At 38.0% G+C, this 57,671-nt stretch carries 43 protein-coding genes and 1 other RNA gene (1 of these 44 only partly in view); 16 read left to right on the top strand and 28 right to left on the bottom strand.

What is annotated here, in order from left to right; genetic code table 11:
- Positions 1-163 precede the first annotated feature (163 nt).
- Positions 164-1,021, top strand: coding sequence for a hypothetical protein (locus tag ACN1CN_RS13455; protein ID WP_419136028.1), 858 nt, complete (start codon positions 164-166; stop codon positions 1,019-1,021).
- Between the two features lie 130 nt (positions 1,022-1,151).
- Here the strand turns inward: ACN1CN_RS13455 and ygiD are convergent, their stop codons facing one another.
- The gene (gene ygiD, locus ACN1CN_RS13450; RefSeq protein WP_419136027.1) at positions 1,152-1,982 is read right to left on the bottom strand and encodes a 4,5-DOPA dioxygenase extradiol; all 831 of its coding nucleotides are present in this window, start codon (positions 1,980-1,982) and stop codon (positions 1,152-1,154) included.
- A gap of 75 nt (positions 1,983-2,057) precedes the next feature.
- Complete coding sequence (locus ACN1CN_RS13445) at positions 2,058-3,482, bottom strand: ATP-dependent DNA helicase (RefSeq protein WP_264524537.1); 1,425 nt, start codon at positions 3,480-3,482, stop codon at positions 2,058-2,060.
- A 246-nt stretch (positions 3,483-3,728) separates the two neighbouring features.
- Between ACN1CN_RS13445 and ACN1CN_RS13440 the strand changes: the two genes are divergently transcribed.
- Positions 3,729-4,550 carry a DUF3822 family protein gene (locus ACN1CN_RS13440; protein ID WP_264524538.1) on the top strand — a complete coding sequence of 274 codons (822 nt, stop codon included), beginning with the start codon at positions 3,729-3,731 and terminating at the stop codon, positions 4,548-4,550.
- A complete protein-coding gene (locus ACN1CN_RS13435; RefSeq protein WP_264524539.1) occupies positions 4,547-5,152 on the top strand; it encodes an RsmD family RNA methyltransferase in 606 nt (201 codons plus the stop codon). Before ACN1CN_RS13440 ends, ACN1CN_RS13435 begins: the two co-directional genes overlap by 4 nt.
- A 92-nt stretch (positions 5,153-5,244) precedes the next feature.
- Here the strand turns inward: ACN1CN_RS13435 and ACN1CN_RS13430 are convergent, their stop codons facing one another.
- Positions 5,245-7,359 (bottom strand): TonB-dependent receptor domain-containing protein, encoded by a 2,115-nt coding sequence (locus ACN1CN_RS13430; protein WP_419136026.1) that lies wholly within the window; start codon positions 7,357-7,359, stop codon positions 5,245-5,247.
- Positions 7,360-7,545: 186 nt separating this feature from the next.
- Between ACN1CN_RS13430 and ACN1CN_RS13425 the strand changes: the two genes are divergently transcribed.
- Both ACN1CN_RS13425 and ACN1CN_RS13420 read left to right on the top strand, forming a co-directional pair.
- Entirely contained in the window at positions 7,546-8,904 is a 1,359-nt protein-coding gene (locus tag ACN1CN_RS13425) for a sensor histidine kinase (RefSeq protein ID WP_419136025.1), read from the top strand.
- A 10-nt stretch (positions 8,905-8,914) separates the two neighbouring features.
- Positions 8,915-9,604, top strand: coding sequence for a response regulator transcription factor (locus ACN1CN_RS13420; protein WP_419136024.1), 690 nt, complete (start codon positions 8,915-8,917; stop codon positions 9,602-9,604).
- A 35-nt stretch (positions 9,605-9,639) separates the two neighbouring features.
- Here the strand turns inward: ACN1CN_RS13420 and ACN1CN_RS13415 are convergent, their stop codons facing one another.
- The 3 genes from ACN1CN_RS13415 to rnpB form a co-directional block, all read right to left on the bottom strand.
- Positions 9,640-10,557, bottom strand: coding sequence for a ketopantoate reductase family protein (locus ACN1CN_RS13415; protein ID WP_419136023.1), 918 nt, complete (start codon positions 10,555-10,557; stop codon positions 9,640-9,642).
- A 296-nt stretch (positions 10,558-10,853) separates the two neighbouring features.
- Entirely contained in the window at positions 10,854-12,107 is a 1,254-nt protein-coding gene (locus tag ACN1CN_RS13410) for a cation:dicarboxylate symporter family transporter (RefSeq protein ID WP_419136022.1), read from the bottom strand.
- 31 nt (positions 12,108-12,138) lie between these two features.
- An RNA gene (gene rnpB / locus ACN1CN_RS13405) (RNase P RNA component class A) lies at positions 12,139-12,456 on the bottom strand.
- Positions 12,457-12,580: 124 nt separating this feature from the next.
- Between rnpB and ACN1CN_RS13400 the strand changes: the two genes are divergently transcribed.
- Positions 12,581-12,874, top strand: a complete 294-nt coding sequence (locus tag ACN1CN_RS13400; RefSeq protein ID WP_419136021.1) for a hypothetical protein — start codon at positions 12,581-12,583, stop codon at positions 12,872-12,874.
- Positions 12,875-13,091: 217 nt separating this feature from the next.
- Here the strand turns inward: ACN1CN_RS13400 and ACN1CN_RS13395 are convergent, their stop codons facing one another.
- Entirely contained in the window at positions 13,092-13,541 is a 450-nt protein-coding gene (locus ACN1CN_RS13395; protein ID WP_419136020.1) for a nuclear transport factor 2 family protein, read from the bottom strand.
- 100 nt (positions 13,542-13,641) lie between these two features.
- Positions 13,642-14,040 carry an NIPSNAP family protein gene (locus ACN1CN_RS13390; RefSeq protein ID WP_419136019.1) on the bottom strand — a complete coding sequence of 133 codons (399 nt, stop codon included), beginning with the start codon at positions 14,038-14,040 and terminating at the stop codon, positions 13,642-13,644.
- A 284-nt stretch (positions 14,041-14,324) separates the two neighbouring features.
- Between ACN1CN_RS13390 and dnaX the strand changes: the two genes are divergently transcribed.
- Positions 14,325-15,410, top strand: coding sequence for a DNA polymerase III subunit gamma/tau (gene dnaX, locus ACN1CN_RS13385; protein WP_419136018.1), 1,086 nt, complete (start codon positions 14,325-14,327; stop codon positions 15,408-15,410).
- Positions 15,411-15,423: 13 nt separating this feature from the next.
- On the opposite strand, the gene ACN1CN_RS13380 is transcribed toward dnaX, so the two are convergent.
- The gene (locus ACN1CN_RS13380; RefSeq protein ID WP_419136017.1) at positions 15,424-15,615 is read right to left on the bottom strand and encodes a hypothetical protein; all 192 of its coding nucleotides are present in this window, start codon (positions 15,613-15,615) and stop codon (positions 15,424-15,426) included.
- A gap of 88 nt (positions 15,616-15,703) precedes the next feature.
- On the opposite strand from ACN1CN_RS13380, the gene ACN1CN_RS13375 reads away from it, so the two are divergent.
- Positions 15,704-16,048 carry a DNA polymerase III gene (locus ACN1CN_RS13375; protein ID WP_419136016.1) on the top strand — a complete coding sequence of 115 codons (345 nt, stop codon included), beginning with the start codon at positions 15,704-15,706 and terminating at the stop codon, positions 16,046-16,048.
- A 4-nt stretch (positions 16,049-16,052) separates the two neighbouring features.
- Here ACN1CN_RS13375 and ACN1CN_RS13370 read toward each other — a convergent pair whose 3' ends face one another.
- The 7 genes from ACN1CN_RS13370 to ACN1CN_RS13340 all read right to left on the bottom strand — a co-directional run bounded on the left by ACN1CN_RS13370 (position 16,053) and on the right by ACN1CN_RS13340 (position 22,561).
- Positions 16,053-16,631, bottom strand: coding sequence for an NAD(P)H-dependent oxidoreductase (locus ACN1CN_RS13370; RefSeq protein WP_419136015.1), 579 nt, complete (start codon positions 16,629-16,631; stop codon positions 16,053-16,055).
- A gap of 6 nt (positions 16,632-16,637) precedes the next feature.
- Positions 16,638-17,666: an NAD-dependent epimerase/dehydratase family protein gene (locus ACN1CN_RS13365; RefSeq protein WP_419136014.1), complete on the bottom strand. Its 1,029-nt coding sequence runs from the start codon at positions 17,664-17,666 to the stop codon at positions 16,638-16,640.
- A gap of 60 nt (positions 17,667-17,726) precedes the next feature.
- The gene (locus tag ACN1CN_RS13360; RefSeq protein WP_291286884.1) at positions 17,727-18,287 is read right to left on the bottom strand and encodes a Crp/Fnr family transcriptional regulator; all 561 of its coding nucleotides are present in this window, start codon (positions 18,285-18,287) and stop codon (positions 17,727-17,729) included.
- A 17-nt stretch (positions 18,288-18,304) separates the two neighbouring features.
- On the bottom strand, positions 18,305-18,886 hold the full coding sequence (locus ACN1CN_RS13355) for a TMEM175 family protein (protein WP_419136013.1): 582 nt from the start codon (positions 18,884-18,886) through the stop codon (positions 18,305-18,307).
- A 178-nt stretch (positions 18,887-19,064) separates the two neighbouring features.
- A complete protein-coding gene (locus ACN1CN_RS13350) occupies positions 19,065-19,955 on the bottom strand; it encodes a Ppx/GppA phosphatase family protein (RefSeq protein WP_264524556.1) in 891 nt (296 codons plus the stop codon).
- 45 nt (positions 19,956-20,000) lie between these two features.
- Complete coding sequence (gene ppk1 / locus ACN1CN_RS13345) at positions 20,001-22,070, bottom strand: polyphosphate kinase 1 (protein WP_264524557.1); 2,070 nt, start codon at positions 22,068-22,070, stop codon at positions 20,001-20,003.
- 5 nt (positions 22,071-22,075) lie between these two features.
- Positions 22,076-22,561: a SixA phosphatase family protein gene (locus tag ACN1CN_RS13340; protein ID WP_173964568.1), complete on the bottom strand. Its 486-nt coding sequence runs from the start codon at positions 22,559-22,561 to the stop codon at positions 22,076-22,078.
- 502 nt (positions 22,562-23,063) lie between these two features.
- Here ACN1CN_RS13340 and ACN1CN_RS13335 point away from each other — a divergent pair.
- From ACN1CN_RS13335 to ACN1CN_RS13325, 3 genes are all read left to right on the top strand, one after another.
- A complete protein-coding gene (locus tag ACN1CN_RS13335) occupies positions 23,064-30,899 on the top strand; it encodes a choice-of-anchor L domain-containing protein (protein WP_419136012.1) in 7,836 nt (2,611 codons plus the stop codon).
- Positions 30,900-31,056: 157 nt separating this feature from the next.
- Complete coding sequence (locus tag ACN1CN_RS13330; RefSeq protein WP_264526344.1) at positions 31,057-31,974, top strand: type IX secretion system membrane protein PorP/SprF; 918 nt, start codon at positions 31,057-31,059, stop codon at positions 31,972-31,974.
- Between the two features lie 11 nt (positions 31,975-31,985).
- On the top strand, positions 31,986-33,926 hold the full coding sequence (locus ACN1CN_RS13325) for an OmpA family protein (RefSeq protein ID WP_419136011.1): 1,941 nt from the start codon (positions 31,986-31,988) through the stop codon (positions 33,924-33,926).
- Positions 33,927-34,135: 209 nt separating this feature from the next.
- Here the strand turns inward: ACN1CN_RS13325 and ACN1CN_RS13320 are convergent, their stop codons facing one another.
- From ACN1CN_RS13320 to pyrR, 6 genes are all read right to left on the bottom strand, one after another.
- Positions 34,136-34,648, bottom strand: a complete 513-nt coding sequence (locus ACN1CN_RS13320) for a CAP domain-containing protein (protein ID WP_264524560.1) — start codon at positions 34,646-34,648, stop codon at positions 34,136-34,138.
- A 178-nt stretch (positions 34,649-34,826) separates the two neighbouring features.
- Positions 34,827-35,471 carry a pyridoxamine 5'-phosphate oxidase gene (gene pdxH / locus ACN1CN_RS13315; protein ID WP_264524561.1) on the bottom strand — a complete coding sequence of 215 codons (645 nt, stop codon included), beginning with the start codon at positions 35,469-35,471 and terminating at the stop codon, positions 34,827-34,829.
- Positions 35,472-35,568: 97 nt separating this feature from the next.
- On the bottom strand, positions 35,569-36,474 hold the full coding sequence (locus ACN1CN_RS13310) for a ribonuclease Z (protein WP_419136010.1): 906 nt from the start codon (positions 36,472-36,474) through the stop codon (positions 35,569-35,571).
- 88 nt (positions 36,475-36,562) lie between these two features.
- Positions 36,563-36,895, bottom strand: coding sequence for a ribonuclease Z (locus ACN1CN_RS13305; RefSeq protein WP_419136009.1), 333 nt, complete (start codon positions 36,893-36,895; stop codon positions 36,563-36,565).
- A gap of 188 nt (positions 36,896-37,083) precedes the next feature.
- Entirely contained in the window at positions 37,084-38,010 is a 927-nt protein-coding gene (locus ACN1CN_RS13300; RefSeq protein ID WP_007805228.1) for an aspartate carbamoyltransferase catalytic subunit, read from the bottom strand.
- A gap of 155 nt (positions 38,011-38,165) precedes the next feature.
- A complete protein-coding gene (gene pyrR, locus ACN1CN_RS13295; protein WP_264524564.1) occupies positions 38,166-38,705 on the bottom strand; it encodes a bifunctional pyr operon transcriptional regulator/uracil phosphoribosyltransferase PyrR in 540 nt (179 codons plus the stop codon).
- A gap of 456 nt (positions 38,706-39,161) precedes the next feature.
- Here pyrR and ACN1CN_RS13290 point away from each other — a divergent pair, with 456 nt between their 5' ends.
- The 4 genes from ACN1CN_RS13290 (at position 39,162) to ACN1CN_RS13275 (ending at position 42,052) form a co-directional block, all read left to right on the top strand.
- Positions 39,162-39,755 carry a dihydrofolate reductase family protein gene (locus ACN1CN_RS13290; RefSeq protein ID WP_419136008.1) on the top strand — a complete coding sequence of 198 codons (594 nt, stop codon included), beginning with the start codon at positions 39,162-39,164 and terminating at the stop codon, positions 39,753-39,755.
- A 135-nt stretch (positions 39,756-39,890) separates the two neighbouring features.
- A complete protein-coding gene (locus ACN1CN_RS13285; RefSeq protein ID WP_419136007.1) occupies positions 39,891-40,457 on the top strand; it encodes a Crp/Fnr family transcriptional regulator in 567 nt (188 codons plus the stop codon).
- A gap of 72 nt (positions 40,458-40,529) precedes the next feature.
- Positions 40,530-41,606: a DUF418 domain-containing protein gene (locus tag ACN1CN_RS13280; protein ID WP_419136006.1), complete on the top strand. Its 1,077-nt coding sequence runs from the start codon at positions 40,530-40,532 to the stop codon at positions 41,604-41,606.
- Between the two features lie 47 nt (positions 41,607-41,653).
- Positions 41,654-42,052 carry a VOC family protein gene (locus ACN1CN_RS13275; protein ID WP_419136005.1) on the top strand — a complete coding sequence of 133 codons (399 nt, stop codon included), beginning with the start codon at positions 41,654-41,656 and terminating at the stop codon, positions 42,050-42,052.
- Between the two features lie 83 nt (positions 42,053-42,135).
- Here ACN1CN_RS13275 and ACN1CN_RS13270 read toward each other — a convergent pair whose 3' ends face one another.
- Positions 42,136-44,880, bottom strand: a complete 2,745-nt coding sequence (locus tag ACN1CN_RS13270; RefSeq protein WP_419136004.1) for a fibronectin type III domain-containing protein — start codon at positions 44,878-44,880, stop codon at positions 42,136-42,138.
- Positions 44,881-45,122: 242 nt separating this feature from the next.
- Here ACN1CN_RS13270 and ACN1CN_RS13265 point away from each other — a divergent pair, with 242 nt between their 5' ends.
- The gene (locus ACN1CN_RS13265) at positions 45,123-45,296 is read left to right on the top strand and encodes a hypothetical protein (protein WP_419136003.1); all 174 of its coding nucleotides are present in this window, start codon (positions 45,123-45,125) and stop codon (positions 45,294-45,296) included.
- A gap of 57 nt (positions 45,297-45,353) precedes the next feature.
- Here ACN1CN_RS13265 and ACN1CN_RS13260 read toward each other — a convergent pair whose 3' ends face one another.
- The 5 genes from ACN1CN_RS13260 to nagB all read right to left on the bottom strand — a co-directional run.
- On the bottom strand, positions 45,354-46,973 hold the full coding sequence (locus tag ACN1CN_RS13260) for an ABC-F family ATP-binding cassette domain-containing protein (RefSeq protein WP_264524570.1): 1,620 nt from the start codon (positions 46,971-46,973) through the stop codon (positions 45,354-45,356).
- A gap of 199 nt (positions 46,974-47,172) precedes the next feature.
- Positions 47,173-47,976, bottom strand: coding sequence for a TlpA family protein disulfide reductase (locus ACN1CN_RS13255; RefSeq protein WP_419136002.1), 804 nt, complete (start codon positions 47,974-47,976; stop codon positions 47,173-47,175).
- A 376-nt stretch (positions 47,977-48,352) separates the two neighbouring features.
- Positions 48,353-53,332, bottom strand: coding sequence for a T9SS-translocated chitinase ChiA (chiA, locus tag ACN1CN_RS13250; RefSeq protein WP_419136001.1), 4,980 nt, complete (start codon positions 53,330-53,332; stop codon positions 48,353-48,355).
- A gap of 496 nt (positions 53,333-53,828) precedes the next feature.
- Positions 53,829-55,895, bottom strand: a complete 2,067-nt coding sequence (locus tag ACN1CN_RS13245) for a beta-N-acetylhexosaminidase (protein ID WP_419136000.1) — start codon at positions 55,893-55,895, stop codon at positions 53,829-53,831.
- 156 nt (positions 55,896-56,051) lie between these two features.
- Positions 56,052-57,671, bottom strand: the 3' portion of a protein-coding gene (gene nagB / locus ACN1CN_RS13240) for a glucosamine-6-phosphate deaminase (protein WP_419135999.1). The gene runs 318 nt beyond the window's last position; only the last 1,620 of its 1,938 coding nucleotides appear in the window; its start codon lies off the right edge, out of view; it ends in the stop codon at positions 56,052-56,054.

Raw genomic sequence — 57,671 nt, 5'->3', positions numbered from 1 at the left:
CGGCAGCAACCCGATTTACGGTTTCTCGCGAGCACCTTATTAACGAATATTTGAAAAAAAACACATTTACAACATAGAACAGTACCGTTATTACTTTGCGTTACATTTTTTGGGAAGGTATATCTAAATTTGCTCAGAAATTGTAATCCTGCAAAACTATTTTATGTTTTTAAAAAAATATCTCATCGTAACTTTTCTTTTGCTTACTCTTTTTTCTAATGCACAGATTGGCATTGGAACTCCTAAACCATCTAGTGATGCCGCGCTGGAAATAAAAAGCTCCACCAAAGGTTTTCTCCCTCCTCGTTTAACAACTGCAGAAAGGGATGCAATTCCTTCTCCAAGTCTTGGCTTGGTAATCTATAACACTACTAAAAACTGTCTGGAGTGGTACAATGGTACGATTTGGTATAGTGGTTGTAATACGACGGCAGTAGCACCAAGTTTCCTCTGTTCTACTGCTACAAGTGGCACCATGACTCAGGGACAGGCTGTTTCAGGAGTCACTCAGACCATTACAGCCACTGGTATGAGTCCTGGACCGTTTAACATCTCGGCAACCTATGACGGAGTCACTTTTTCAGCCTCAGGAACTTATACAGGTGCCGGATCGCAGAATATTGTGCTTACGGCCAGCGGTACTCCTGTAGGTGGGGGCACAGGAACATACGTACTTAACACAACGCCCAGCTGTAGTTTTGACCGACCAATCACTGGCACTACCACCGCTACAACTTCGGGTGTAACCACTTGCAACTTTGCTTCCAATGGGACATTAACTCAGGGACAGCCCATCACAAATGCGACACAAATTATTAAAGCTAATGTAACTAAAATAGGAACTTATTATTTAAAGGGAACTGCTGTAAATGGCATACTATCAGAATTAACCGGAACTTTTACGGCATTAGGAAGCCAGGAAATGACTATAAGGCTTAGCGGTACTCCGATAAATTCCGGTCCTACTAATTTTTCCATAGGAGGCTGCACTTTTACCCGAACTGTAGCACCTGCTCCATAATCATAATCTGAATATAATTAATGCAGCTAACAAAACACTCCAAAAAACATGCATGAAAGTGGGGAAATCTTTGTGAATCTCTGCGCAATCTCTGTGTAACAACTCTTTCTTGCAGATTGGTAAAGTAGTATTACATGATTTTAACCGAGGTCATACTCAACGAACCGGCCAATAACTTATCATTAAACAAACTCAGTTCTTCTGATTTTTCTTTTAATCCTAAAGTATAAAGCAGCGGCAAATAATGCTCTGGCGTAGGAATCGCCAGTTGAACTGCTTTGTTCATTTTTTCGAAGTCAATCAAAGGCTGAAAATTAGCATCGAGCAAATACGAATTGATGATTTCCCGTGCTTCAATAGCCCAATCGTAACCATAATTGTCTTTATCAAAATTCCTGAAATCGACCATTCGTAAATTATGAACGATGTTTCCGCTTCCGATAATCAAAACACCTTTATGGCGTAAGGATTGTAATTTTTGCGCCAATTCAAAATGATACTGACCAGGCTTGGTATAATCGATACTCAACTGAATTACCGGAACATTGGCTTCCGGATATAAATGTTTGATTACACTCCAGGCTCCATGATCCAGTCCCCAGTGTTCATCCAGATCTACAGGAACAGGTTCCAGTATTTTTTTTGTCTCATATGCCAATTCCGGACTTCCTTTTGCGGGGTACTGTACATCAAAAAGTGCCTGTGGAAATCCCCCAAAATCATGAATGGTTCTGGGCATCTGCATCGACGTCACTTTGGTACCGTTGGTAAACCAGTGGGCCGAAATACACAAAATGGCATTGGGCTGCGGCAGTGTTTTGGCTAAATTCCGAAAACCGGTTACAAACTGATTTTCTTCAATCGCATTCATAGGACTTCCGTGTCCTAAAAACAGAACCGGCATTTTATCAGTATTCGAAAATGCTGACGAAATTGAATGTAAGTCGTTTAGTGTTGTCATTGTAAAGGATTCTAACCCGGATTTCGCTAACGTTAAATTTAAGAAAAATTCGTGACAATTAGTAAAAGTCGCGTTTTATTCCTCAAAACTCTCGTCTTTAAATCCTATCAAATATAACTTATTTTTAGCACGTGTCATAGCGGTATAAAGCCATCTAATGTAATCGCGATCGATTCCGTTGGGCAAATACGGCTGTTCGATAAAAACCGTATTCCACTGACCTCCCTGCGATTTATGACAGGTTATAGCATACGAAAACTTCACCTGTAAACCATTAAAATATTCGTTCTCTTTTACCTTCTGAAACTTTTTATACTTGGTGCTTTCGTTTTCATAGTCTTTCATTACTTCCTCGTACAAACGGTTGGACTCTTCGTAGGTTAAAGAAGGAGATTCACTCTTGATCGTATCTAAAATCAATACCGTTTCAAAAGGTTTCTGATCCGGATAATCGACCATTCTGATTTTTACCTTTGCAAAATTAAACCCGTACAGCTCCTTGATTCCAAAAAGCTCTAGAACTTCGATAATGTCACCATTGGCAATAAATCCGGCTTCATCGGTTTCTTTCAGCCAGAAATAATTATTCTTTACTACCATCAGGAAATCTCCTGCCGACAGTTCGCTTTCTTTAAATAAAATCCTGGTTCGAATCTGTTCGTTATACTGATTGGCTCTTTTGTTTGAGCGAACAATAAAAGCGGTATCTTCAATACTATAATTACTATAAGCTGAGTTAATAGCGTCCTGAATATCATAACCATCTGTCAGCCGAACAATATCTTTGAATTTTTTAACATTGAATCTAAATTCAGTAATAAAACTCTCTTTCAGCAGCTCCCTTAATTCTGTTGCATTAAACAAAATTCCGGAACTTTCTTCCTGACGCATTACCTCATCCAATTCGATATGTTCTATTTCTTTGCCGTAGTGAATCCCTAAAGTATGGGTATCCAGAGCGGGACTTATGTCTAAGTTTACCGGTGGCAGCTGGGCAGTATCTCCCAAAAGAATCATTTTACAATTTGTTCCCGAATATACATACGAAATCAAATCATCCAACAGCGATCCGTTATCATACATTTTGGAATCGGAATTACTGTCAGAAATCATCGACGCCTCATCGACGATAAAAATCGTGTTTTTATGTTTGTTCTGTTGTTTGGTAAAAGCCACGCCCCCACCCGAAGATTTTTTAGGAAAGTATATTTTTTTATGAATGGTAAATGCCGGTGTATTCGAGTAATTGGCAATTACCTTCGCCGCACGTCCGGTTGGCGCCAGCAAAACAAACTTTTTATTGATGTCTCCCAAATTGTTTACAATCGTCGAAATCACCGTAGTTTTCCCCGTTCCTGCGTATCCTTTAAGTACAAAAATGGTATCGTTAGCCGGTTCGGTCAAAAAAATAGCGATTTTTTGAAAAAAAATATCCTGTTTATAGGTTGGAGCGAAAGGGAATTTTTTTTGCAAAACGCCGTAAAACAATGCTGAATTCATAGGGTAAGTTTGAAGTACAAAGTTCGTCTTTTTTAATGGCAATGCCAATTTAAAATTTCGTCTCCTGCAAATCATACCCAAAATCAGAGCTTCTATTTTTCAAAAAAAATCTTTTCTTAACCTTCTTTTAAAATACAAGTGAAATTGTTTTTTGAAATTGCAATTATTATTGTTCCTTTTTAATTTGTAAGTTTGTGGTCGCCTAAAATTCTTTCTTGTAAAACAGGTAACGAATTGTAAATCAATATGTCATTACAAAACACTAACATCACTTCAAAAAAATACAAAAAGCTTTCTATTCAGGTTTCCTTGACCGGATTGTCGTTTTGTTGTTTTGATACTTTAAATAATACTGTCACTGCTTTAAAAGAAATTCATTTTGAAACGTTTCACAAAGCGACCAAAATTGAAGAACTGTTTGGAGATGCTTTTAGAAACCATCCCGAACTACAGGAAACGTATGACGAAGTTTTGGTGATTCACAACAACAACCTTTCCACCTTTGTTCCAACGGCTTTGTTTGATGAAAACTACCTTGGAAGTTATCTGCAATACAATACAAAGGTTTTTGAAACTGATTTTTTTGCCTTTGATCAAATTTCAAAGTATCAAATGAATGCGGTTTACATACCCTATGTCAATATCAACAATTTTTTTATTGATCAGTTTGGGACTTTTGATTACAAACATGCCAACAGTATTTTAGTCGAAAAAATTCTCGATGCTTCAAGAAACAATGACGATAAAAAAATGGTAGTTAATTTTAACTACGGTCATTTTGAAGTGATTGTGGTGCAGAATCAAAAACTATTACTGTTCAACTCATTTGAATACCAGACACCCGAAGATTTTATTTATTATTTGCTTTTTACTGCCGAACAATCCAATTTGAATCCCGAGAGTTTTCAACTTGAGTTTTTGGGCACAATCGACCAAAACGATCCGTATTATGCCATTGCATACAAATACATTCGTCATATATCCTTTTTGGATGTAAGCACCTTACAGCAAAGAAATAGCTTCACAACAGCCGAAAATCAAAAACATTATATCCTATTCCAATCATGAGAATCATTTCAGGAAAATACAAAGGTCGCCGCATTTTTCCGCCAAAAAACCTTCCTGTAAGACCCACAACCGACATGAGTAAAGAAGCATTGTTTAATGTTTTGAACAATCATTTTAGTTTTGACGGCTTAAAGGTTCTGGACTTGTTTTCAGGAACAGGCAACATCAGTTTTGAATTCGCTTCACGCGGAAGTGCTCCAATTACCTCCGTAGATGGTGATTTTGGATGTGTAAAATTTATCAAGCAGGTTTCGTCAGAATATGATTTTGATATTGCTGCGACTAAAAGTGATGTTTACAAGTTTCTTGAAAACTGCAAAACTTCTTATGATATTGTTTTTGCCGATCCGCCCTATGGATTTGATCAGGCGGCATTTGAGAAGATTGTAGTAACCGTTTTCGAAAGAGAACTGCTTCATGAAGACGGTATGATGATTATTGAGCATTCCAAATATACCAAAATGGATCATTTGAGTAATTTTTCTTTTCAAAAAAGCTATGGAGGATCATTCTTTAGTTTTTTCGAACTGAACTCAACCGATGACGACGAAGAATTACCAGACGATTTATCGACCAAAATAACTGAGGAGGACGAGGGATAATCTTCGTTCCAATCGCAATGTCATACCGGGCGAAGTCAGAACCGTTAAACGTTCAGACTTCGCTCCGAAAGACAATTACCAACCGCCGCTTTTTATCTTAGCCGGTCTGAATGCTCTTCCATACTTTTTCCTTTGAATTCGCTTTCCTTTACCTTTCCAAAAGAGTACTTCACCGAAACCGAAATCTCACGCTCATCGAGCAGGTATCTTGCTTTTGAGCGGATCGTATTAATTGTAAAAACTTCTTCTTCCTTTATACTTTTAAACACATTATTAAAGTTTAAAGCACAGCTCCAATTTTTAAAGAACGTTTTAGAAACAGCCATATCTACTACCGTTCTTGCATTCCTTTCAAAAACTCCTTTGTATTGTTTTGTAATAGTCCTGAAACCAACCATTAGAACGTAACCTTTTGGAAGTTTAAATTCGTTATTGGAGTAATAATAAAAATACGGTTTTGAAGACCTGAATACTGCCGAAGGGTCCTCAATTTGCTCTGAAACAAAAACCAACGAATTTGTAGTCGTCCAGAATCTATAGGTGAAAGGCAATTCAAAATCAACCATAAAGGCAGACTCTTTCTCAAAATTCACATCCTTAAAAGTCATTACATTCAGTTCCTTGTCAAAGAAAAAACTATTGTAAACCGGGTTTGTATTTCGATAATACGTTAGTTTCACCGATTTATCACGGTATTGAAAAGTAGACGAAATTTCATTGACAATTGTAGGATCTAAATTAATATTTCTTGCATATAAAAAATAAGGATTTATATAAGTAGTACCCTGACTTAATGAAGAATAGTTGGGTCTCGAAATACTTCTGGCATAATTAACACTAATACTCTTCAGGCTGTCTATCGGAAATGAAAATTGCGCTTTAGGGAAGAAATTAGTATATTTTTTATCGATTAAAGGAGAAGAATCGGCTTTAAACTTTCCGTCTACATTTGTATTTTCTACCCGAAATCCAACCGAAAATTCCGCTTTCTTAATCTTTCCTGAGAACTGGCTGTAAGCCGCTAAATTTTGCTCCCTGAAATCATAATGACTAAGTTCGTTTACCTTGTTTTCATAAAAAAACAGATCAAAATCTGATTTGGAATTTGCAAACGAATACAGCCCTCCTATTTCAAATTTCATTTCATTTTCAAACTTCTTTTCCACATCAATTCTACCTGAAAAGACATTCACCTTAAACTTTTGATCCCGAAGCTGTGCCCATTCAAACTGGGTATCATTATAATTATTTTTAACCTGACTCCACAATCCCTGATCGAAATTAGACCATTGCAACCCAGTAAAAACCTGAACATCGACAGCTTTTATTTTTTTCATATAATTCAGAAACGAGTTTACAAAATTCTTTTTGCTATCATTATCGCTATAAGTCAAAACGTTATTTTCGATGTTTTTGTTTGTATTTACGGTTGTGGTATGAATAGGAAAAAGATCTTTCTGAAGCTTACTATTTACACTAATCGAAAAATAATCGTCTTCGTTTATCTTATAAAACAGACTGCCTCCAAAAACAAACTGCCTTTTTTTAGAATACGCCTCCACATTATATTTAGAAGCGATTTCGGCCTCGGGAATTTGGTAATCAATGCTGTGGGTTTCCCAGGGCTGTAATTGATTGTAATTGAAATTGGCTTTCCACTCGAGTTTGTTCTTCTTAAAACTTGTACTAAACCCAAGATAATTGTTGTACTTTTTCTTAAAAGAAGCCAGCTCGGAAATCTCGGTTCTAAAACTGTCCTTCTTGCTAAACTTTCGGGTAATCAAAATCACAGCACGTCCTTCGGCCTCATATTTAGAAGAGGGGTTCTGAATAATTTCGATCGCTTTAATATCGGCTACAGCCAAAGCATTCAGATCATTCATTCCCACTTTTTGATTGTCGATATAAATCAGAGGATTGCCCCTGCCCACAACCGAAATGCTTTCTCTGTCTGAACTAACCTGAACGGTCGGTAATTTTGCCAGCAGATCGACGGTGTTCGGAATGGCATTGTAAACAGAATTGGCCACATCAACTTTTACATTCCCGTTTGTATGGGTAAACGTCTTTTTTTGTCGGGCGATCACAACTTCATTTAACGTGTTCGAAAGACTGTCTTTTGGGGTTTCATTTTGTGCATATCCCGCTAAAGAAAGCAAGAACAAAAAAAGAAATAGAAAAAGTTTTACCAGCAAATTAATGTTCATTTTGGATTTGATTTTGGATTGTAGTCCTGCAAAAATGCTTCTAAAAAAGAGTTGCGAAAGTTAATTGAAGGTTAATGCTGGGTTAATGTGCCTATTGTCTCTTAAAAGCTTTATTTTTGAATAGAGAATGGCCCGGAGATTTACACCCATTTAATCTGTGTAATCAGCGTCCCAACAAAACAACTCATGAAACAAAGAATCAATTTATTAATCGCTTTTTCTGTCCTCGCCCTGATTGTTTTATCAACGGTGCAGTGTTATTTGGTAAAAACAACCTACGATTATAAAGTAGCACAGTTTCATACCGAAATCAAGAATAAAATTGCGGGAATCACCAATGATTACAGCGATATCGATTCGGTAATAGTGGCCAAAAAAGAAGCACTTTACCAACAATTATCCGAAAATTACATTCAGGGAAAAAGCAGCAAGGTTGAGATTAAAAACTATATTCTCGAAAATGAATACAGCGACGTTTTAACACAAAAGATTCAGCGTAAATTCAAAAGAGATTTACCTAACTTAAAAATCGATTTTGCAATTGTTCTAAATAAATTTGTGCTCTATCAAAACGCCAAAAAAGTAGACACCATTTTCTCTGAGAAACCCTTTATCCAAAACAAACTCTACGGAAATCTGATTTCTTTAAACCATGCCTTTTTAGTCCGGAATTATGTGGGTACCAGCAACGGAACCTTTGAAAACAAGGGTTACAAATTATTAACCGAGGATTCGATGTACGTTTCGGTAATCGACTGGGAAATGATTATTTTAAGACGAATGACTTTCGTTTTAATCTTGTCGTTGCTTTCGATAGCAACCCTTATCACTCTTTTTTTCATTGCCATAAAAGCTTTAATCAAACAGAAGAAAGCCAACGATATTAAAACCGATTTCATCAATAATATTACCCACGAACTTAAAACACCTTTGACAACTTTAGGCATTTCGACCAAGATATTAGAGCGAAAAGACATTCGCGATAATGATGAAAGTTTTACCACTATAGTCAATACCATTTCACGTCAGAACAATCGTTTACAGAATCTGATCGATCAGGTAATGGCAAATTCACTGGCAGAGAACGGAATCGAACTTCAAAAAGAAAAAACAAAAGCCGAAGATTTTCTATTGACAATCGTTAATGATTTCAAGATTACTTATCCCAAAATCAACATTAAAACCGATTTTAAAACACAGAAAACCAATCTGATTCTGGACAAATTCTATTTGACCACCGCTCTTTTAAATGTTTTGGAAAATGCTGTAAAATATGGTTCTACTACCATTACGATAAAAACAGAGTTGAGCCAAGATCAATTTTCGATTAGCGTTGAAGATGACGGAATTGGAATCGAAAAGAACAAACAATCCCTTCTTTTTGAAAAATTCTATCGCGTACAACAAGGAAATCTTCATAATACAAAAGGCTTAGGTTTAGGATTGTATTATGTCGATCAAATTATAAAAGCGCATCAGGGCACTGTGAGTGTTGTGAGCGATTTAGGAAAAGGAACCCAGTTTACTATTTTATTAAAAGTTTAATTCCCTTATTTTGAAAAAATTACTTTTAGCCGAAGACGATTTTGATTTTGCGGCCATTTTAAAACAATATTTAGAACTGCATCAATTTGAAGTAACCTGGGCAGAAAATGGCGAAATAGCGTTAGACTATTTTTCCAAACAGACTTTTGACATTTGCGTTTTGGACGTCATGATGCCAAAATTAGACGGATTTTCATTGGCCGAAAAAATGATTACAATCAACCCCGAGACTCCCTTTATTTTTCTGACGGCAAGAAAGTTAAAAGAAGACAAAATCATTGGACTAAAATTAGGCGCAGACGACTATATCATAAAACCTTTTGAAATCGACGAACTTATACTGCGTTTGCACAATATTTTAAAAAGAATCGAACAAAAGAGAAGTCTGGACGGAAATAATATAATTGAAATTGGTTCTTATATTTTTGATAATGAAAGACTAACCCTAAACAATAAAAATCATGTGCAGCAGCTCACCGAAATGGAAGCTTCTCTAATCGAGTATTTATATCTGAACCACAATCAGTTATTAAAGAGAGACCAAATTTTAATGTCGGTCTGGAAAAAAGACGATTATTTCTCCGGACGAAGTATGGATGTTTTTATTAGCAGGCTTAGAAAATATTTCAATTCAGATCCGAAAATCAGCATTGAGAGCACCCGAAATATTGGGCTGGAATTTAAAATAGAAAAACCTTGACAAAGCAAGGTTTTTCTATTTTTTAATCGTGAAAGCTAAGGTAATAATACGTTAGTGATTTTTTCATAAAGCGGCGTTTTTACACCATATTTCTTCCCTTCGTTCAACACAAATTTAGTCAGTGAGCTTGCTTCGGTACTTTTGCCGGCCAATAAATCCCTATGCATCGAAGACGTTGCTTCGCGAGGTGATTTTTCCAGTTTAACGATAGTCTGATTTACGATATCTTCCGGCAGTTTTAAGCCTTTTGCTTTAGCTACTGCATCAATTTCGTGCAACAGGCCAACATAAACCGTCATAGCGTCCGGATGGTCTAAAATTTCACCAATATGCTGATTCAGATACGAAGTCGTCGACGCTAGTGCCGAAATAAAAATAAACTTCTCCCATACCGTTTCTTCAATATTCTCAACCCAATAACTTTCAATTTTAGCATACTGAAAAATATCCTGCAATTCCGATAATTTTGAAGCAGCTACCGTTTTAGAGCCAAAAAATAGCTTTTCGTAAAAACCCATTTTTCTAATCGTACCCGGTAATGTAATCATCGAAATAATATAAACACAACCCTGCAAAATATCGTTGTGCGGGAATAGCTTCTGAATGCGTTCCGGTGCATCTACCCCATTGTACAAAGGAAGAATAGCCGTTTTAGCAACGATACAGCTTTGAAGTGAAAGCAGACTTTCCTCAATATCATAGGTTTTGGTCGCACAAATTAAATAATCCAATTCCCCAATTTCTTTGGGATCGTTTGAAACCAATTTTGGATGCACAATAAGCTCCGAATCGTCGGTCACGATTTTCAGTCCGTTTTCGGCTATTGCCTGCTGAGCAGCGCCGCGTGCAATAAAAACAATCTCAATATCATCTGACTCGTGATAGGCTTTTGCTAAAAGTCCGCCAAAATAACCGCCTACTCCGCCAAGCCCTAAAATTCCAATTCTTTTCATAAAATTTTATTTAAATAAAAACAAACTTCAAATTCCAAATTCCAAGTTTCAGGTTTCAAGTTTCAGGTTTCACATCTCACATTTCACATTTCACATTTCACATTTCACTACGTGGTAAAAAATAACACGCGGATGACACGGATTCGCTATGCGAAAACGCGGATTGATACGGATTTTACTTTTTACATCTTAACAATTCAAATTCCAAATTCCAAAATTCCAAGTTTCAGGTTTCAGGTTTCAAGTTTCAAATTCAACGTTTTACATTTTACATATTACATCTCACATTTAACATCTCACATCTCCTCTAAAACAGGATTCAGATTAAGTTCTGTAAAATCACGTTCGCTTTTCGAAATTACAATCGTTGCCACTGTATTTCCAATTAAATTCGTAATCGCTCTCGCTTCGCTCATAAACTTATCAACTCCCAGCAAAAAAGCCAATCCTTCAACCGGAATTTTATGCAATGCGGTTAAAGTCGAAGCCAGAACAATAAATCCGCTTCCGGTTACTCCTGCAGCACCTTTTGAGGTAATCATCAGAATCCCGATGACACTCAGAATTTCAAAGAAACTCAAATGCACGTCATACAACTGAGCCAAGAATATGACCGACATCGACAAATAAATCGAAGTTCCATCCAAATTAAAAGAGTACCCCGTTGGAATCACCAATCCTACAACCGATTTACTGCATCCCATTTGCTCTAGTTTCACCATAATACTGGGCAAAGCCGCCTCCGAAGAGGAAGTCCCGAGCACCAGTAAAAGTTCTTCTTTGATATATTTTAAAACCGAAAGTATCCTGATTTTATAATACCTTAAAATGCTTCCTAAAATCAAAAAGACAAAAAGCGCCATGGTCAAATACACACACAACATCAATTTCCCCAACGGAATAAGCGTTTGCAAACCAAACTTTCCGATGGTGAATGCCATACCGCCAAAAGCACCAATTGGAGCCAGATACATCACATATTTCAATCCCAGGAAAACCACATTCGAAAAACGTTCCAACACCAAAATCGTTTGCTCCCTCTTTTTATAAAAATTCAGAGCAATTCCGCACACAATCGCTGCCAGTAAAACCTGCAAGGTAAAATTGGAAAGAAAAAATTCGAGCCACGAAAAATGCTCCGCCGCATTTGTGGTATAGGCACTGGCGTCTCCCAAAGTCAAGCTGGATCTGTCAATTTTACCGGGCTTAAAGAAATAAGCCACGGCCACCCCAATCGCCAAAGCTACAGTCGAAACCACTTCAAAATAACCCAATGCTTTCACTCCTATTCGTCCTACTTTTTTCAGATTTCCCATTCCGGAGATCCCCAAAACAATCGTCAGAAAGATAATCGGACCTATAAAAATTTTGATCAGGGCTATGAATTTAGCACCCAATATTTCCATTTTCACACCATTTTGTGGTGAAAAATGACCGAGCAAAATTCCGGCAATAATAGCAATAAGAACCCAAAAGGTTAGATTAGTGACAATAAGCCTTAAGGTACTTTTCTTGGGCTGTTTAGAAGATTTTGGAGTAGTTATATTCATGAAGGCAGATTTGAGAGTTTCACAAATATATAAAAAATGCAGACCTATAAGCCGGATTCTGTCCCTGATAAATCAGAGCCTTATCATTTATCTAGATCCCGCATTACTACGGGACTCAAGCTACCTACCCTTCAACAACGGACGAGAAGCCCTTAAATGCTGATATACTTGGTATTTCACCGCATAGAGTTTACCTGGTTTCACTACAGCATTACCTGTACATACTTTCTGTTGCACTTGTCCTTGCGCTATTGCTAACGCCGACGGGTGTTACCCGCTATGCTTCTCTGTGGTGTCCGGACTTTCCTCCCTTCCGATAAATCGGAACGACGATAAGGCGGTCTGCGGGGCAAAAGTAGCGATTTATATACTAAGAATAATGATTTTAAATTTTAGATTTTCGGCTCATTTTCGTAACAATTTAATTTTAAATTGGTTATCTTTAAAACCCATAATTTTAAAATTCAATTATCATGACTAGAATGTATCACTACGCAACTGTTTCAAAAGCTTTAGATCAATTGAATGAAAAAGGATTTACGTTTGATTTTAACCTAAACTCAGACCTGATAAAAAAGAATCCTGAAAAATTTGAAATTGTTCATGTGTATCGATACGAAGGGAATTCAGACCCGGGCGATGAGGCAGTTGTATCCGGAATTAAATCAACATCAGGCAAAAAAGGAGTGTATGTCGCAGGTTTCTCCGCCGACTCTGATCAGGAAACAGTAAAGTTTTTATCGGATCTAAGCATCAAAGGAAGATAATTTTCAGGAGCCAATCCCGCTATCCGCTTTATCTTTTTCTTGCTAAAGGAGCAAGAAAAAGGATACCGCTTCTATCGGGGCTAGGACTGATGGTTTCATGAGAAAGTTATGTTTTTTGTTTAGAGTAAAAACAAATTTCTTCTTTTTACTCTAAACAAAAATCTAATCTCCCAACGGGACTGAAATTTTAAAGATTGCTTAAAAAACAATCAAATTCCTATTCATGCTGCGTTACATCATTGTATTGCCAAAGTACATTTATAATCTTCCATTCCCCATTTGTTTTCACAACGTGCATATAATCGATCCAGGCATCAGCAATCAATTTAACAGACGCTGTTCGTGCCGAGACATCCAGTAATTTTACTTCCTTTCTTGGATTTTTCGGAAATTTATCTCCTTTTGCATTGTACGTCTCTGCCAGAAGCACCATGTTCTCTGTAAAGTATTCGGAGACATAATCTTTTTTGGCAGCTTTACTTCTAAAAACAGATCGTTTGACCAATCTGGGATGCAGGGCACCTTCCATCAATTTCGGATTCGGATTATGCTGTGCCTCGATATAAGCCAAAGCAACACGTTTGATATCAAGCGAATCCTGAGCGTTTTGTGCCTGAAGCCCAGACGAAAAAAAAGCAAATGCAATTACCAATAAATAGTTTTTCATAAAAAGTTAAGGAGTTAAAATGAGTTTGCGGCTAAATGTATCAACGAGACGCACGTTTCGAATATCTTTAAGCAAAAGCAACTTTAAAAAAACACGACAATCATTTTGGGGAATAGTCCGTCTTTGTTAAAATCCGGTCTTCAATATTCCCCACTACATCGCCATATTTTGCTGTAAATTCTTTTTTAACCGCGATCCATTCCTGATCACTTTTAAAACCTTGCCAGGCTTTTTTCATAGTCGTTTCGTCCGGCCATTCCAGAAAATAAACAAACTCTGTTTTTTTGTCCGACTTTGATTCCCAGATCGAGGTGATCCTAAAATTATACTTCTTCATGATACGCATGGCGTGATCGCGAAAACGTTCATGGAACTGATTTTTATTGGACTCAAAAATCTCATAGATACGTAGTTGATAAACCGGACTGCTTGTCACAGTCGACTGAGATTTTACAATAAATGTGGTAACCAAAAGCAAAGTCGATAAAAATAATTTCATATCCGGCAATTTTAATTGGTTTTAGATTTCCATAAAGGATTGCATCAAAAATATAAATTTAAACCTGAATTCTTACAACTATGTCGAAATCAGTTTCATAAGAAAAAGTTAAAAATGAAGAACAAAAAATTACATCCTCCTAATTTTTTTCAGTCCCAAAATTCAAATTCTAAAACGTTACTTTCTCATATTCAAAACACTCAAAAACAACTCCAACATTTATCAATTTCAGATTTGTGATTTGGCAATTTTCAGCCTATATTTGCTATCGAATAAAATAGAACATGGAACAATTTTTAGTATCGGCCCGTAAGTATCGCCCACAGACGTTTAAGGATGTAGTGGGACAAAAAGCCATTACCAACACTTTGCTGAATGCTATTGACAGCAATCACCTTGCTTCTGCCCTTTTGTTCACCGGACCGCGTGGTGTTGGAAAAACAACCTGCGCGCGTATCCTGGCCCGAAAAATCAATCAGCCCGGATATGATGACCCTACCGAAGATTTTGCTTTTAACGTTTTTGAGTTAGATGCTGCTTCAAATAACTCTGTGGATGACATTCGTAGTCTGATCGATCAGGTTCGAATCCCGCCACAAACCGGACAATATAAAGTCTATATTATTGACGAGGTCCACATGTTGTCTTCGGCTGCTTTTAATGCTTTTCTGAAAACATTGGAAGAACCGCCAAAACACGCCATTTTTATTCTGGCTACCACAGAGAAACACAAAATTATTCCAACGATCTTATCCCGTTGTCAGATTTTTGATTTCAAAAGAATTACAGTAAAAGACGCTAAAGAACACTTAGCAGATGTTGCCGCAAGTCAGGGAATCAATTTTGAAGACGATGCTTTGCACATTATCGCTCAAAAAGCTGATGGTGCGATGCGTGATGCTTTGTCTATTTTTGACCGTGTGGTTTCGTATTGCGGAACTAACTTAACACGTCAGGCGGTAACCGAAAATCTAAACGTTTTAGATTACGAGACTTACATTAGCATTACCGATTTACTTTTAGAAAATAAAATTCCGGATCTTTTATTGGCCTACAACGACATACTCGCTAAAGGTTTTGACGGACATCATTTTATTGCCGGACTTGCTTCTCATTTCAGAGATTTATTGGTGAGCAAAACTCCTGCTACAATTGCTTTACTTGAAGTAGGTGAACAGGCCCAGCAAATGTATGGAGTTCAGGCACAAAAATGCTCCCAGGATTTTCTGTTAAAAGGAATCGATATCGCCAACGACTGCGACTTAAAGTACAAATTAAGTCAAAACCAACGCCTTTTAGTCGAATTATGTCTGATGCAGTTGGCCTCTATCAATTTTGATGGAGAAAAAAAAAAGTTGAGCAATTCATAATCCCCCCTACTTATTATAAAAATGGCGGATATTCTATCGTTGAAGTTAAAACTCCAAAGACAGAAGCTGCCGATACAGCTGTAGCCGCAAACGAAACTTCAGGAAACGAACAAACCGCTTCGACTCCAAAACCTGAAGCTCCAGCAGCTCCAAAGCCCGAAACAAGCACAGAGCCTAAAGTTTCTGCCTTTTCTTTATCAAGCATCCGCAAGAAAAAAGAACTGGAAGCAGTCAATAAAACGTATGTAAAACCGACAACTGAACTGCCTACGGAAGATTTTACAGAAACCGAAATGTTGCTGCAATGGAACAAATATGCCCAGCGTTTAGGCGACAAAGGTCACAAAATTATGCAGTCGTTATTGTTAATCAACGACCCGAAGTTAAACGGCACTGTTATTACTTTTGAACTACCGAACGAAGGTTCTAAAGTAGATTTTGAAGGTCAGATGTACGGGCTTTTAGGACATTTAAAAGGACATTTGCACAATCACGATATTACGATTGAGGTAATTGTTAACGAAACGATCCAAATTAAACGCAACCTCAACGATCAGGACCGATACAACCGCTTACTGGAAATCAACCCAAACATAGAACTATTGCGCTCTACATTTGGATTGGATTTGCAAGTCTAGTTCCTTATTTATTTTGCAGTCCGAAATTATACACTTTTTGCAGCCATTTTTTTCTTTGCGTTTCATCGGCTGTTTTTATAATTCCGATATAACTCACTTTTACAGGCTGGACACCACAGAATTCTAAAACAGTCTTTTTCAACTGATTGACACTGGGTCTCGCATAAAAAAATCGGTAGTACCAGCCGGGCTGATCTAAGGTAGTGATAATATGAGCGGTTTTTCCTTTTAACAATTTATCCCACCAAACGGAATTCTCACGGTATTGAAAAGCCATACCCGGTAAAAACAACCGATCTATAAAACCTTTTGTAATTGCTGGTAATCCACCCCACCAAACCGGATGAATCCAGACCAAATGATCAGCTTTTTTTATTTTCTCCCAGGCTTCTAACAAATCAGGTTCTAATTCGGTACGCTTTTGATAACCAAATTGTAAATTCGGATTGAAGTTGAGCTTCGCAATGGTAATCGTATCCACTTCTGTTTTAGATGCCAGTACTCCTTTGAGATACGATTCGGCTATCGCAAAATTAAAACTGGATGAGTTTGGATGGCCGTTGATAATAAGAATGTTTTTCATTTTCAATTAGCTTATATTAACATTAATTGTATTGTAAGCGCTTAAGGCTTCGTAAATTTCGGCAGACGAATGTATTTGGTGGCTAAAGTAAATCCCTTCTGCTACACTTTCACTCAACAGCTTTTCGACATGCAAAACTGCCGAAAATGCCGTTAATTCTGCCTGACCTTTTAAACTCTGCAAACTAACGCGCTTTGTTTTATTCTGTGTTTTAACCATGACTTCAAAAACCGTCTGATCTCCTTTTCCGCTCGAGCCAAACAAGAGCTGTCTTTCTTTTAGCGACATAATATTAAACACTTTCAGCGATTGAAGATACCCCATTAAACGTGTCACTATCTTAGAGTTATAAGTCATCTTAACCAAAACGGTTGGTATTTTTTCGATCTGATTTAGAATGAACAAATCCGGAACATCGAGGTTGTAAACCTGTCGTTTTCCTATTCCAAATGAAAAATTAAAATCTTCTGAATCCGAAAAATGTCTGACCTTTTTAGCTTTGTCATTTTCATAAACCACAAAGGGTTTACAGACGTTTTCCGCCAGAAAATGAGCCGAGCTTTTGCCAGCCAAATCTTTAATCGAATAATAAATATACAGCTTTGTTTCCTGAATTTTAGAAGTATCGGGCTCGACAAGATCCACCAGGCTGCTGACGATTCCGCCCATCCAGCCGGAACTAAAAACGATTCGGCTGTTTATCTTTTGTTTATCGGCTCTGGCAAAATCATGCGCGGCTGTTAGATCCGGAGTGGGTTTGGTAATATCGAGATAATCCAAGCCGTTTTGTATGGCAAACTGCAAGATTTTATTACTGCTGTCTTTTGCACACATTACAATCAAATCGATCTTATGGTCTGTAATCGCAGTAAAGGTTTCAGGCTGGTTAACATCTACAACTAAAGCATTTTTGGTTTGCCCCGGTTTACGACTTCCGACAAAAACTTTATAGTCAGAATTCCTCCCTTCAAGAATGCGCAAAATGATTTTACCTACTAATCCTGTCCCTCCAATTATTAAAATATTTTTCCTCATTGGTAATTTGTTTGGAACAAAAATAACGAAGAAACCCCTCTCGGGAACCGGACAAATGTCCTATAAAACAGCTTTGCGAATTCGGCTCAGATGCCTTGGTGTAACACCCAAATAAGAGGCGAGGTATTGCAGCGGTATTTGCTGAATGTAGTTTTTATGATTTTGATAAAGTTCTTCGTAACGCTGGGTTCCTGACAGTTTTTGAAAAGAAATCATTCTTTTTTGCAGCGTCACATATTCAATTTCGGCAATTTTACGGCCTACTTCCTGCCAGTAAATACTCGAGCTGTAAAGCTTCTCTATCCCTTCTTTGTGTATAACCTCGATTTCAGTATCGGTAAGTGCCTGAATGTTTTCTTCTGCCACTTTTTGCGTTATGAAGCTCGAAAACGACCCCATAAATTCATTTTCAAAAGCAAAACAGTTTGTTATTTCATTGCCCTGATGATTAAAAAAGAACGATCTTAAAATTCCTTTTTTTATCAAAACAATTTCACTACAAACCTGATCTTCTTTCAATAGGAAATCGCCTTTTTTAAGTTTTCGGACTGTAATTAAATCATCCAACTGATCTAATACGTCCTGCGGTAAATTCTTAATGGACTGAAAAACTGATTTCATGATATTCCCGAAATGAATTAATTTTTAGCAGCAAAAATCCTTTCTATTCTCTTGTCCGGAATAAGCCATAATAAAGCAACGATAAAATAAGCTGCTCCTGAAATCCATTCGTTATAAAACGAAAATACGATTCCCAAAATGTACAAAACAGAAGAAGTATGACCTTTTACATCGCGTCCTATCGCTTTTGCCAGGGTCGAATTTGTACCTTCATTCAGAATGATAATACGCTGCAAAATAAAGTATGCAATTGAACACAATAGCAAAACAGTACCATACAAAGCCATAGATGCTTTGGCAAAGTTATGCTCGCCCATCCATCCGGTTGCCACAGGAATCAAGGAAAGCCAAAAGAGCAAATGCAAATTAGCCCAAAGAATTTTTCCATTAACCTTACTGAGGCTATGAATTAAATAATGGTGATTGTTCCAGTAAATACCCACATAAACAAAACTCAAAACATAACTAAGAAACTTAGGAATCAGCGGTTTTAAATCGGCGAATTCATGACCAGCCGGTACTTTAATTTCTAAAATCATAATGGTTATGATAATAGCCAATACCCCATCACTAAAAGCCTCAAGTCTTGTTTTGTTCATTTATTGTGTTTGTTGGTTAACATTTATTTTTGCCACAGATTCAAAAGATTTCCACAGATTTATTTTTATTTGCCACGAATTTCACGAATCTCCACGAATTTATTTTTTGATGTTTTGAATGAAAAAATCATGCAACTGCTTCGTCTGTTCGCTATAACGCAGATCGCGGCAAAAAAAACTAAATTTTACCGTAATACATTGCTTTTACAATTCCGTCAGAAAGTCCAATTTTTGGAACGTAAATCTGGCGTGCTCCACTCCATTTCATGGCATTCAGATAAATTCTGGTCGCATGAATAATAACGTCGGCACGATCTGAATTCAGACCCAACTCGGCAATTCTTTGCTCGTAACTTAAAGAATTCAGGAAAGCATACTGCGAATTGATATAGATGTACGAAAGCGGTTTTTCCTGTTGTTTTCCGGACATTTTAAACAATTTATTGATGTTTCCACCCGAACCAATCAGGGTGACTTCTTCATAATCTGCCGTATTGGTTTTGATCCATTTTTCAATTTCATCCCAAACCACATCGTGCACCATATTGTTTAACAAACGTACGGTTCCGGCTTTGAAAGATCTGGAATTGATCATTTTTCCATCAGAAAATAAAGTAAATTCGGTACTTCCACCACCCACATCCACAAAAAGATAGGTCTCATCTGTTTTTAGTAAATGATGTAAATCTGTCGACGCAATAATTGCGGCTTCTTTTTTACCATCAATAATCTCGATTTTTATGTCGGCTTTTTTCTTGATCAGGGCCACAACTTCTTTTGCATTATAGGCCTCGCGCATTGCTGAAGTTGCAAACGCCATATAACGTTCTACTTTATGTACTTTCATCAAAAGGTTGAATGCTCTCATCGCATCCACCATTCGATCTATATTTTCTGCTGAAATTTCTCCTACGGTAAAGGCATCTTGTCCCAAACGAATTGGCACACGAACAAGTGAACTTTTGTTAAACTGTGGTTCTTTCCCATCTTGTTCTACAACATTCGATATCAGTAGCCTCATGGCATTGGATCCAATATCTATCGCTGCAAATTTCCTTATATTAATCATGCTCACTTATGATTTTATTTTTTATTGTTTTTATTAATTGATGTGTTATACCACTTCTTCCTGAACCGTTATTTTATTCTGATAATATTTATACGTTTCAAACTGCGCTCTAAATGGAGCATGGTGATTTCTGGGCTTATACTTATTATCTAGTTTATAGGAATGATATCTCACTTTAACATTCCCTTTCCACGCAATATTGAAATTGTCTATTAGTTCTTTCTTTATCTGAAGATCATAAATCGGACAGGTAACTTCGACTCTTCCATCAAGGTTTCGGGTCATGAAATCGGCCGATGAAATATAAACTTCTGTTAATCCTGCATTTCCAAAAATATAAACTCTTGAATGTTCCAGATAATTGTCGACAATACTTATGGCTTCAATGTTTTCGCTCATCCCCGGAATTCCCGGAATCAACGAACAAATTCCTCTTACCTGAAGCTGAATTTTAACTCCTGCATTACTGGCTTCGTACAATTTATCGATCATTTTAAAATCAGACAAACTGTTCATTTTTAATTTTATATGTGTTTTTCTACCTGCCAGTGCATGTAGAATTTCACGATCGATGAGTTTGATAAATTTTGATCGGGTATAATGCGGGGATACAATTAAATGTTTGTATCGGTGCACCCTGTAGTTGATATCAAAAAACTCGAATATTTTAGAGATGTCTTTCAGAATTTGCTGATGACAGGTAAACAGGGTTACGTCGGTATAAATTTTAGCCGTCGATTCGTTAAAATTTCCGGTCGAAATAAAGCCGTAACGACGTGTTTTACTGTCTTCTACTCTTTCGATGACACAAATTTTACTGTGTACTTTTAAGCCTTTTATTCCAAAAATAAGATCAATTCCTTCTGTCTGCATCTGCTCGGCATAGGAAATATTGGATGCCTCATCAAATCGTGCCTGAAGCTCGATCTGAACGGTTACTTTTTTACCATTTTTCGCTGCATTAATCAAAGAACTGATAATCTGTGAGTTCTTTGCCAAACGGTATAATGTAATTTTTATACTGGTTACTTTTGGATCTAAAGCGGCTTCACGCAAAAACTTTGTCAGATACGAAAAGGACTGATATGGAGCATGCAGTAAATAATCTTTTTTACTGATTTTTTCCAAAATACTGCCCTCGAGACTCAAGCCCGGAATTGGCAAAGGTTCGTTTGGCTTGTACAGCAAATCGTATCTTCCCAAATTGGGGAAACTCATATAATCACGTCGGTTATGATAACGTCCACCCGGAATTATACTATCGGTTTCTACAATTTTCATTTTATCCAAAAAGAAACGCAAGGTATCTTCTTCGATTAAGTTGTCATAAATAAAGCGAACGGGCTCTCCTATTCTTCTGTCTTTTACAGAGGATGCAATTTTTTCGAGCATACTCTTACTCAAATCACTATCGATATCCAGCTGGGCATCGCGTGTAATTTTGATCATGTGTGCCGAAACGCTTTTATAATCAAAAATATTAAAGATGTTTTTCAGATTGTAACGAATTACATCGTCAATCAATATCACATACTGCTTGTCACTTTCCGATGGCAGGACCACAAATCGGTTTATGGTTTTTGGAATTTCAATAACAGCGTAACGCACTTCATCATTGGTATTCATTTCCAATCGAACAGCCAAATAACCCAGGGTATCTTTAAGAACCGGAAATTCAGCCAGATCGTTTAAGATAATAGTCACCAGTTCAGGGCTTAACTTCTCTAAAAAAAAGTCTTTCAGATAGCTTTCCTGCTCTTTTGTAATTTGATCTTCATTGATGATAAAAATATTTTCGGCTTCGAGTTCTGCTTCGATATTGCCTAAAATGCGTAAACTTTCAGATTGCTGCTGAATCACAATTTCGGTAATGTCTTTAATGAGCTGGTGTGCCGAAACTCCACCTAAATATTTTTCGCCGGAAATTCCGGAAAGGCTTAATCTTCGAATTGCAGCATAACGGACTCTGAAAAATTCATCTAAATTGTTTGAAAAAATTCCAACAAAACGCAACCTGTCTAAAAGTGGAACCGAATTATCTCCAGCTTCCTGAAGTACTCTTGCATTAAACGCCAACCAACTTTTTTCTCTATCGATATATTTCTGTTCGTACACTTTATTTATTTTAAATCTTTGGGGAAAATTGTTTTATGAGTTTTACCTTTATTAATGGTGTTCCAACTGTCTGCATCAAACTGTAGTGATACAAAGCCTGAAGTAGGTACATTTTCGATAAAAACATCCCCAAATTTATTAACAAAATTTGTAATAGCCTCGTTATGTCCGAAAAGAATAACGCTTTCAAAACTATTATCACATGATTTGATAACTTTTTCGAGCTGTTTGTCATCAAAGGTATAAAGGTCGTCTTTATAAACGATACTTTCTATAGGATAAGAAATATTTTGCGCAAAAATAAGTGCCGTTTCTAAAGCTCTCGCTGCAGTACTACTCCACATGATATAGGTTTTAGGAAGAAACTTTGAAATCGTTGCCGATACTTCATGTGCATCTAAAATTCCTTTTTTCATCAATGGTCTGTCGAAATCTTTTAACGGGGCTTCCCAACTTGATTTTGCATGGCGTATTAAAATTAAGTTTTTCATAAGCTGAAGGTTTACATTCCTCATTAAAAGAGGTTGGTTTTTTATTGAACTTCTAATTTACAAAAGAAATCTTAAACCTTTTCTTTTTTTTATTTCTGTTAACATTTCAACAAAATTTTTAACGGCGAACTGAAAAGTAAAAATCTAAAATCCTTAACAAAGGAAAACTTCCCTTATTTAACAAAAAGTGTTCTTCATCTATTAAATCAAACACTTAGTCGATATTTTCCATATTCATAAAAAATTAACCAAATAATTGATTATTAATCACTTACAAGAATCAAAAAGCAGCCTTTTTAACAAATAAAACAAAAAATTAGCCTCCGTTTTTTTGTCAGAAATGGCAAAAAAAAGTGTTTTTTGCCCCCTTATTTAACAAAAAAAATACACTTCAACGAGTTTTTAGGTTAGTTGCGGAGAAAAAAAATCAAAAGTAATTACACGTTATAACTTTGATTCTGTTAAAATATCACAAGTACTTTCAAAAACAAAATCCTAAAATATGAAAACTAAAACTACTCTTCAAGAAGTGGGAAATTTCATTAAATGTGGTAAGTATATTTTCCCTTTTCACCAAAACATTCAACATGATGTCTTTTCTAAAATTAACTTAAAATCTTTATTGATTTTAATTTTAGGATTAACAATGTATTCTTCGGCAGTTTTTGCTCAGGAGATCCCTGTTAGGATTGGAAATACTATTTCATCAACTAAACTAACTTCCAAGACAGCAAAAACGGCAGCCACAACCGAAGCTGTTAGTGCTCTGGCAGCTGTTGCCGGTTCAATTGATGTTGCCAATCCTGCTGCAGGCTACAATGGTTATAATGCCGATCAGCTTGTTCGTAATGTATTAACGTCCGGATGTTTAACCATCGACAATGTTCGCTTTGGTTACTACAGAAGAAACAATAACAACACCTGGACCTGGGTAAATCATACCTGGTCTTCAACTGCCGGAGACCGACAATTGGGATACTACAGCAAAGGAACTTCTACATTCCCAATAGACGAAGGACTTCTTTTGTCTACAGGGAAAATCAGTTCAGCTATGGGACCTAATACGTACACCAACAGGTCTGATGAAATGGTAAACGAAGCGAGTGATCCTGATTTGGCTGGAATTGCCGGCAGAACCATGCACGATGCCTCCATATTGGAATTCAATTTTATTCCGGACGGAAATCTTGTAGAGTTTAAATTTATTTTTGCATCTGAAGAGTATCTGGAATATGTAAATACACAGTTTAATGATGCTTTTGGATTCTTTTTAAGCGGCACCGGAATTACCGGTACGTATACCAATAATGCGATTAATCTTGCCCAATTGCCAAACGGTGATGCGGTAACCATAAACAACATACACTCTGCCGGAACTAACGTAAATAATGTTGCGTTCCCGGCAGTAAACGACGCTTACTACTTAAACAATCCTCCTGGTTCTACCACTATGGAATATGATGGTTCAACTGTCGTTCTTACTGCTACTTATGCTGTTACACCTGGAAATACTTATAAAATAAAAATGGCTATTGCCGATGCATCAGACCAAAGATGGGATGCCGGTGTGTTTTTGAAAGCAAAAAGTTTTGCTACAAACACTCTGGTTATTACTAATCCTGCCCCTGTATGCGTTAATGGTACAGCAAACCTTACTTTGCCAGCAGTTACTGCAGGAAGTACTGCCGGACTTACTTATACGTACTGGCAGGATGCTGCAGCAACTATTCCTTATAACACTCCAACTGCAGCGCCAGTGGGGACTTATTACATTAAAGGTACAAATGTACAATCGGGCTGTTCTGATACGAAACCGGTTGTTGTGAGTCAGACCAATATTGTGATTACCGAAACTGCCGGTTCGCATGTTGATGTAAAATGTAAAGGAACTACAACCGGATCAGCGACCGTAACTGCCACAGGAGGAACTGCGCCTTATACCTATTCCTGGGCACCATCAGGTGGATCCGCAGCAACGGCTTCGAATTTAGCCGCTGGAACTTATACTGTAACCGCTACTGATTCAAAAGGATGTACCGGTACCAAACAAATAATTATTACGGAGCCTGCAGCTATCCTGACTGCAACCACTTCGCAAACCAACGTACTTTGTAATGCCGGAACTACAGGTTCTGCAACCGCGACTCCTGCCGGAGGAACCGGGCCTTACACCTATTCCTGGGCACCATCAGGCGGATCGGCAGCAACAGCTTCTAATTTAGCAGCTGGAACGTATACCGTAACGATCAAAGATGCTAATCTTTGTACAATCACCAAAACGGTTACCATTACAGAACCAACGGCGCTAACCGCTACCACCACACAAACCAACGTACTTTGTAAATCTGCAACAACAGGTTCTGCAACCGTAACTCCTGCGGGAGGAACAGGAGCCTACACGTATTCTTGGGCACCATCTGGAGGTTCAGCAGCAACAGCTTCTAATTTGGCAGCGGGAACTTATACCGTAACCATTAAAGATGCTAATCTTTGTACGATAACCAAAACGGTTACCATTACAGAGCCTGCAAATGCCTTGACCGCAACCACTACGCAAACCAACGTACTTTGTACATCTGCAACAACAGGTTCTGCAACCGTGACTCCTGCGGGAGGAACAGGAGCTTACACTTACTCTTGGGCACCATCAGGTGGATCAGCAGCAACGGCTTCTAATTTAGCAGCAGGAACCTATACGGTGACGATTAAAGATGCTAATCTTTGTACGATAACCAAAACGGTTACCATTACAGAGCCTGCAAATGCCTTGACTGCAACCACTTCACAAACCAACGTACTTTGTACATCTGCAACAACAGGTTCAGCAACCGTGACTCCTGCGGGAGGAACAGGAGCTTACACGTACTCTTGGGCACCATCAGGTGGTTCAGCAGCGACAGCTTCTAATTTAGCAGCGGGAACTTATACCGTGACGATTAAAGATGCCAATCTTTGTACAATCACTAAAACGGTTACCATTACAGAGCCTGCAAATGCTTTGACTGCAACCACTTCACAAACCAACGTACTTTGTAATGCCGGAACTACTGGTTCTGCAACAGTTACCCCTGCGGGAGGAACAGGAGCTTACACGTACTCTTGGGCACCATCAGGTGGATCAGCTGCAACAGCTTCTAATTTAGCAGCGGGAACTTATACCGTGACTATTAAAGATGCTAATCTTTGTACGATAACTAAAACAGTTACCATTACAGAACCAACGGTGCTAACTGCTACAACCACACAAACCAACGTACTTTGTAAATCTGCAACAACAGGTTCTGCCACCGTGACTCCTTCGGGAGGAACAGGAGCTTACACGTACTCTTGGGCACCATCAGGCGGATCAGCAGCAACAGCTTCTAATTTAGCAGCCGGAACTTATACCGTGACTATTAAAGATGCTAATCTTTGTACGATCACCAAAACAGTTACTATTACAGAGCCAGCCAATGCCTTGACTGCGACCACTACGCAAACTAATGTACTTTGTAATGCCGGAACTACAGGTTCTGCAACCGTGACTCCTACAGGAGGAACCGGAGCGTATACTTACTCTTGGGCACCATCAGGTGGATCGGCAGCAACAGCTTCTAATTTAGCCGCAGGAACTTATACGGTGACTATTAAAGACGCTAACCTTTGTACGATTACTAAAACCGTTACCATAACAGAGCCAACGGCGCTGACCGCAACAACTACACAAACCAATGTGGCTTGTAATGCTGGAAATACAGGTTCTGCAACCGTGACTGCTGCAGGAGGAACCGGAGCGTATACGTACTCCTGGGCACCATCTGGAGGTTCAGCAGCAACAGCTTCTAATTTAGCGGCCGGAACGTATACGGTAACTATTAAAGATGCGAACCTTTGTACCATTACTAAAACTGTTACCATCACGGAATCATCTACTTTGACCGCAACAACCACACAAACTAATGTGGCTTGTAATGCCGGAACTACAGGTTCTGCAACCGTAACTGTTGCCGGAGGAACACCAGGTTATACTTACTCTTGGGCACCTTCTGGAGGTTCAGCAGCAACAGCTTCTAATTTAGCAGCAGGAACTTATACCGTGACTATTAAAGATGCGAACCTTTGTACCCTTACTAAAACCGTTACCATTACAGAACCAACTGCATTGACCGCTACAACTACACAAACTAATGTGGCTTGTAATGCCGGAACAACAGGTTCTGCAACTGTGACTCCTGCCGGAGGAACAGGAGCGTATACTTACTCTTGGGCACCATCAGGTGGATCAGCAGCAACAGCTTCGAATTTAGCAGCCGGAACTTATACGGTGACGATTAAAGATGCTAATCTTTGTACGATTACTAAAACAGTAACGATTACTGAACCAACTGCTTTGACTGCTACAACCTCACAAACTAATGTGGCTTGTAATGCCGGAACAACAGGTTCTGCAACTGTGACTGCTGCCGGAGGAACCGGAGCGTATACGTACTCTTGGGCACCATCAGGTGGATCAGCAGCAACAGCTTCTAATTTAGCAGCCGGAACTTATACCGTGACTATTAAAGATGCAAACCTTTGTACCATTACTAAAACCGTTACCATAACAGAGCCAACTGCACTAACCGCTACAACTACACAAACCAATGTGGCTTGTAATGCCGGAGCTACAGGTTCTGCGACAGTGACTGCTGCCGGAGGAACCGGAGCGTATACTTACTCCTGGGCACCATCTGGAGGTTCAGCAGCAACAGCTTCTAATTTAGCGGCAGGAACATATACCGTAACTATTAAAGATGCGAACCTTTGTACCATTACTAAAACAGTTACCATAAGAGAATCATCTACTTTGACCGCAACAACCTCACAAACTAATGTGGCTTGTAATGCCGGAACGACAGGTTCTGCAACCGTAACTGTTGCCGGAGGAACTCCAGGTTATACTTACTCCTGGGCACCATCAGGTGGATCAGCAGCAACAGCTTCGAATTTAGCGGCCGGAACTTATACCGTGACTATTAAAGACGCTAATCTTTGTACCCTTATTAAAACCGTTACCATAACAGAACCAACGGCGCTGACCGCTACAACTTCACAAACCAATGTGGCTTGTAATGCCGGAACTACAGGTTCTGCAACTGTAACTGCTGCGGGAGGAACCGGAGCGTATACATACTCTTGGGCACCATCAGGTGGATCAGCTGCAACAGCTTCAAATTTGGCAGCAGGAACTTATACGGTGACTATTAAAGATGCTAATCTTTGTACCCTTACTAAAACAGTAACGATTACAGAACCAACTGCTTTGACTGCAACAACTACACAAACTAATGTGGCTTGTAATGCCGGAACTACAGGTTCTGCAACTGTAACTGCTGCCGGAGGAACCGGAGCATATACATACTCTTGGGCACCATCTGGAGGCTCAGCAGCAACAGCTTCTAATTTAGCAGCCGGAACCTATACCGTAACTATTAAAGATGCTAACCTTTGTACGATTACTAAAACCGTTACCATAACAGAACCAACTGCACTAACCGCAACAACCTCACAAATTAATGTGGCTTGTAATGCCGGAGCTACAGGTTCTGCAACCGTAACTGCCGCCGGAGGAACCGGAGCGTATACCTACTCTTGGGCACCATCTGGAGGTTCAGCAGCAACAGCTTCTAACTTAGCTGCAGGAACATATACCGTAACTATTAAAGATGCTAATCTTTGTTCAATAACAAAAACAGTAACGATTACAGAGCCAACTGTATTAACAGCCACTACTTCACAAACCAATGTAGGCTGTGGAGGTGACAATACAGGATCTGCTACCATTACTGTTTCCGGTGGAACTCCAGGTTATACTTACTTGTGGTCTCCATCTGGCGGAACTGCTGCTACAGCAAATGCACTTGTGGCAGGAACTTATACGGTGACTGCAACAGATGCGAACTCTTGTACCATAACGAAATCGGTTACTATTATTGATGGAGATTCTACTAAACCAATCATAGATCCTCTACCACAAAGTACTACTATTAATTGTCCTGCAACACCAGTATTTGCAACTGCTACTGCAACGGATAACAATGGCGTGATTTCATCATTAACTTATACAGATGTAATTACTCCGGGTGGATGCGCGGGTTCTTACACTCAAACCAGAACCTGGACCGCTGTTGATGCCTGTGGAAATGTTTCACTTCCTGTGAGCCAGGTTATTGTTGTACAAGATATTTCTGCTCCAACATGGTCTACTCAAACTGCTTCTTTGGATAAAACTATCGAATGTAGTGATACAGCAGCCTTAACTTCTGCACAAGCCTTGTTCCCAACGGCAACTGATGCTTGTGATACCAATGTTTCAAACATTGTAAAAGTAAGCGGTGCTTTTGTAGCCTCTCAAGGTTGTTCTAATGCAGGAACCTATACCAATACCTGGACAGTAAAAGACGATTGCGGAAATACTTCGGATACTTTCACTCAGGTGATTACCATTCAGGATACTTCTAAACCAACATGGTCTACTCCAACTGCTTCTTTAGACAAAACTTTAGAATGTAGTGATACAGCAGCCTTAACTTCTGCACAAGCCTTGTTCCCAACGGCGACTGACGCTTGTGATACCGATGTTTCAAACCTTGTAAAAGTAAGCGGCGCTTTTGTAGCCTCTCAAGGTTGTGCCAATTCAGGAACTTATACCAATACCTGGACAGTAAAAGACGATTGCGGAAATACTTCGGATACTTTCACTCAGGTGATTACTATTCAGGATACTTCTAAACCAACATGGTCTACTCAAACTGCTTCTTTAAATAAAACTTTAGAATGTAGTGATACAGCAGCCTTAACTGCTGCACAAGCCTTGTTCCCAACAGCAACTGACGCTTGTGATACCGATGTTTCAAACCTTGTAAAAGTAAGCGGTGCTTTTGTAGCTTCTGAAAGTTGTTCTAATGCAGGAACCTATACCAATACCTGGACGGTAAAAGACGATTGTGGAAATACTTCTGATACTTTCACTCAGGTGATTACCATTCAGGATACTACAAAACCAACCTTTACCGGAACGTTACCTGCTGACATTACTGTTTCTTGCGATGCTGTTCCGCAGCCTGCAAATATGGAAGCCTCTGATAATTGCAATGGCAACTTACCAATTGTTTTCAGTGAAACAAAAAGTAATATTGAAAATCAATGTGCTACAAATTATACTTTAACCCGTAAATGGACAACCAGTGATTGTGGTGGAAATACCATTTCTTACACTCAAATTATAACTGTAAGAGACACTACTCCGCCTACAGGAACAGCTCCTCTTAATGTAGCCAATTTGCAAACCATCGCTAATATTCCTGCCGGAAATCCAAGTGACATCAAAGACGCTAAGGATAATTGCAGCAGTACAGTAAACATTACGGTAAGTGACACTAACAATGGCGGAAGCGGCTGCGACGGAAGTCCTTACATCCTGACCAGAAGCTATACCCTAACCGATTGTGCAGGAAATAAAACCGTACTGGTACAAACCTTTACAGTAGCCAATACAGTTTCGGTAAGCGGAGTGGCTACCAATGTGAACTGTCTGGACGGAAAAACCGGTTCAATCCTGGTAACCAATAGTCCAGGTTCGACTGTGGTAATTAGAAACGCTAACAACGAAATTGTTGGAAACACCAATTTACCGGCCGGAACATACACCCTTACAGCAACATCGCCTGTAAACAATCAGAATCAAACGTGTACGGCTACCGCAACAGTGACAATTACTGCAACTCCTAGTGGAACAACAACGATCAGCAGTAAAGCCTGTAACGATGATTCGACTCTGATAAACTTGTTATCCTTATTACCAGAAAACACTCCTACTACAGGAACCTGGGTGGACAACAATAACACCAACAGCATACAAGGAAATAATTTTAATCCTTTTGGTCTGGCGCTGGGCACTTATACCTTCGAATACAGAATACCGGATACATTCTGCCCAAGAACTATTGTACTGAATATGGAAGTAAATGATGATTGTAAAGTACTTGCCTGCGGAAGCGTAGTCGTTCATAACGCCTTCTCGCCTAACGGAGACGGAATCAATGATATCTTCAAAATAGACAGTATTGACGATACCACTTGTTATCCTGAAAATGATGTAGAGATTTACAACCGCTGGGGAGTATTGGTATTTGAAACACATAATTACAACAATCAAACCAATGCCTTTGATGGAATTTCAAGAGGCCGAACTACCGTCAAACAATCTGACGGACTACCAACAGGAACTTATTTCTATATTATTAATTATAAATCATTGGACGGAAATAATGTGCTTCAAAACAATAAAAAAGATGGGTACTTATATCTATCAAAATAAGAAAGAAAAAATATATTCTATTGTATCACAAACACATAAAGAAGCTTTTTACAATTAATTAATAAAAAAATCCTTATTTTTGAATATACAAATGCATAGACTTTTTTTCGATTTTCTTGGATAAAAAGTAGTACTAATGAAAATAATAAATACCACTATGAGAACAAAATTATTTTTCTTCGTCATTATGTTTGTAACAATTGCTGGTTATGCCCAACAGGATGCACAATTTACGCAATACATGTACAATACCATAAACATCAATCCCGCTTATGCCGGATCACGAGGAGCTTTAAGTGTTTTTGGATTGTACCGCACCCAATGGGTTGGACTCGACGGGGCACCTGAAACCAGCGCTTTCTCTGTAAATAGCCCGATAAACAACAGTAATCTGGGAGTAGGAGCCTCTTTAGTAAACGACAAAATTGGTCCAACCAATGAAAATAACATTTCTGTCGACCTCTCTTATACTGTTCAAACCTCAGCCGATTTTAAACTTTCGTTTGGTATTAAGGGAACAGCAAACCTGTTCAATCTTGATGTCAGCAAATTAAATCCGGAGAGCCAGGGAGATCCACAGTTTCAGGATCTAAACAATAAGTTTTCACCAAATGTGGGAGCCGGAGTCTACTGGCATTCTGATAAAGCTTATATCGGTTTGTCTGTACCCAACTTTATCGAAACCAATCGGTTTGATGATAACGACTATGCCATTTATAAAGACAAAATCAATTATTACTTAATAGCCGGTTATGTGTTTGATTTAGACCAATACCAATACATCAAATTCAAACCTGCCTTACTGACCAAAATGGTTGAGGGAGCACCGCTTCAGGTAGACGTTTCTGCAAACTTTATGTTTATGGACAAACTTGTGGTTGGACTAGCGTATCGTTGGAGTGCTTCAATAAGCGCCATGGTAGGGTTTCAAATAACCGATGGCCTTTATCTTGGTTATGGTTACGATCGCGAAACCACCCGACTGAACAACTATAATTCGGGATCACATGAGATATTCCTGCGTTACGAATTCTTCAAAAACAATGGTAAAATGACAACGCCACGTTTCTTCTAAAAATAATGATTATGAAAAATTATATACTCCTTTGCTTAACAATTATCTGTTCTTTTTCATTCGGCAGTTATGCGCAACAATCGAAAATTAATACTGCTGATAAAAACTACGATAATTATGCGTATATCAACGCTATTAAAACCTACGAACGTGTAGCCGATAAAGGGTACAAATCAGACGATTTGTTTAAGAAGCTCGGAAATTCTTACTACTTCAACTCTAACTTTGAAGTAGCCGCAAAATGGTACGGTGAATTATTTGCCATGAATACCGCTGTCGAGCCTGAGTATTACTATCGATATGCACAATGTTTGAAATCGACCGGGCAAACAGCTAAAGCTGCTAAAATCATGGAAGAGTTCGCGGCTAAATCGAAAAACGACGACAGAGCGAAATTATACGCCGAAGATGTAAACTATCTCGACAAAATTAAAGCCAATTCAGGCCGATACAAAATCGAAGATGCCGGAATCAATTCTAAATATTCCGACTACAGTTCTTTTGTGTACAATGGTAAAATATACTTTGCCTCTGCCAGAGATACCGGAAACTTTTCACAGCGCAAACACAAATGGACCGGAGAGTATTTTACTAATTTGTATTTTGCCGACACCGACCCTGCTTCCAACAGCGTTGTTAAGGTCAATAAATTTAAAACATCCCTAAACACGAAGTTTCACGAATCTTCTCCCGCTTTCACAAAAGACGGAAAAACGGTTTATTTTACGCGAAACAACTACATCAATGGTAAAAAAGGAAAAGATGACAACAAAATTACTTTAATCAAAATATACAAAGCTACTCTTGAAAACGGAAAGTGGACCAATATCACGACACTTCCTTTTGACAGCGATAATTACAGTACCGCACATCCGGCATTGAGTCCTGATGAAAAAACACTGTACTTTGCCTCTGATATGCCCGGAACTGTAGGACAATCTGATATTTACAAAGTGAGTATTAACGGAGACAGCAGTTATGGTACACCTCAAAACTTAGGAAAAACCATTAACACCCAGGGAAAAGAAACATTCCCATATGTAACCAGTGATAATGAAATTTACTTTGCTTCCGACGGGCATCCGGGTCTGGGAGGACTGGATGTTTTTGTAGGTAAAATTGAAGATAACGGAACCATTAGCAGCATTCAGAATCTTGGAGCAGATGTCAATTCACCAAAAGATGATTTTGCCTATATTATTGATCCCGCTTCCAGAATAGGGTATTTCAGCTCTAATAAAGATGGCGGACAGGGTTCTGATGATATTTACAAATTCCTTGAAACCCGAAGACTACAATGTATCCAGGAGTTAAACGGAGTGATTACAGATGCCGAAACCTTAGCAATTTTACCAAATACAAAACTAACGTTGTATGACAATCAGGGAGCGGTAAAAAACAATACCATTTCAGATGCTACAGGTTTTTACAGTTTTCCGGTCGAATGCGGAAAAACGTATAATGTAAGAGCTGAAAAAGAAGATTATACTACCAAAGAAATAAACATCACTATCGGGAAACTTACCGGAAAAACGAGTCTTCCTATTGCTTTGGATAAAGCAACCTGCAAAGTGACCATCGGTGATGATTTAGGAAAATGTTTTGGTATTAAAATGATCTATTTTGATCTGGACAAATCAAATATTCGTACCGAAGCTGCTCTGGATCTGGAGAAAATACTGGATGTATTAAACAGTCATCCAACGATGAAACTTGACATTCGTTCGCATACCGACAGCCGTGCTACACACAAATACAATGCGGCCTTGTCTGATAGAAGAGCAAAATCGACTATTGCATGGCTGGTTAAAAACGGAGTCGCCAAAAACAGACTAACCGGAAAAGGATACGGAGAAACCCAACTGGTAAATGGCTGTTCTGATGGTGTACCTTGTACAGAAGAACAACATCAAATGAACAGAAGAAGCGAATTTATTATTACAGCCCTGTAAGCTTTAATATTTTAAAAATTCAAATTCCAAATTCCAAAACCCTGTTCGGGAGCTTTGGAATTTGGAATTTCTTTTTTTTGGAATTTGCTTTTTGGAATTTGGAATTTGTTTTTTGGAATTTGTCTTCGTAAAAATATTGGCAAAAAAAAAATCGTTGCAATTCTGTGAATTACAACGATACATAAAAACTAACCAGTCCAAAATTCTCTTTACATCTTCACAAAGATGTTTGTATAGTATTTTTTACCTGTTTGAGGATCAATAGAAACTGATAAACCAAAGTGGGTATAATCTCCTTCGATATTTGCTTTATGCCCCGGGCTATCCAGCCAGGCTCTTAAAGCTGCTTCGGAAGTTTTATAATTGTAAGCGACATTCTCACCTACTTTTTTAGCTCCTAAAACACTCATGATATTATTAGAACGAGAAGTAAAATCATTATGATCAACCACATTGTTTGCGATCATGTACTTGTTATGCTCTTCGCATTTAAAGGAAACGTGATTTACTCTTTGCAGCGCATTAAGACCAATACTTACCCGATAGTCATTGATAAGTTTCATAGATTCGATTTCTGAATCATTGTAAGTGTAACTGGCAACAACCGTTTCGGTTTTAGTACCGTTTTCGGTAGCCTCTGCACTATCCGATGAACAGGAGCTCATTGCAACAAGTACGAAAACTATTGCAACGAACCTCATGTTATGCATCATCTTTCTCATAATCACATAGTAGTTTAACTTTTAAAGTAGATGTTGGGGCAAATCCTTTAAATTCTTTATTTAGATAAATTGATCTGTTATATTTTCTTACTCAAACATATCAAATCTACCGGTAAACTACAAAAATAATCGATGAACTACATAACAATTCTATATTAACATGTGTTTTTCTTACAAATCAAGACGATAGTCGCTCAATCTTCCATGAAAAGTCAGACTGACTCTGATAACGAATCCTGTCGTGCAATCTGTTGGGCCTTCCCTGCCAGAATTCTACCTCTAAAGGAGTTACTAAAAAGCCTCCCCAATTTTCAGGTCTCGGAATGTGTTTTCCTTCAAATTCTTTCTCTAATTTTTTCAAATTTTCTTCCAGAAAAGTTCGGGACGGGATCACTTCACTTTGCTTCGAAACAATCGCTCCGAGCTTGCTCCCGTCGGGACGAGAATCAAAATAACCATCAGATATGTTCTCAGCTGTTCGGGTGGCAATTCCTTTTATGATTACCTGACGTTCCATTTCCTGCCAGAAAAAAGACAAACAAACATGGGGATTCGCTGTTATTGCTTTTCCCTTTTCTGAATCATAGTTGGTATAAAAAATGAAACCTTCCTCCGAAAATTTCTTCAACAACACTACTCTCGATTTGGGAAAACCGTCCAACCCAATTGTTGAAACTGTCATAGCATTGACTTCTCCATTTCCGCCAAAATCTTCTACCTCATGAAACCATCGGTTAAAAAGATTAATTGGATCTTCCGGAATATTCGTTTCTAATAACTCACTCTTTTCGTAAGATTTTCTATAATTGCTTAAATCGTTCATAATTGCTGATTTTAGATTGTAGACTTTAGATTTTTACTTTAGATTTTTACTTTGATTTACGGATACACGTAACCATTGTAATTCATCCTCAAAAAACTCAAAACTCAAAACTTCTTCCATCATCTCCTAAGAGAACGTTTGGAAAAACGGTTTCAGCTTCTTCTTTAAAACGTTCGATACCATCGTATCGAGTTGAATAATGTCCGAGTATCAATTGTTTTGCATTTGCTTTAAGGGCAATAGTTGCTGCCTCTTTTGCCGTTGAATGCAGCGTTTTCTGCGCTAATGCCGCTTCTGATTCTAAAAAAGTAGCTTCGTGGTATAAAACATCAACATCCTTTATTAAAGGAAGTATGGCTTCGTGATAGGCGGTATCCGAGCAAAAAGCATAACTCATTGCAGGAATTGGATCAAAGGACAGCTTTTCGTTTTTTATTACAGTGCCATCATCCAGTGTAACATCGCCGCCGCCTTTTATTTTTTGATAGTACGCCGTATGAATATCATATTGCTGTACGGCTTCAACATTCAATTTTCGGTCACCGGGTTTTTCCTGAAACAAAAATCCGTTGGTATACACACGATGTTTTAGCGGAATCGTTTTTACAATAACCTTGCTGTCTTCAAAAATAACTTCGCTTTCTGTTGCTTCCAGTTCATGAAAAAACAAATCATAGCTCGTCCAGGAATTGGACAATCTCAATTGCAAAGTAATAATCTCCTTTACCCCTTTCGGTCCATAAATGTGTAAATCAGTCGTACGGCCTAAAAGCGCAAAAGTTGAGATCGTACCAATTAATCCATAAAGGTGATCCCCATGCAAATGCGAAATAAAAATATGATTTATTTTAGAGAATTTAATTTTGTTCTTGCGCAGCTGTACCTGAGTTCCTTCACCGCAATCAATTAAAAACATTCTGTTCTTAATCTCTAAAACCTGCGAAGTCGGATTGGTAATTGTTCTGGGAGTTGCGGCATAACAGCCTAGTATGGTAAGCTTCATTTTAGATTGTTGATTTTAGATTTTAGATTGAATATATATTTTAGATTTCAACATTCAAAATCTAAAATCTGAACTCTAAAATCTACAATTAAAACCCCAGGTCTCTTTCGATTTCTTCCATTTCGATAATGTCATGTGCTTCCAAAAGTGATGGAACCACTAGTAATTTAGCTGAAACAGCATTAAAGTCAAGATCAGAAACTACTACTACAAATGATTTTTTGGCTTTTTTCTGTTGTTTGGCCAAAGGCAGAAAAAGCTTTACTTCTTTTTCAGAAACATCAGTATCTGCAGACAAATCGATTATAATATTTTGTTTTTCAAAGGTTTTAAACTGTTGCGTTACTTTTTCCAAAAAAGCATTAAAATCTCCCTGGGTATCTTTAATGGTAACGGTATGTCCTTTTTGATCTACTTTCATCTTCTAATTTATAGGCTCTGTTAGAGAGCTAAGGTACGATTTTTTTGTGGTTTCAGGTTTCAAGTTTCACGTTTCAAGTTTCAGGTTTCAAGTTTCAGGTTTCAGGTTTCAGGTTTCAGGTTTCAGGTTTTATAACGTTCAGCTTATCGAACTTGAAACAAATAAAACTTGAAACAAATAAATAAAAACTACTGAATCTTAGAAGCCAATAAATAAATAACGGCCATTCTGATCGCGACACCATTTTCAACCTGATTCAAAATCACGGAATGATCTGAGTCTGCTACTTCAGAAGTTATCTCTACCCCTCTGTTGATTGGTCCCGGGTGCATGATTACGATTTCTTTTCCAAGAGAATCCAGTAAGGGTTTATCTACTCCATATTGTTGTGCATATTCGCGTGTAGAAGGAAAAAAGTTTACATCCATACGTTCGTTTTGTACGCGAAGCATGTTGGCAACATCACACCATTCTAAAGCTTTACGCAAATTTGGTTCAACGGTAACACCAAGCGATTCGATGTATCTTGGAATTAGTGTTTTTGGACCACAAACTTTTACTTCGGCTCCCTGCATCTTCAAAGCATATATATTGGACAAAGCCACTCTTGAATGCAGAATATCACCTACAATAACTACTTTTTTTCCGGCCACATCGCCTAATTTTTCTCTAATCGAGTAACTGTCTAATAAAGCCTGTGTTGGGTGCTCGTGTGCTCCGTCTCCGGCGTTCACGATACTGGCTTTGACATTTTTGGATAAAAAATAAGCCGCTCCGGGGTTGGAGTGGCGCATTACAACCATATCAACTTTCATTGAAAGGATATTATTTACAGTATCAATCAGGGTCTCTCCTTTTTTGACCGATGACTGAGCTGCCGAAAAACTAATCACATCAGCAGAGAGTCTTTTTTGTGCCAACTCAAAAGAAAGTTTGGTCCTGGTACTGTTTTCAAAGAAAATATTGGCAATGGTAATATCTCGTAATGAAGGAACTTTTTTAATGGGTCTGTTAATGACTTCTTTAAAATGATCGGCAGTTTCAAAAATCAGGTTAATATCATTTTCATTGATATATTTAATTCCTAATAAATGATTTACGCTTAATTCTTTCATTGTGTTTGTTTATATATTTATTTGTTTAATCGTTTAATCGCTTTCTTTACGACTAAATAGTTGACCGATTTAACGGTTCACCTATTTTTTAATTTCACTAATCATTTAATCGTTTGGCTTTTCCGATTAAACAATTAACCGGTTAACCGATTAAACTAATTGGTAATCAAATGCACCACATCTTCGCCGTCATTTTCTTTCCAGCTTACTTTTACTTTTTCACCATTAATAGCATCTACCTGACGACCGCGATAATCGGGCTGAATAGGCAGATTGCGGCTAAAACGCCTGTCGATTAACACTAACAATTCAATTTCTGAAGGTCTCCCGAAAGACTGAATTGCGGTTAAAGCAGAGCGAATGCTGCGTCCGGTAAACAAAACGTCATCAATAAAAATGACTTTTTTATTTTCAACTATAAAATTGATTTGGGTTTTATTGGCTTCAAGCGGTTTATCTGTACGACGGAAATCGTCTCTGAAAAAAGTAATATCTAAATAGCCCAGAGAAATTTCAGGTGTCTTGTACTCGCTCTCTAATATTTGTTTTAAACGTTCTGCTAAAAAAACACCTCTCGGCTGAATTCCGATTAAAATAGTATCTGAAAAATCAAGATGTTTTTCGATTAACTGACAAGCCAAACGATGGAGTATGATAGTAACTTCTTTTGAATTAAGTAATACTTTTTGGCTCATAATTAAGTATAATGTTTGGTTGGGCAAATATACAAAATCAGAATTTATTTGTTGCCTCTTTCTAAATACAAATATTGGAATAAATTTTTAAGGCTGTACGATCACAAAGCAGCATTCTAAATTCAGCAGGAATGAACAATATTCCAGCAACCAATTTCAATCCGTTGCCTATGAAACAACAGAGAGAAAAGTTCCATAGGAACGGCACCTATTACATACCAGTATTCCAAATTCCGGAGGAATGAGCAATGCTGTAACAACGGATTTTAATCCGTTGCCTATGAAGCAACAGAGATAAAAGTTCCATAGGAACGATCCATATCAAAAGCCCGTTATTTTGAACCTTGAAACAACACACCAATAAAAATTTGCTTCTGCAACACCATCAACCCGTATTAATTCAGTCCAATATTTCTTGTTATTTTATTATATTTGAGAAACCAAAAACTAAAAATCATGAGAAAAATAATCGCCTTAGCAATGATTACCCTCGATGGGGTGATGCAGGCACCGGGCGGCCCTCAGGAAGATACTTCGGGCGGTTTTGAATACGGAGGCTGGGTCGCACCCTTTGGTGATGAATCATACAGCAAGGCCATGGAGAAACAAATGGAACCTTCGGATATTCTTTTAGGGAGAAAGACCTTTGATCTTTTTGAATCTTATTGGCCCGCGAATGCTGCTAACTGGCCAGGAATTAATGAGGTTACCAAATATGTCTTATCTACAAGCCGAAAAGATTCTCAATGGGAAAACTCCGTGTTTCTAAAAGACACAGCAGACATTCAAAATCTTAAAAATTCAGAAGGCGATGACATTAAAGTTTGGGGCGGCGCCAACATGATTCAGTTCCTGCTTAAAAATGATTTAGTTGACGAGCTCTGGCTCAAAATTCATCCTTTACTGCTTGGGAAAGGGAAAAAACTATTTGATGAGGGTGCAGTTCCAACTTCATTTGTACTGACTGACCATACGATCACCTCTACAGGAGTTATTATAGCCAATTACAAACGATCAGAACCCGTGAGAACTGGTACAATTGGAGGTTAAAAAAACGTATTTAAGCAACAACCACCTGGCATTGAAATTATTTCTTCCGTGCCTGTGGTAGTTCTTCTTATTACCGCAACAAACTAAAACCTACCAACAAATACAAGCCTCTTAAACCGAACATTTACCGAAAAAATGAACTCCTATCTCACCAAAATAGATGCTTTTATAAACAACCTTGATCCGGAAACCTTAGCCGTTTTAAATAACATCTCGACTACCAGAACATTAAAAAAAGGAGCGTTTTTGTTACGGCAAGATGAAATATGCAGTAAAAGTTACTTTATAGAAGAAGGGATTGCCAGAAAGTATTATCTCGATGACGGAAAGGAAATCACAACAGAACTCTACTTTCCTGATGATATAGCCGTATCTTTTAACAGCTATTGCCTGCAAAAGCCAAGTAACGAATTCATTGAGGCCGTTACCGATATTACCATTTCACAAACCGACTTTACCGCATTTCAGAACGCGAAGAAGCAATTTCCAAAATTAACCGAGTTAGATTTGATGCTCACCGAGTATTACGCCATTTGGCTAGAGGACCGCTTGTTTCAGTTTCGCACCCTCGATGCTACCACGCGCTATCTTAAACTAATCAAAGAACATTCGCATATTATTAAAAATATCCAGCTCACCCACATTGCTTCTTATCTGGGAATATCATTGGAAACATTGAGCAGAATCCGCTCCAGAATTTAAATGTATTATTTGACCTAAGTCAAATTTCCCGCGATTATTCATTTCGACATTTGTTTCATAAAATATAAAAAAATGAAACAAAGAATTATAGGATTTGACCTGGCAAGAGCCTATGCCATCTTCGGAATGTTTATTGTAAATTTTAATATGGTTTTTGGCTCTCATAGCGACCAAAGTACTGTTGCTCAATTTATGTCTCTTTTTAGCGGCAACTCGAGTTCGGTATTTGTAATACTAGCCGGAATGGGTGTTGCGCTTATGACCAACAGAGCTGTATATACTCCTGCCGAGAAAAAGCAGCTGAGAAATACCATCCTCAAACGAGCCGCTTTTTTATTTGTCATCGGGCTTTTGCTCAACCTCATCTGGCCCGCCGATATTTTACATTTCTACGGTTGTTATATGTTTCTAATTGCTTTTTTGGTCTTTCTAAACAAGAAGTTTTTTCTGCTCCTGGCTGCAGTGGCGGTCTTTGGTTTCCATGTTTTAATTTTCATCATCCCCTATGAAACTGGCTGGAATATGGATACTTTTCAATACAAAGATTTTTACACCCTAAACGGATTTATCAGAAACACCTTTTATAATGGCTGGAATTCTGTTTTTCCCTGGATCGCTTATTTTCTTTTAGGAATGTATCTTGGAAGACTAAACTGGAGCAGTATAAAGGTTCAGAAGAAAATGTTTGCGATTGGATTTTTAGTCTATGTATCAATAGCATTACTTCAATTATTATCCCATCAATTTGTACTCTCTGAGCATTTAGATTTATTTATCAATGCCGATTACCTCCCGCCGTACCTCCCCTTTATGTTAAGTACATCCGGATTTGCTCTGATGTTGATTGCCTTTTTTATGTACCTGGGAGAAAAATACGGAACGAACCGATACGTACAAAATTTTGCTCCAACAGGTCAAATGACGTTAACACACTATATTTCGCATCTCACTATTGGAATCATTTTGTTCTCTGTACTAATGAACAGGAGTTTAATCCAAGATCCAACTGATGAGGAAGCAACAAAACCAATTTATATTTTGCTGTTTTCAATTGCATATTTTGTGCTCAGTTATTACTTTAGTAGTCTTTGGGCAAAACGCTTTAATAATGGTCCGTTTGAAACTCTTATGCGTAAAATAGCCCGCTAATTAAAAATGCATCAAAGTTGTATTCAATCCTTTTAAAACGATAGATAATGAGAGTAAAAGTAATCGGAATTCCAGTTCTGGATCAGGAAAAGGCCTTACAGTTTTATACTAAAAAACTAGGTTTTGTAAAAAAGCATGATGTGCCAGTAGGCGAAAACAACAGATGGCTGACCGTTGTTGCTAAAGACGAACCAGACGGAGTCGAAATTTTACTGGAACCAGCACCCAATCATTTTGAACCGGCCAAAACCTATCAAAAAGCACTCTTTGACGCCGGAATCCCCTATACTCAATTTAATGTTGATCATCTTCAGGAGGAATACGATCGTCTGATTGGTCTTGAGGTTGCATTTAGTATGAAACCAACAGCAATGGGAAATGTAAAAATTGCCATACTGGATGATACCTGCGGCAATAAAATTCAGCTTATTGAAATGTTATTCTAATATTTCGTCAGATCTTCTAATCTAAAAAAACAAAATCCCATTCACCGCGGCAAATGGGATTTTGATATTTATTTGTTTGTTTATTACTTCACAATTAGTTTGGCTGTAAACAATTTACGGGAATGTATTTTTAAAATATAAACTCCTTTTGGCAAATCCTGATTGATGAGTGAGAACTTGTTGTTATTCACATTTTTTGTGGCATACAGCAACTTTCCTTCCATGCTGTAAATTTCTATTTCGTCAATAGGATATTCCGACTGAATAAAGGTTTCTGTATTGTTATTGGTTGGATTTGGATATACTCTCAAACCATTGTCAATTTTAAACTCATCGTTACCCAAATGCGGATCAATTACTTCAAAAGTAACTCGGTTTGATACTTCATTGTATGAATCATTGGTAAACATCACTAAAAAGTATTTTCCTTTTTCCGTAGGCAATTCAGGAGCAACAATGTTTTTAGTTCCTTCAGAAAGCCCTTCAAAATAGGTATAACTCACCAACGGTTTTTCATTAGGATTATCACCTTCATGGTAAATTCCCAACCAGTCTTTTACAATTCCCGGAGCATCTGTCCAAGAGGCTGTAATTTGTTCCCCAAGATCGTAAACAGGTTTGTTGATCCATAATTCGGTAACAACAGCACCAATTTTAAAGAAAACTTTATTTCCAATAGGATTAAATCCATCCTGTAAATAATATTCGGCATAATAATACCCTTTTGGCAATCCGGTAAAAGATTTAGCATCGGCAACGGTTGTCACATATTGCCAGCTTGTTGCTGTAACTCCCGATCCCGGGTTAACTCCCATTCTATAGATTCCAATCCAGTCTTTTGCTAGTTGTGGACCATTCGTGTAGTTAATAATCACAGGAGTACCAACAGAATATTCGGTTTTATCGGTAGTTAAGGTCGGAACAGGTCCTACATAAAAATACTTTCGGGCTGCTATTTCGGTATACCCTCCATTTGAAAATATTGCAGCATAATAACGTCCTTTATTCGCCAGTCCGCTAGGGAAATTAATAAAACCGCTTGTGCTGCCATCGGTATATTTCCAGGTTTGTGATGGTGTCGAACCTCCCGGAGTCTGTCCTTCTTTATACAAACCAATCCAGGTCGAAGTACTGGCCGGAGCATCCGTATAATCAACTTTTATAGCTGCACCTTGCAAATAGGTCGAAGCGTCTGTAACTATTGCCGTGTTTACCGTATTACTTCCGGTAATCGTAAAAGTCTGAACATCACTCCATGGCGACCATTCCAAATTGCGGTCTCTGTATCTTAATTTTACATAGTACTTACCATTTGGAAGCGAATTAGAAGCCAGATCCATTTTGGTAATGTCTACGCCAAGATTAATATTTACGGTTGAATCTTTTTTGGTTCCATACTTTCCGTATAAGTTTTCGAAATCGCGATATACTTCTTTCTTAACAATATCGAATGTTGGTGTCTGAGAAATCAAAAACTGACTGGTGTTTAACTTCTCGTCTGTAGTGGTACTGTAAGCTGATCCGGATACGGTTAACGGTAACGTATTTGTCGCTGTAAAAGTATTGGTGATCGAAGGTTTCGCAGGTGCAGCTTTGTTTTTATAGCGGTGAAATTCATCCATCAATTGGTTGTTCTTCCATTTATCAACGCTTCCGATCGAATAACTTTCGATGTCCATTTTTCCGTTTGTAACGTCAATATCTACAATTTGATAAATCCAGTTGCAGATTGTTTTCTGTACGTCATCAAAATCCTGTTCTGTCGAAGATCCCCAATATTGATCCCAGGCTGTACCTCCTGAAATAATATTATAAGTAGGAGTGTTTTTCAACTGTCCTCTGTGATAAAGATGATGGTGTGCCCCAATATGCATCGAATATTTTGGAGAAGTTACCAATAACGGAACGGCAGTATTACGCACCCAGGTCGAAATATCCCCCACATACTGTTCGGCCTGATAAGGTCTGTGACTTAGAGAAAAAATCCAATCTACTGTCGAATCTGCATTTGCTGCCGCAAGAACCTGTTGCAACCAGCTAAGTTGTGCCGCACCGGTATGTTCTGAACTTAAACTAATAAACAAAACATTACCGGCTTGTTGAGCGTAGTAATTCTCTGTTCCTGACGAAATACCTTTATACGAAAGTTCACTGATATAAAAATGATCGTAATAGGAGTTCATTCCAAGAGTTCCGTAGGTTTCATGATTTCCTACTGTTGTCTGAATCGGTACATTGCCCGACAAACCTCTGTTCTTTTTAAAATGTACATTTTCGTAATGATCTAAAGTCCCTACATCCACCTGATCTCCAACCATAAAAGTCATGGAGATGTTATCATCCGGAGATAAGTCTTTCCCCCATTTTTGTCTTATCTTTCTTTTGGCAGCAGATACCAGAGAATCATAACGAGGCACCGCTTTCAATTGGTTATCACCCATTATCAAAAAGCGAATGTGCCCGTTTGATGTGGCAGCCTGCCCCGGATTAGGTAATGTTTTAAAAGAATAAACCGAAGACACATCCGCTCCGGTTTTTATTCTGTAGTAATATTTCGTATTCGGCGAAAGGTTAAGCAACTTCGCACTATGGTAAAAATAATTCCCCGGATAACCCGAATCTGTAAAAACATTTGTATTACCGGTAACGGTAACATTAAGACTAGTGGCTGTCGTCCCATATTCTACAATCGACTCCGGATTGCTCTCTGTTTTCCAGTTCACATAAATCGAGGTCGGTGTGGCATTTTGCAGATATGGAAATAAATTTTGTGCTTTGGAAGCATAACTCAGCCCCAGCAGCAGGAATAGAAAGTAAAGTTTTTTCATAGGTTGTTTTTGTTTTAGACCCAACAAAAGTATCCTACGAAAACGCAATAGCTTTTAAGAGAACATTACCTTTCCCTTATCTTTACTTCTCTTTATTGTAAAGTTGTTTAACTTTTTGAGCACAATTGGTTTTGATCTAAATCATAGAACTTTACCATCAAATTATGTAAGATCTTTTTTATTTTTTGGTGTAATTTTAAGCTATATCAATTAGAATAACAGATTCTTAAAAACTCAAAGTCATGCAAAATATACTTAAACGTTTGTTAATGGTATTCGTGATACTATTTTCATTTACCAGCTGTGAAGTTATCGAGGGCATTTTTAAAGCCGGAATGGGTGTTGGAATATTTATCGTTATCTTTATTATTGCGATACTTATATTCATTTTCGCAAAAGTGTTCGGTAAAAAATAGCCAAAAAAAATCCCGTTCGCATTGCGAACGGGATCTCTCTTATTATAAATTATAAAATTACAAATTGTACATTTTCTTTCTTAATTCCTGAATTTTTTCATCGTCCAGGTATTCGTCAAATGTCATGTAACGGTCTATCGCTCCGTTTGGTGTTAATTCTACTACTCTGTTACCAACGGTTTGTGCAAACTCGTGGTCATGTGTAGTAAAAATCACGGAACCTTTAAAATTTTTCAATGAGTTGTTGAAAGCGGTGATCGACTCCAAATCCAAGTGATTGGTTGGTTCGTCAAGCATTAAGATGTTGGCTCTTTCCATCATCATTCGGGACAACATACAACGTACTTTTTCTCCTCCTGATAATACACGGCTTGTTTTTAGTGCCTCTTCTCCTGAGAAAATCATTTTCCCTAAGAATCCTCTAATAAAAACCTCATCACGCTCTTCTTCTGTTTTTGCGTATTGACGTAACCAGTCTACCAAAGTCAAATCATTTTCAAAGAAAGAATGATTCTCAGCCGGTAAATAAGCCTGATTGGTTGTAATACCCCAGTCGAAAGTTCCGGCATCTGCATTTTGCTGGTTGTTCAAAATTTGGTAGAAAGCTGTTGTAGCACGTGAATCTTTAGAGAAAAGAACGATTTTATCGCCTTTTGCCATATTCAAATCTACATCTTTAAACAAAAGATCTCCCTCGATCGAAGCTGCTAATCCTTCAACATTCAAAATCTGATCTCCTGCTTCGCGATCCTGATCAAAAATGATCGCCGGATAACGACGGCTTGAAGGTTTAATTTCTGAAATGTTCAGCTTCGAAATCATTTTTTTACGAGAAGTAGCTTGTTTGGATTTTGCAACGTTCGCACTAAAACGACGAATAAATTCCTCAAGTTCTTGTTTCTTCTCTTCTGCTTTTTTGTTTTGCTGTGCACGTTGTTTCGCCGCTAATTGGCTTGACTCGTACCAGAAAGTATAGTTTCCTGAATAGTGATTAATTTTTCCAAAATCAATATCCGAAATATGTGTACAAACCGCATCTAAAAAGTGACGGTCGTGAGATACTACAATTACAGTATTTTCATAATTTGCCAGGAAGTTCTCTAGCCAAGCGATGGTTTCAAAATCCAAGTCGTTGGTAGGCTCATCCATGATAAGCAAGTCCGGGTTTCCAAAAAGCGCCTGCGCCAAAAGCACACGTACTTTAATTTTTCCCTCTAAGTCACCCATTAAAGTGTAATGATGCTCTTCGTTAATTCCCAGGTTAGACAACATCGAAGCAGCGTCAGAATCTGCATTCCATCCGTTCATTTCTTCAAACTGAACCTGAAGTTCTCCAATTCTGTCTGCGTTTTTATCGTTGTAATCCAGATAAAGTTCATCCATTTCTTTCTTAACAGCATACAAAACTTTATTTCCCATCAAAACAGTTTCCAAAACGGTATGCTCATCGAACATGTTGTGATTCTGGTTCAAAACCGACATACGTTTTCCCGGTTCCAAATGAATGTGCCCCGAAGTTGGATCGATATCACCTGAGATGATTTTTAGAAAAGTAGATTTTCCAGCACCGTTGGCTCCAATAACTCCATAAATATTCCCATGAGTGAAAGTAGTATTTACTTCGTCAAACAAAATTCGTTTGCCAAATTGAACTGATAAATTATTGACTGTTAACATGAATGTCTTTTTAATTAATTTTGTGCAAAAGTATGAAAAAAGGTTCAGAGTTGCAAAGATGTAAAGGCCCTAAGTTTATTGTGAGATGTTATTTGTAAAATGTGAGATGTTAATTGTGAAATAGGTCAATTCGTTAAACATACTAAGTTTTCACATCTAACATCTAACATTTCACAGCCTACATTTTACATTTTACAAATCACATCTCACTTACTTTCCTCAAAGCAACCTCCAAACTCTCAAAATTAGGAAGCACTTTAGCAATCATCCCCTCTTTGTTTAAAATAAAATGAGTTGGAAATGAATTCAGTTGTAAAGCTTCATTCATATATACTTTCATGTTTGGAATTACCGAATAGGCTAAAGGTCTCCTGGCCAGAAACAATTTAAGTTTTTCGGGAGCATCTTCGGCCAGACTCATGAAAACGATGTCTTTTCGATTTTTGTATTCTTCTGCCAGACGATTCACCTGTGGAAATTCGCGTATACAAGGAGTACAATGGATGTACCAGCATTTTATAACGATTATTTTTCCTTTCATCGACTCATTTGAAACCAGTTTTCCATTGAGGTCTTTAAACAAAAACTTTGGGAATGGAGTCCCTTCCATTTTGTAATTTTTAAGCGCATCAAAACCAATCTGATTGATGGTCGCTTTAATGCTGGTATCGGAACCAGCTTCAATTTCGAATAATTGATAATAGTATTTGGAATCTTCTGATTTTAATCGAATTGGAATACAATTTCCATTGGCCAATTGGTCCAGAAAAGATTCTTTTGAAATTTCTTTGGACTGAAGATCCAGTGCTGTGAAATCTCTTGAAAGCATAATGTTTTTGCCCTGGTAATTTGACCAATCGCTGAAATTCTTCTGAATCTGATTGGTATCAACTTCCGGATTTCCGAATCTATTCTGAGCAGTACTTATGGTGAAAAAGAGAAGAAGTATAATGAGGCTGATAAATTTCTGCATGGATTGTGAGATAATTGTATTTGATTTCAAAAGTAGTAAAAGTTTTGTTTTACCGCAAAGACGCAAGGTTCTCGTAATGTTCGCAAAGTTTTTTTTTAAAGGTTTTAACGCGGAGGAACCCCATTCGTTTCACGAAAACGCGAATTTACATTGATTTTCTAAAATCCGTTTTATCAGTGTTCTTTATCGCAACATTACCATTAAATCATTCTTAACAAAAAAAAAACCTGACAGCAAAAACTGTCAGGTTCATAATGCTCTCCTTCAGGTGAAAACCAAATAACAAATCACCTGAATTCGATGCATTTATTCGAAATAAAACTTAGATTAAAAAATAAATAACCAAACTCAATTTTAACCATTCCAATATTCTATTTCTGTATTTTTCATTCTTCAGTACTGTCCTTTAGTTCAAAAAGTTCATTACTTTGAATGATTTTTTATTTCCTGCTTTGTCTGTTACTACAACGATAAACAATTGTTTGCTCGAAAAGTTTACATCCTGAAGCAGTACTTCTTTATTATTCTGAATGTTTCTATGACGTACTAATGGTTGTCCAATAGTATTGAAAACCTCTACCTGAGCGATATCTCCAGTTTCACTGGAAACGGCTAATGCATCGTTTTTAAAATAAGCGACTGTACTGCTTTTCGTTTCGATTCCTTCAGGCAATGCTCTTGCGGCGGTCAGTCCTGCAAAATAAGCTGCATACGCTTTAGACAATTCAGCTGAATTACCACAAGAAGAGAAATCCCAGTTTACAGACCAAGTCATTAGACCTCTTAAAGAAGGATAAGGTCCGCCTGGCTGCATGGTGTAAGTTCTTCCTGAAAAAGTGGTTCCGGTTCTTAAATAATGCATCGCATTAATTCCTTCAGCTGGCGTTATAAAACCACTACCTGCTGCACTTGGACAAGCTGGTAATGCGATAAGAACTTTTGAGGCTGGTAAACCATCATAACGCATTCCTGTAGTACCAATGGTATGTCCTTTTATTACCATATCTGTTAGAGCTGTTACCATGTTTGCTCTCTTAGCTGAACCATAGTACTGACCATCTAATCCGTTTTCTCCTCCTGTGTTATACAATTGTACCGCTAACAAATCCAATTCATTACGTAAGTTTTGAATGATTGGCAGGAACGAACCAAAAGTATCATTATAGGTAGAATATCCTCCTTGTACGTATTGTGTTTCAGGAGCTGCAGTTAATAAAAACCCAGGACCATAGTGCGCTTTTAATTCTTTGAAAGCATCTACTACGTTTTTCAATCTTGGATAAGCAGAAATACCCGCATACGAAATATCTCTTAAACCTCCTGCACTAAAATTCATCGATCCGCCTTCAAAATCAATATCAACTCCATCAAATTGATACTCGTCAATAATTGCTTTCAGACCATTAACAAAAATGTTTTTTTGATTTACATTCTCCAAAACAACATGACCATTTTGACCTCCAATAGAAACAATAACAGGAACTCCGCTATCTCTTAAGGATTTAATATCATTTTTCAATAGTTGCTTATTGAAAACTCCATTGGTCAAATATCTGGTATCATTTGTAGTTAATACCGGCGTATAACCATCACGGTTAACGGTTTCTACGAAAGCATAATCCACTACGTTAAATTTACTTCCCACGATTTGAGAAAAATATAAAAATGGAGCAGAACCATTTTCCCAGGAGTGTGCATATCCTAAAATAATTTTACCTGCTGGAAGCGGAACGAATCTAGTACTTACCGAAGTAATTTTAATGGTATTGTTTAATGTAGTTACCCCTAATTTATTATCGGTCGCTTTGATTACAATCGGATAATCCTGATAAGCAGCTGGTGTAAAATTATACGTATAGGTATTATTTGTACCTGCTGTCATGTTGAATGTCCCTCCATTTATTGTAATCGTTACACCTGAAACCGATCCGTCACTATCAACAGCTGTAACCGAAATTGGCACAACCTGGAAAGTAGGCTGAGTTATAGTAGTATTCGATGGTGAATTCCAGGTAACTACAGGCAATGTATTCGGGCAGTTGGCACCTGAACAGTTTAATACAAAATTATATGTTTTTGTATCTGTTGTACCGTTTGACGCAGTAGCCGTAACCGTTAAGGTATGACTAAGCGAAAACTGATTGGCTACCGGTGTCCAAGTCGCGGTATAAGTTCCTGAAGAATTGGTAGCACTCAGGCTTTGTCCATTTATACTAAAGGCAACTGATGAGATTGTAGTAGCATCTGTAGCACTTAATCCAACACTAGCCACAAAATTAATTGCGGATCCTAAATTTATAGCAATCGTCGGAGTTGTTGGCGCTGTAATGGTAACCACTGGTTTAGTTACAACTGTCGCTTGAGTATTAAAGTTATAAACCTGCGGTGTCGTTGGCATCGCAAAATTTACCAGATTGTTTGGGTAATAATTCGTTCCGTTATTCTCCCATCCGTTCAATTTTAAACTTAAAACTTGTGCATAACCTGCTACAACCGAATTGTCATAGCTAAAGTTCCCCTGAGCATCTGTTGTTGCGATAACACTTTTCCATCCGTGTGTATTATCGGTCCAAGGCACAACTAATTCTACTTTCGCTCCTGAAACCGGAACTGAACCATTTTTAACGGTTCCGCTAATTAGATTTGTACTGGCCAAATTTTGTGCAAAATCAAGTGTTTTAGCACCGGAAGCCGTTGTTGAAACTGCTGATACCGGAGCAAACGTTAGATTTGTTTTGGCAGCTGTTACTTTATAATCTGCTCCTGAAGCCAGGTTTGCAAAAGAATAAGCTCCATTTGAATCGGTCACAGCAGTTAAAGTTGTTGTTCCCGAAACTGCCGAAACTACAGCACCCGATACCGGATTGGTTCCGTTTAAAACTCTGCCGTTCATCGTATAAGACGACGTTCTTGCAGTAGCAGTTGTATTGAAGTTATAAACTGTAGGCGTTGAAGGAACTGCAAAGTTGGCCAGATTAGATGGTAAATAAACCACCTCGTTATTCTGCCAGCTATTCAATTTCAAACTTGATATGATGGCATAACCGTCTATCACTGAATTAGCAAAGCTGTAATTTCCCTGAGCATCAGTTGTCGCGATAACGCTTTTCCATCCATGTGCGTTATCCGTCCATGGCACAATCAATTCAACTTTCGCTCCTGAAACCGGAACTGAACCATTTTTAACGGTTCCGCTGATTTTATTTGTTCCAACATTAAATTCAGTAAAATTTAAAGTTTTATCGGCTATTAAATTATTATAAACTGTTGAAGCCGGAGTATAGGTTTTTCCAGCAGCGGCAGCCGTTACTGTATAATTTGCACCAGATGGCAGACTTAATGTGTAAAAACCGCTTGCATTGGAAGTTGCAGAAACAGGCGCTCCCGCAGAAGTTGCGGTAACAGTAACTCCTGAAGCCGCAGTGGTTCCGTTTAAAATAGTACCGCTAACGGTATAGTATACAATTGGAGCACCTTGTGTAAAGTTCAACGTTTTATTACTGTCTATTGCAGTGTATACTGTTGAAGCAGGTGTGTATGGAAAACCAGTTTTGGCAGCTGTAACGGTAAAGTCAAGTCCTGCTGTTAAACCTGTAACACTGTACACCCCACTTGCATTAGAAACAGCAGTTAAAACTGTTGTACCTGAAGTGGCTGTAACCGTAACTCCTGAAACTGGCGCAGCTGGTGTGGCATTAGTTAAAACGGTTCCGCTTACCGTGTACAAAGGTTGTGTTCCCTGGATCACAACTCCGGTTTGATCAGCAGCAACGTTTGTTAAACTAACTGCTGTAAAATTATAAGCCGCTTTTGTTGCTGTAAGCGTATAATTCTGATTTTTAGGTAAGTTATAGAATGTAAAATTACCTGTTGGAGACACTACACTTTGTAAAACTACATTACTTGCGTTTTTAACCTCCACAGTAACGTTTGTTACCAAAGCAGTTCCATTTTTCACAGAACCTCCAATGCTAACCGTTTCCGGCAAAATACTTCCAAATGAAGTATCCACTTGAGTCAATAACGAATTTGGAATACTACCTCTGGTATCCTGAGAAACTTCCCAAATCATACCTCCTCCAAGACTTCTGGACTTAATGTATTGTACTTTAAGATCCATTGATTGTTTATCTTCATACGTGATAAACTCCTTGGTAGTATTGTTATATAAGTAAGGAACTTTTGTGGTATTGTCAAAATATCTAACCCAACCTGCAGCAGCCGCTGTTGGTGTCACCATCATCGTATTCGGATCCAAATAAGGATGCGGATTGGTAACCGGATTACCCACTAAGTCGCAAATCTCGATACTTCCGGATCGCTCACATGCCCCGGCGCCATCCCAGGTTCCTGCAGGCGGTTGCGGATTCGTACAGCCCGGTGATGTATTTCTTGGTGCAGCCACAAACAATCCATTAGTGGAGTTAACCGCTACATTTTTGAATATTTTACCATAAAATGGCAATCCCATAATTAGTTTACTAGGAGGAAAACCGATCACATTAAGATACTGATTGGTTAGTTCATCCAATGATTCAGATTGTGTAGCACCATAAAGCGGATCATTTGGGTTTCCACTGGCATACAAAGGAGCATTATAGCAGGTTTTATCGTACCAGTTACCGCCAAAATCATATCCGAAATAGGTAATATAATCACAATAAGTCGAAATATCGTCGGTCATTCCGTATTGCGCTTTGGTATTAGGTCCTACGTATTGAATTTTAACATCTCTAACGTTATTTCCCGCTGCAATGGTAATTAATTTATTAGGCATAGCCTGACGCATCGCTTTTAACAAAAACACTAAGTTTTTATTATCATCCGGGTGATGTTTCTGTGCAGGTACCGGAGATCCGTTGACTATTTCGGTACCGTCTGTTCCTCCTTTTACAGGATATTCCCAGTCGATGTCGAATCCGTCAATAAACGGATAAGTAACAATGAAGTTTGCCATATCTGCAGCCAGAGCAGCTCTTGCCACCGGACTTGCGGCAATTGGAGAAAGATCCTGACCTTTGGTCCAGCCTCCAACAGAGATTAAAATTTTCAAGTGAGGATACTTTTCTTTTAACTTTTTCAAGTCATAAAAGTTCCCTTTTACAGGGGCATCCCATGGAATTCCGCCTTCCGTATGCTCAAAATCAGCATAGGTATCCAAACATTTTAATTTAGTATTCTCCGGACGGGCGGGGTCAAAAGTTGTCCCGTAAAAAGAATAATTTAAATGGGTCAATTTGCTCCCGTCTATCTTGGGAACATTGAAATCCCGGGCGTAAATAGCCCATTGCGCATAATACCCTACTACTTTTTTACCGTGGGCTGGTTGGGCCGACGCAAGCAAGGGAAACAGTAACAAAAAGAGTAATCTGTAATAATGTTTCATAGTTAATAAATATTGGTTAATAGAAAATAAATATTCCAATTACAATACCTTACCTGCCAAAATGCGGCAAATAAATACGATAACCGGGGTTCAATACAGCGCGAATAAAAAACATCGCGATACACTGGATTTTTAATTCATTACTTCTAAAAATAAATATTACTATTACTGATTCTAGCCATAATCATTTGTGAATAGTAGTGACTGATATTTATTTAATTTTAAAAAAAATTAGTTTAAACACAGAAGATAAATTTGGGATTCATCAATCTAAAATACTTTGCTTTTTGTCATGTTTTGTTTTATGCGTCTTATTTGGTTTTTAAATGTTAATACTATTTTTGATGGTTATTTTTTTATTTATTACGAATTGGTTTCAAGTTAAAAAGACCGTCTAAATCACCATAATTACCTCTGCCAGAAGCCTCTGGCAGAGACAATAATTTACTAAATAACGTGGTAAAAAAACTTACTAAATACTAACTCAAACAAATCTTTAAATTAATTTTTTAAAACTTTCATACACTGATAACTCAACATCAGCATGATCTTTACTGTTACATTGCTCGATTAAATTTTTCAGATCCTCTCCTTTTAAAGTTGATTTATTATCTAAAACAAGTAATAATTCCTGCGATGCATCATTCAATTTTTTAGACAATGGTAGTATATGCTGTATCAGTGGTGCATTGGCACTCAATTCAACCAGTCCTTTGTTTACAGCGATCCATTTGTTAAAAAATGCTGCTACCTTTGCTTTATTCTCCGGAGTTTTACTCGCTAAATATTGCGCTACAGCAGCATCAAAAGCTAAAGAGTCTTTGGCATCCGGTGTACAGGCATCTGCAAAAAGGGTAAGCGGAGAGTACATTTGATATTCCGTTCCTCCTTTGTTTCTTTTGTACCCTTTTAAAGGCTCGCAAACGTTTGTAAATTCTTCTACGAAATCAATCTTCTGATTGTTCGAAATGTTTCTTAAAATAACATCCTTATTGCGAAGGTGAGTGATTCCTAATTCTTCCAGTCTGAACGAAACGACATCAAGACGTTTGCGCATGCTGGCCAAATCTGTAATGTCTTCAGCCGACCAAAGTCTTTCGGCAATTGCAGCTGTTCTTGGCCAAAGTCTTGAATCGATTGTTGCTGGCGATACAAGTTCGCTCCACATTGTTGCTTCACCACCTAATACTCTTGCTTTTTCTTCGGCAGTTAAGTTGGCTCCTTTTGGCATTGGATCATTTAAATAATGACTGGCCACCGGATACAACAAATCGACATAATAGCCATTGGACATCACTGTTTTATAGCCTTTTTTTACTGATTCAATTAAGGACTGACCTGCTACTACTCCTTCATTAGGGCCTCTCCACGCATGGATAATGGCATCTTTTGACATGTTCTTGGTCAGAATTTCTTCCCAGCCCATTAACTGTTTTCCATGTTTTTTAAGCATCGGAATTAGTTTCATGGTAAAATAGGTCTGCAATTCATGATTCGTAGTCAGATTATTTTTCTTTTTGAATTCCTGAATTTTTGGATTTGAATCCCAGTCTTTCCCTTCATTCTCATCTCCTCCGATATGAAAATAAGCGCCTGGAAATAAAGGACACACCTCATCAAAAAGTTCACTTAATAATTGATAGGTTTTAGGATTTGAAGGATCTAATGTTGGCGAAAAAATACCCGCATTTCTTTCAATTCCATAGGTCGCAATTGCGGTTCCCTGAATATTTTTTTCAGAAGTTCCTCCTGTCAGTGTAATCACTTTGCTTCCGATTTCCGGATAAGCCGTAAGTATTGCAGATGCATGACCAGGAACATCTATTTCAGGAACGATCAAAATACCGCGCTCATCAGCATATTTTACGATATTTCTAATTTCCTCTTGTGTGTAATACATTCCATCCGAAGCTTTTTCAATTAGTTTTGGATGTTTTTTCATTTCAATTCTCCACCCTTGATCGTCTACTAAATGCCAGTGAAGCACATTCATTTTCATAGCCGCCAAGGCATCAATATTTCTTTTGATCACGTCTACCGGCTGAAAATGTCTGGCAGCATCGACCATCAAACCTCTCCAGGTAAATCTCGGAAAATCGGAAACTTTTGATACCGGAAAGTAAAAAGAGTTGTTGTTATTCTGCATGATTTGCAATAAGGTTTCAAGACCGTGTAACGCTCCTAAATCACTTGTTGCATTTATTGTAATTTTGTTTTGTTTGATCTCCAAATGATAGCTTTCGTCTTCATACAAACCAATTTTTCCGCTCTTGGAACAATTGATTTGAAGCTCGGCTGTGGGAACTTCATTTAGTTTGGTAATAAATCCCTGTTCGAAAAAAATACCGGTTCTACCATCCAATCGACGCAAAAAGCGTGTTACTCCTCCAAAAATTCGGGCATTAGGATTTCCGGTAATGTTTACTTTAAAATTTTTAGTTAAAGTAAAGTTACCATCGTTTAAAACAACACTTTGAGGCCAAGGCATAAGGTTTAGCTGCTCTTTTTGAACCTGAGCACTAGCTGTCACACCCGCAAATAGTAGGACTAATAAATATTTCATTTGTAATGTTTTTGGAAAGATGTTGCCTGAGACAACATTAATAATAAATAAAAGAAACAAAACTCAGAATGATTTCGATTGAATCCTCACTCCTCATGAAATCAATCTGAATTTTGTAATGCGATCCGCTCTCACCCGGATCTTATAACCTAAATTTTAATAATCAAAACGTTTAAAAGCTTCAATAGCTTCGTATTCTGCCAATCCTAATTCATCGTATAAAACGGCTGTGTTTTTGTTACGGTCTTCGGCTCTTACCCAGAATTCTCTGGAGTCATTACCCTGGAACATTACCCTGTCTTTTTGAGACTGATGGTACAAAATGGCGTGGCGTTTTAACAATACTTCTGAAGGAGAAAGCGGAACGGCCATGTCGATTTCGTGAATGTCCCATTCGTGCCATGCACCTCGGTAAAGCCACAACCAGCAATCGTCCATGTACTTTTGTGGTTTTAGTTCTTTCATCGCTGCAAAGATGGCATTCAGACAAACTTCATGTGTACCATGTGGATCAGCCAAATCTCCTGCTGCAAATACCTGATGGGGTTGTATTTGTGCAATGATATCTTTTACAATCGCGATGTCCTCAGCACCCAGTGGATTTTTCTTCACCTGTCCGGTTTCATAAAACGGCAGATCTAAAAAGTGGGTGTTCTCATCTTTCAAACCAATGTATCTGGTTGCCGCGTACGATTCTCTTCTTCGGATCAATCCTTTTAATTTACGAACTTCCAAAGAATCAATCTGGTTTTCAGATTTTTTATTCAAAAATTCAATTACAGCTTTAAAGTTAATTCCTGAGACAGCATCGCCAAGAAAATCTTTAGCCACTTCGGCAAATTTTAATGCCTCGTCGTCTGTAACCGCTATATTTCCGGAGGTTTGATATACTACATGTACATCGTGACCTTGTTTTATCAATTTTGAAAAAGTTCCTCCCATAGAAATCACATCATCATCGGGATGCGGACTAAAAAGAATCACTCGTTTTTTTGCCGGATTGGCTCTTTCCGGACGATGCGAATCGTCGGTATTGGGTTTTCCGCCCGGCCATCCTGTGATGGTATGCTGCAAAACGTTGAACATATTGATGTTCAAATCGTAAGCAGAACCTTCCTGCGCCAAAAGATCAGACATTCCGTTGTTGTTGTAATCTCTGTCTGTTAATTTTAAAATAGACTGTTTTGTTTTTTGGCACAACCAAACAATCGCTTTGCTTTTTAATTCCTGTGTCCAGATGCATTCGCCCACTAACCATGGCGTTTTGAAACGCGTTAATTCTGAAGCTGCTGACTGGTCTAATACAAATGTAGCATTGGCATGATTTTGTAAAAAAGTAGCCGGAACTTCTGAACTGATATCGCCCTGAATAGTTCTCTTGATGATATCGGCTTTGTTTTGTCCCCAGGCCATCAATACAATTCGTTTTGATCTCATGATGGTCGAAACTCCCATCGTAATCGCTCTTTTAGGAACGTTGTCGATGCCATTAAAATCAGAAGAAGCGTCGACTCTTGTAATGTGATCAAGTGTAATGATTCTGGTTCCGGAGTTGATGTGGGATCCCGGTTCGTTGAAACCTACGTGACCTGTACGACCAATTCCTAATAATTGAAAATCAAGACCTCCGGCATTTTTAATATTCATTTCGTAGTCGATGCAATACTGATTGAGTTCTTCAATAGCAACGGTTCCGTCAGGAATATTTACATTCTCAGGTCTGATATCAATATGATTAAAAAGATGCTGGTGCATGAAATAATGATAGCTCTGATT

The organism is Flavobacterium sp. T12S277, assembly GCF_048514875.1.
Lineage (GTDB): Bacteria > Bacteroidota > Bacteroidia > Flavobacteriales > Flavobacteriaceae > Flavobacterium.
This window is presented reverse-complemented; position numbering and strand designations above follow the sequence as displayed.

What these genes read in the sequence shown, in the direction of transcription:
- ACN1CN_RS13455 (WP_419136028.1), top strand. Translation starts at nt 164, where the DNA reads ATGTTTTTAAAAAAATATCTCATCGTAACTTTTCTTTTGCTTACTCTT.
- ygiD (WP_419136027.1), bottom strand. Translation starts at nt 1,982, where the DNA reads ATGACAACACTAAACGACTTACATTCAATTTCGTCAGCATTTTCGAAT.
- ACN1CN_RS13445 (WP_264524537.1), bottom strand. Translation starts at nt 3,482, where the DNA reads ATGAATTCAGCATTGTTTTACGGCGTTTTGCAAAAAAAATTCCCTTTC.
- ACN1CN_RS13440 (WP_264524538.1), top strand. Translation starts at nt 3,729, where the DNA reads ATGTCATTACAAAACACTAACATCACTTCAAAAAAATACAAAAAGCTT.
- ACN1CN_RS13435 (WP_264524539.1), top strand. Translation starts at nt 4,547, where the DNA reads ATGAGAATCATTTCAGGAAAATACAAAGGTCGCCGCATTTTTCCGCCA.
- ACN1CN_RS13430 (WP_419136026.1), bottom strand. Translation starts at nt 7,359, where the DNA reads ATGAACATTAATTTGCTGGTAAAACTTTTTCTATTTCTTTTTTTGTTC.
- ACN1CN_RS13425 (WP_419136025.1), top strand. Translation starts at nt 7,546, where the DNA reads ATGAAACAAAGAATCAATTTATTAATCGCTTTTTCTGTCCTCGCCCTG.
- ACN1CN_RS13415 (WP_419136023.1), bottom strand. Translation starts at nt 10,557, where the DNA reads ATGAAAAGAATTGGAATTTTAGGGCTTGGCGGAGTAGGCGGTTATTTT.
- ACN1CN_RS13410 (WP_419136022.1), bottom strand. Translation starts at nt 12,107, where the DNA reads ATGAATATAACTACTCCAAAATCTTCTAAACAGCCCAAGAAAAGTACC.
- ACN1CN_RS13400 (WP_419136021.1), top strand. Translation starts at nt 12,581, where the DNA reads ATGACTAGAATGTATCACTACGCAACTGTTTCAAAAGCTTTAGATCAA.
- ACN1CN_RS13395 (WP_419136020.1), bottom strand. Translation starts at nt 13,541, where the DNA reads ATGAAAAACTATTTATTGGTAATTGCATTTGCTTTTTTTTCGTCTGGG.
- ACN1CN_RS13390 (WP_419136019.1), bottom strand. Translation starts at nt 14,040, where the DNA reads ATGAAATTATTTTTATCGACTTTGCTTTTGGTTACCACATTTATTGTA.
- dnaX (WP_419136018.1), top strand. Translation starts at nt 14,325, where the DNA reads ATGGAACAATTTTTAGTATCGGCCCGTAAGTATCGCCCACAGACGTTT.
- ACN1CN_RS13380 (WP_419136017.1), bottom strand. Translation starts at nt 15,615, where the DNA reads ATGCTTGATAAAGAAAAGGCAGAAACTTTAGGCTCTGTGCTTGTTTCG.
- ACN1CN_RS13375 (WP_419136016.1), top strand. Translation starts at nt 15,704, where the DNA reads ATGTTGCTGCAATGGAACAAATATGCCCAGCGTTTAGGCGACAAAGGT.
- ACN1CN_RS13370 (WP_419136015.1), bottom strand. Translation starts at nt 16,631, where the DNA reads ATGAAAAACATTCTTATTATCAACGGCCATCCAAACTCATCCAGTTTT.
- ACN1CN_RS13365 (WP_419136014.1), bottom strand. Translation starts at nt 17,666, where the DNA reads ATGAGGAAAAATATTTTAATAATTGGAGGGACAGGATTAGTAGGTAAA.
- ACN1CN_RS13360 (WP_291286884.1), bottom strand. Translation starts at nt 18,287, where the DNA reads ATGAAATCAGTTTTTCAGTCCATTAAGAATTTACCGCAGGACGTATTA.
- ACN1CN_RS13355 (WP_419136013.1), bottom strand. Translation starts at nt 18,886, where the DNA reads ATGAACAAAACAAGACTTGAGGCTTTTAGTGATGGGGTATTGGCTATT.
- ACN1CN_RS13350 (WP_264524556.1), bottom strand. Translation starts at nt 19,955, where the DNA reads ATGATTAATATAAGGAAATTTGCAGCGATAGATATTGGATCCAATGCC.
- ACN1CN_RS13340 (WP_173964568.1), bottom strand. Translation starts at nt 22,561, where the DNA reads ATGAAAAACTTAATTTTAATACGCCATGCAAAATCAAGTTGGGAAGCC.
- ACN1CN_RS13335 (WP_419136012.1), top strand. Translation starts at nt 23,064, where the DNA reads ATGAAAACTAAAACTACTCTTCAAGAAGTGGGAAATTTCATTAAATGT.
- ACN1CN_RS13330 (WP_264526344.1), top strand. Translation starts at nt 31,057, where the DNA reads ATGAGAACAAAATTATTTTTCTTCGTCATTATGTTTGTAACAATTGCT.
- ACN1CN_RS13325 (WP_419136011.1), top strand. Translation starts at nt 31,986, where the DNA reads ATGAAAAATTATATACTCCTTTGCTTAACAATTATCTGTTCTTTTTCA.
- ACN1CN_RS13320 (WP_264524560.1), bottom strand. Translation starts at nt 34,648, where the DNA reads ATGAGAAAGATGATGCATAACATGAGGTTCGTTGCAATAGTTTTCGTA.
- pdxH (WP_264524561.1), bottom strand. Translation starts at nt 35,471, where the DNA reads ATGAACGATTTAAGCAATTATAGAAAATCTTACGAAAAGAGTGAGTTA.
- ACN1CN_RS13310 (WP_419136010.1), bottom strand. Translation starts at nt 36,474, where the DNA reads ATGAAGCTTACCATACTAGGCTGTTATGCCGCAACTCCCAGAACAATT.
- ACN1CN_RS13305 (WP_419136009.1), bottom strand. Translation starts at nt 36,895, where the DNA reads ATGAAAGTAGATCAAAAAGGACATACCGTTACCATTAAAGATACCCAG.
- ACN1CN_RS13300 (WP_007805228.1), bottom strand. Translation starts at nt 38,010, where the DNA reads ATGAAAGAATTAAGCGTAAATCATTTATTAGGAATTAAATATATCAAT.
- pyrR (WP_264524564.1), bottom strand. Translation starts at nt 38,705, where the DNA reads ATGAGCCAAAAAGTATTACTTAATTCAAAAGAAGTTACTATCATACTC.
- ACN1CN_RS13290 (WP_419136008.1), top strand. Translation starts at nt 39,162, where the DNA reads ATGAGAAAAATAATCGCCTTAGCAATGATTACCCTCGATGGGGTGATG.
- ACN1CN_RS13285 (WP_419136007.1), top strand. Translation starts at nt 39,891, where the DNA reads ATGAACTCCTATCTCACCAAAATAGATGCTTTTATAAACAACCTTGAT.
- ACN1CN_RS13280 (WP_419136006.1), top strand. Translation starts at nt 40,530, where the DNA reads ATGAAACAAAGAATTATAGGATTTGACCTGGCAAGAGCCTATGCCATC.
- ACN1CN_RS13275 (WP_419136005.1), top strand. Translation starts at nt 41,654, where the DNA reads ATGAGAGTAAAAGTAATCGGAATTCCAGTTCTGGATCAGGAAAAGGCC.
- ACN1CN_RS13270 (WP_419136004.1), bottom strand. Translation starts at nt 44,880, where the DNA reads ATGAAAAAACTTTACTTTCTATTCCTGCTGCTGGGGCTGAGTTATGCT.
- ACN1CN_RS13265 (WP_419136003.1), top strand. Translation starts at nt 45,123, where the DNA reads ATGCAAAATATACTTAAACGTTTGTTAATGGTATTCGTGATACTATTT.
- ACN1CN_RS13260 (WP_264524570.1), bottom strand. Translation starts at nt 46,973, where the DNA reads ATGTTAACAGTCAATAATTTATCAGTTCAATTTGGCAAACGAATTTTG.
- chiA (WP_419136001.1), bottom strand. Translation starts at nt 53,332, where the DNA reads ATGAAACATTATTACAGATTACTCTTTTTGTTACTGTTTCCCTTGCTT.
- ACN1CN_RS13245 (WP_419136000.1), bottom strand. Translation starts at nt 55,895, where the DNA reads ATGAAATATTTATTAGTCCTACTATTTGCGGGTGTGACAGCTAGTGCT.